This is a genomic window from Sphingobacterium arenae (genome assembly GCF_014692505.1).
Taxonomy (GTDB): domain Bacteria; phylum Bacteroidota; class Bacteroidia; order Sphingobacteriales; family Sphingobacteriaceae; genus Sphingobacterium; species Sphingobacterium arenae.
Genome location: NZ_JACNYK010000003.1, coordinates 346,029 through 403,699, shown reverse-complemented (window position 1 = coordinate 403,699; position 57,671 = coordinate 346,029). Strand labels below are relative to the sequence as shown.

Here is a 57,671-nt window from a genome sequence, read left to right as displayed (position 1 = left end):
CCACTTTAATTGACTTTGGGGTTAAAAGTGTTCAGCAAAAACTGAAATCAGACGCGCTCAAATATACGGGCTCGTATAAAGCATTTAATTCAGCAGAGAATTTTCGAATTACATCACAGGAAATCGCTTTGCCAGGACTTGAGCTCACAAGGGACATTGTATTAGGTACCCAATCGTTAGAAGAAAAACCCATCACAGCGGTTTCATTTAAACTAATCCCTATTCAATCTGCGGATCAAACGGCGTTCAGATATCGTCTTGATAGTACTTCCTTCAATTACAATTACTCCATTGCCAAATTAAAAGGAAATTCACGTTTTGTAGATCTCACAGTAGAGATTAAGGTCAAAAGCCTTTCTATTGCTTCAGGGGAATACAAACTAAATGATATCAGGACGGTATCTATGAATATTCCTATGGTGAGAGTTGGGAAGCCAACGGTAGCAAATAATATATATAGTGGATGGATTCCTATACTCCCTAAATCGGTGATTACCAAGACAGATACGACCGATGTAACAGATACCAAAATCACCACAAAGAGTGAAGGAACAAAACCTTCAATAACAACTACGGAAAAAGTGGTTACGAAAGATGTCGTAAAACAAAAGGTACAACCAATCAACATCAATACGGGCTTGTACGAAGTAGAGGTGGTGGTAACTGAGGTCAACCCTGCTAAAATAAAGGCTGAACAACGTGCTGCATTTGTAGAAGCAACTAGTGAATCAGGAACAGCTGTTCTTAAATCTATACTTGAGGTATTGACTAAAGAAAAGGAAACGGAGGGAGAAGAATAGAAATCAGAGTAATGTTTGAATCGCTGTATCAGCTAACGCAGCAAGTACGGAGGCACAAACGTCATCCATTTGTCAATATGTGTCCTATATACACCAATGAGATACAAAAGCTACAGCTTTTGTCGTTATATCTGTACTTCATAATTTAGGTTTATAATTGGTTAGTTAGTTAAAAATCCTGGAGTTCCCCGCTTCAGGATTTTTTTGTTTACCGATTTTTTTGCCGCATTTATCAAGAAATGTGGGAGTTCGTTGTCGAATATTGCGTGCCACGTAATAATAATTGCATATAAAAGCAAATATATATAAGTTTGTAAGGCAAGCAGATACATACTAAATGGTGGATTACAAGGTTTACGACGACCAGGACTTGGTGCAGTTTATGCGTAGTGGAGATGAGCGTGTCTTAGTGGAGATATACGACCGCTATTGGGAAAAAATGTTGGCTGTTGCGTTTAATCGATTAGGTAATCTAGAAGAAGCGGAGGAATGCGTTCAGGACGTATTATGCAAATTATGGAAGTTGCGCAATGATTTCTCCTTAGCCAAAGATGAACTTGCATACTATTTAGCTCGCGCAGTACGTAATCAATCATTTAATATTTTAGATCGCCGCTACCGCGAACGTCAAAAGGCAGAAGGTTATACTCCTATTGAAATGATAAACCTACACACGCCGGAACGCGAGCTGATTGTGCGTGAGTTAGCACAACAAATAGACAAGGCGATTCATTCTTTGCCTGCACAATGCAAATTGGTATTCACCTTAAGCCGACACGAGGGTCTTTCTACAAAGCAAATTGCCGAAAAACTTCAACTTTCTGAAAATACTGTTAAGTCTCATTTGAAAAAAGCGAATAAAGACATCCGTAATAACACGGAATTATTAACCACGATCATATTTATCCCTATTTTTTTTCAATAATCTATCCTTTAAAAACCAATTTTTTAAAAAAAATGTAGTTCCGACTCACCCGGATCACGTATTTTTCTGTCTATATAGATAAACAGGCAGAATAAAGATGATCCACGATCCTAAATATATTGAGCAATTAGTTTATAAGTTCAAAAACGGCAGCATTGACTCTTATGAGCTACAAGTTTTAATCGATTGGTATAATAGCCATGATGACACCTTGGTTACTATACCTTTATCTGATGATGAAAAAAGTCACCATCAGATAAAGACCCGGATGCTTGATGGCCTGCTTTCAAAAATTCAAGAAGATAAACCTACACCCTACCCTCGTTCTAATATTCGAAAGCTTTATTGGGCTGCTGCTGTGGCAATATTAATTATATTTATAGGCATTTGGACCAACCATGTTTATGTAAACAAAGGGGTAGAACCTGCTACATTGGTTCGTACGACAATTGAGCCGGGAGGCAACAAGGCTACACTTACCTTGACCGACGGCAGACAGATTAATCTTAGTACTTCACAGGATGGCATTATTGTCAACAACGGTATCACCTACGGCGATGGTACAACTTTGCAAGAAAACGGATTATTAGATGATGCCAACGACAAGGTCGCAAAGTTGGTATTACAGACTCCACGGGGTGGCACTTATCGGGTTACCTTGCCTGATGGCACCCTGGTGTGGTTAAATGCAGCTTCTAAGTTAACCTACCCTACCCATTTTACGAATGAACAACGTGTTGTCGAGCTAGAAGGCGAAGCCTACTTTGATGTGCAGTCGGCATATCGAAATGATGGATCAAAAAAACCTTTTAAGGTGATCAGCAGCCAGCAAGAGATTGACGTATTGGGTACACAATTCAATATCTCCGCCTACCCTGATCAAACGTCGAGCAAAACCACGCTCATCGAAGGTAAAATAGCGTTGACAGACCAACACAAGCAGATGTTATTGTCACCAGGCGATCAGGCTGTAACAACGCATCTAGGCACACGTGTTCAACAGGTTGATGCAGGTAATTACGTCGCCTGGCGCGACGGAAAGTTTAGCTTTGATGGTAAATCTTTTTCCGACGTAATGACTGAAATTGGGCATTGGTATGATCTGACCATTGTCTATGAAGGACAAGTGCCAGCCGTCGAGTTAGCAGGCGATGCCTTCCGTAACCAGAACATAAGTCTTGTGCTGCGCGTACTCGACGTCGCCGACATTAATTATAGCCTAGATCCTGTCCAGCGCAAACTTATCATTAAAGGAAAGAAAATATAACACTTAAAAATCTAAATGCCTATGAAATAATACGAATAATCAATCCGAACAGATTGTACGTAAAATCAAAAAAGAAGGAAAGGACGGCGATCCTTTCCTCTGCGATCTGATTTACGACAATTACCTAAACAAGCAATATAGCACCAACCAAAATCAACGGTAAAATTAATGAATATAAATTACTTAACACGAGTGATGAAGATCGCCATGTTCTTAACCATAGCTGGGCTGTTAACAGTAAGTGCGTCTAGCTATTCTCAGCAGATTACGCTAAAAGGAAAAAACATTCCCTTTGCACGTATTGTAGAGGCTATTCGGCAGCAAACAGGCTATACTGTATTTAGTTCTAAAAGTTTGTTGGAAGAAGCCAAACCCGTCACTGTTGATGTGCGGGGCATGCAATTAGTGGATTTTTTGGGGGAAATTACAGCCGATCAATCTATCGCTTATCAGCTGGAAGACAAAACCATTTCCTTTTCCCAGAAAGCGAAATCCAGGCCCGCCCCCCAGATCCCTAAAGCGAACGTTCAGCAGTTCTTTATTGTAGGAACTGTACAGCACTCGGAAACCAAAGCGTATCTGGAAGGTGTTACCGTACAGATCAAAGGGACTCAGCTGAGCAGCAGTACCGATAGCAAGGGACGCTTTAGACTCATCCTGCCAAACGGAACTGGGAAAACATATTTAGTTTTCACCTGCATTGGAATGAAAACCTTGGAAATGGAGTATAAAGGGCAAGAAAGCTTGTCCGCCCAATTGGAACCTGCTGCCAGTGCGATCAAAGATGTGGTGATTACAGGGATCTATGAACGTAAAAAAGAAAGTTTTACGGGGTCATCGACTACGTATACGGCAAAAGAGCTGCAGGTGGTAGGCAATCAAAATGTTCTTCAAAGTTTAAAAACATTAGACCCCTCCTTTGCTGTCATCGATAACAATCAATTTGGATCGGATCCCAACCGTATGGCCAACATCGAAATACGCGGCAAAAGCAGTGTTATTGGTTTAACCGACGAATTTAGCTCGGATCCAAATCAGCCGTTGTTTATTCTTGATGGTTTCGAGAGTACGTTACAGATCATCAGCGATCTGAGTATGGATCGCGTCGAAAGCATCACTTTATTAAAAGATGCTTCTGCTACGGCTATCTATGGTTCAAAGGCTGCAAACGGTGTGGTTGTTGTCGAGACGAAACGACCGGAACCTGGGCAACTACGCATCAATTACAACTTAAATGGCTCGGTCAATTTCGCAGATTTAACGGACTATAATTTAATGAATGCGGAAGAAAAGCTGCAATTCGAACTTTTATCGGGCTTCTACGGTTTGTTGAATGAAGACGGTAATCTCATAGTGGGTGCCAACTCCGCCAGTGAGGCGAATTATAATAACCGTTTAAAGGAAGTTCGTCGGGGTGTGAATACCTACTGGCCCAATGAGCCGTTGCGCACCACGCTGAACCAGCGACACACGCTGTTTGCTGAAGGAGGTGATGCCAATCTAAGATATAGCGCATCGATCAATCATGGTCTTAACAAAGGTGTGATGAAGGGGTCTGATCGACAAGCGACTAATGGTAATATACGCCTGCTCTATCGTAAAGGAAACATTTCTGTTAATAACTCGCTGAGCATAGATAATATACGCGCAAACCGCGAGAGCGTAAGTTTCGCTAGCTTCTCTCGAGCCAACCCCTATTATCGTAAATACGATGCAGATGGCCGTCCCAATATGCTTCTGGAAAGCTACATTTATAATAATGCTAATTTCCAACCGCAAACGGTCAATGTTTATAGTCCCTTGTATGATCAAGAAAATCTAAATATAGACCTAGAGGAAACACAGGGTTTTACCAATAACTTCGAAATAGAATGGCGGATAATGGAATCGTTACGAGCACGTGGTCGCTTCGGTATTCGTAGTATGAGTATCAATCGGGAGCAATTCCGCTCCCCTTTCAATACGGAATTTATAGAAATAGATGTTCTGGAGAGAGGACGCTATAATGAATCGAATGGAAAAAACGTGAATTATGATGGTGATTTCAGTTTGACCTACGGAAAGCTATTAGCAGATAAGCACATGGTAAATGCAGTTGCCGGTGCGCGGATGGAGCAAAATAAACGTCACCAAAGTTCCTTCGGTGCAGCGGGTTTTATCGATGATGAATTTTCTAATCCCAGTTTTGCATTAGGGTATTATATACAGCAGCAACCTCATTATGAGGAAGCGGTACGGAGAGGTGCAAGTTTTTTCCTGAATACAGGATACGCCTACGATCAGCGCTATTTGTTTGATGCGACCTTACGATCTGACGGATCATCTGTTTTTGGATCTGAAAGACAGTTTTCTACCATCTGGTCTACGGGAGTAGCTTGGAATGCACATAATGAACATTTCATCAAAGATGGTGCCTTGAGCTGGATTAACCAACTCCGTATTCGTGGATCGATTGGTAATCCGGGTAATCAAAATTTTGACAATTATATCTCGATGCGGCTCTACCGCTATAACAACGAGAATCGCAATCCTTTTGGTGCCAGCACGATAATTAGCAACATGGGAAATAGGAGTCTGCGATGGCAAACTACCTTAGATCGTAACGTCGGTCTTGATCTAACGGTATTGGATAACCGGTTAAGGATCAATGCGGATTACTTTGTTAAAAATACCGATCCGCTACTCGTTTTTGTATCCCTGCCATCGTCGACTGGAGTAAGTAAAGTGGCACAAAACATCGGCGAACAAGTAACACATGGTTTCACTTTAATAACGGATTATACGGTACTAAAACGAAGTCAACTAAATTGGCGGATTAATCTTAACCTACGTCAGCTAAAGGCTCAATACCGTAATATGGGGAATCAATTGGCTAACTTTAATGAAGCCAATAAGAGCCGAAATCTTGTCCGCTATTACGATGGCGGAAGCCCTTCGGATCTTTGGGCCGTCCGTTCGGCGGGTATAGACCCGGCTACAGGGAGAGAAATATTCCTGAATCGCAATAATGAACAGACCTTTGTACATAACTATCAGGATGAGGTCATCGTCGGAAACAGCGACCCAGATCTTGAAGGTGTAATCGGGACAAATTTTTTCTACAAAGGTTTTACAGCTTCTGCCTACTTAAGGTACCGTATCGGCGGGCAAGCTTTTATGCAAACGCTTTATGAGAAGGTGGAGAACATATCTCGGGCTAATGTAACCCTAAATCAAGATAAACGTGCGCTTTATGAACGCTGGCAGAAGCCGGGAGATGTAGCTCGTTTCAAAAGCATTGCTCTTACTGAGACGACACCGATGTCATCTCGTTTTGTGGAAGATAACAATCAACTCATTGGGGAATCATTTTCGTTGGGTTATGAAAATACCAATGCCGCTTGGTTACAATCTATACGTGCGTCGTCCGTGACGTTTAGGGCGTATATGAATGATATTTTCCATCTATCGACCATAAAGAATGAACGTGGTATTGATTACCCATTTGCGCGATCGGTAGCCTTTTCGGCAGCAGTTCGATTTTAATTGATAAGTATAATATGAAAACAATACACACAATATATATTTTCCTGGTATTAAGCTTGTTGACCCATTCGTGTAGTAAATGGATAGATGTAAAGCCTACCGATCGGCTGGATGAAGATCAACTGTTTATAAACCGGGAAGGCTACCTGAAAGCATTAAATGGCGTATATGTTGAAATGGCTCATACGGCACTTTACGGGCAGGCCATGACGACCGGAGCAATAGACGTACTTGGGCAGTATTATTTTATGAGTAGTTCTACGCATAACTATTACAGATATGCTACGTTCGCCTATACGGAAAGCGACGTAAAAACTACGTTTGATAAAGCCTGGCAAAAGGCTTATGAATTAATTGCTAACTGCAATGTTATTTTAGAGAAGTGCGGTAATGAGCCTAGTGATATCCTCCCTCAGCCGTATTACGGCATTATTAAGGGGGAGACTTTGGCCTTGCGCGCCATGCTGCATTTGGATATGTTGCGCTTGTTCGGACCGATCTATACGGACGAAAACAAGGCAACTTTGGCTATCCCTTACGTTAATAAAACCGGATACGATATAACGCCTTTACTTGGATCTGAAGAGATAATGACACATGTCGTGGCTGATCTTGAAGCTGCTATATTACTAATGGAAGATACCGATCCTATACGCACAGAAGGTGTCCGCAATGGGGCTAATCCTTCGGGTTCTAATGACCTCTATTATCGCCAATATCGTCTAAATTACTATGCCACCAAGGCGCTACTGGCACGCGCATACTTATGGCAAAACAATAAAGTAGATGCGCTGAGGCAAGCTGCAGAGGTACTGGATGAGGTATTTGCTGCCGACCAGACGGTTTTTCCTTTCGTTACATTCGCACAAGCGACCGATCCGACGACGCCAGATCGCGTGTTTAGTTCGGAGGTAATGTTTGCATTGTATGACATCAATCGGAAACTGATGTATGACAGGCTCTTCAGTGTAAACCTAACGCCGGCGAACAAGTTATCGTTTAGTGCTGGCGACGAGGACGAGCGGCGCGTCGACGACATGTACGATGATGGGAACGACTACCGCAAGCGAATTTGGCAAACGGCATCTAACGCGACGGAATCTGCTACAACCAATATGAAATATGCTGATATCGTGGACGGTCCGGGAAGGTATATGATTCCGCTGATCCGGGTTTCCGAATTACTACTGATTGCCGCAGAATGCCACCCCGACTTAACGATCGCAACGGAGTACCTTAACGTATTAAGAACTGCTCGAAATACAGTCGACCTCGTACCTGCGACGGAAGCAGCCCTAAAGTTAGAAATCGGTAAAGAATACCGAAGGGAAATGATCGGCGAAGGGCAACAGTTCTTTTTTTACAAACGAAATGCCTACCAGTCGATACCTAATCACGCGACAATAACGGGTGTCAAAACAATGGTTTTGAATAATTACACCGTTCCGCTACCCGATAGTGAAACCTCTCAACGAAACTAATCTCACGAAATATTGCGATATGAAAAAAATATTAATGTATATCCTACTTTTTCAAACGGCAGCATTCCTGAGTTGCGAAAAAGAATTAATGGATTATGAAGGACGTGAAGGCGTCTATTTTGCTGTGCAACATGGCGACAGCAATCGGTCTCCGGAATCTTGGCCTTATCAGCCTTACTCCAATGTAGATTTTGTAAGGATTGGACTCGATGAGGTTGAGATTCCAATAAAAATTGGTATTACAGGACCTGTAAAAGAATATGATCGCGTCTTTTATATAGATGTAAATCCTGATTCGACAACGGCTATCCTGAATCAGCATTATGAAGCAATTGCACGTGACTGGGTTATTCCTGCAGGGGCAATATCCACGACAGTTAAGGTGCACTTAAAGCGCACACCGGATCTGGAAGAAGAGCCGAAAACGTTGGGCCTTCGTTTAACTGGCAGTAATGACCTTGCATTGTCTTTCCCCGAATGGGACGCCATCCCCTCTCTTGACGGCGGTGCTACTGTTGAAGAGTTTGACGCCAGCTTACATACGTTGAGGATAAATGACATTATGGTCGAACCGGAGATCTGGCGAGGTTCGATACAAAGTGGAAACCGTGAAAGCGGACTATTTGGTGCCTTCACTCGGAAAAAAATGGAGTTTTTGATTGATAATCTGGGGTTAACCTACGAAGACTTTGCGAGCGAGGAAACCATGCCACTAGCACGCTCGCTGCTTATTGGAAGCGATGCTTCAAAGATCTTAATCGAACGCTACAATGCAGGCGATCCGATATTAGAAGATGATGGTCGGCTCATGTTTATTGGTAGTGTTCCTTGGACCTCTTATATCGGCGTTCCATGGGTTCCTGGCCCATAATCATAACGATAGGAGACGTACATATTTTAGCATTTTCATATTAACAATAATTGAAATTTAATGAAATTACTTTTTTACTTCATAGCAGTTTTGTCTTTCCTGACAATAGCGTCTTGTAGCAAAGATTTGGGGAATTACGAATATTCAGCTATTAATGAGTTGACAATCCTGGATGTGGAAAGCGAATACATACTGCGTACGGGTATAGACACATTACATATTCACCCCGATATCGAAGCAACTAAACATGACGAAGATACAGGAGACTACAGCTATTTGTGGATACTGAAAAGGGAAGGAAAAACAGTTCGTGATACGATCGGTCGCGGACGTGATCTCGATTATGCCGTACGACTGGAGCCGGGGGAATTCGATCTGTATTACAGGGCGTTTGATAAGAAGACAGGCGTCACTTGGATTGCGAATACACGTCTTATCGTTAGCACCGCTTATTCCAGAGGTTTACTCATTATCGGAGAAGACGAACAAGGTTTTGCCGAGGCAGAAATGCTCACCATGCTACCAGATACGGTTCATATCAGGCGAATTCTTTCTACAAGCGGGCTTCCTCCCCTAAAAGATCCGATCAGCCTAGTACACACGGGTGGGAGCGCAAATTATAGAAAGCTATGGGCTTTTACCAAATCCGGTTCCTACTATCTTGATCGCTCGACACTAACTGCTACGACGAGCAATAATTTCAGTCGGATGTTATATATATCAGAAAACATAGACCCGGAGACATTACATCCCGTCGTCGTAGCACCTCAAATACGGACAGCGGCCGGCGCTATTGGAAGTAGCTTGTATCGGGCAATGGTAACCTCAGGCGGTGATGTATTTGCTGGCGCACCAATTATATCTGGAGGAGATTTTTTCAACAATCCGATTAATCGATTGGCATCCGCACCCGAGGTACGAATTCCAGCCGCTCCCTATTTACTCTACCCTATTGGCAGCATGAGCTCGATAATGTGGTACGACACGCAAAACCAACGCTTTCTTAACTATACCGGTATAGCGGTAGCTACATCTTCAACGATTTTACCGGATGACGGTGGACCGTTCCCCTGGAACCAACCGGCAGGACGAACGTTAGTGTATGCCGAAAATACGCGAAATAACGACGGGTCATCTACCAATGGAAACTCGTTTGCGATTATGAAGGATGCAGATAATACACATCTTGTCTATAAGTTTTATGCGAACGGGACCAACCCTGGTAAGCGTGCTGCATATATGATAAAAGCGCTTGCTACAGATTTTGATAAGGCTGAATTTTATGCTTTTTCTTCCAACCGCAGTGTGATCTTCTACTCGGTAAAAAATAAGTTATATGCATATGACTATAATCCTGGTTTCGAAAAAATTTATACTTATCCTGACCTTAGTACAGATGAAATCACCATGTTGAAGTTCGACACACAGATTGACCATTTATCGAACAGCTTATATATCGCTACCTATAACAGCGAAACAAAAGGTACGTTACGTCGCTTCCTTGTGGGGACTAATCCGAATGTCGTGGAACTATTACCTCAAGAAAACAGCACTTGGACAGATATGATTAAGGTAAAAGACATCAATTGGCGAGCAGTAAATTAATTAAAAACATTATAAAAAAAATAAACATGAAACGAACACAAATTTGGGTATTTATCGCAATTTTATGCGGGCCGGTAGCGTCCTTTTCTCAAAGTGGCGATTTTACTATTAAAGGCAAAGCCAATCCAAGGCACAATGATAAGTTCATCAAGTTGTACTACGTTAACGATACGACCAAAATCACAGATAGCGTGATGGTAAAGAACGGTCGTTTCAAAATACAAGGGCACGTAATTTCGCCTACCGTTGGCAAGCTAGGTATTCAGGAGGGACAAACTGTCGATTTCATTGATCTGTTTCTGTCAAAAGGAACCATTCGTGTATCTGCAAAAGATTCTATTCGTTATGCTCAGGTTAGTGGCACAAAAATGGCAGAAGCACACGAGCGATTGGCGAAACAAATAAGGCCTTCAGAAACCAAGCTCTTCGATGGGTTGAACACGTTTAAAATGATGCCAGAGGGTGAAGAAAAGAAAGCATATTTAGCAAAATTGATACCGGAGATCAGTAAGCAACACAGCGCTAAGCAGAAAATAGTTCATGAATTTGTATCGGAAAACCCCACTTCTTACGTCGCTCTTTATTATCTCGATAAAACGGCACAGGGCAGATTGGCCAACTATGAGACCACCTATCCGTATTTTGAAAAATTGAGTACCGAATTGAAGGAGACTGTACTTGGGAAGCAATTAGAAGAACGATTACTTGCCGCCAAAGGTCAGTTGACAGGAACAATCTATAAAGACTTTTCTTCTACTACGCCACAGGGCAATGCCCTTAGTCTAAAGGAAATCGTTACTAAAAATAAATTTACGTTGGTCGATTTCTGGGCCAGCTGGTGCGGCCCGTGTCGCAAAGAAAATCCACATGTAGTGGAAGCATATAACGCGTTTAAAGACAAAGGATTTACGGTGCTCAGTGTTTCGCTAGACGATGACGAAAGTCGGTGGAAAGCTGCCATTGAGCAGGATGGGATGCCTTGGTATCATGTATCAAGCCTTAAAGGATGGAAGGAACCCGCGGCTGCACTATATGGTGTGCGGGCCATTCCACAAAACATATTGATTGATGGCAAGGGAAAGATTGTTGCATCTAATCTTCGTGGCGAAGCCTTGTTTAATAAGATTCAGGAACTGCTAAAATAAGTAAGATGCGTAGATTTAAAAACTTAAAATCACTATCTGTGCTGTGGTTCGGCTTATTCGTGCTAAATACGGGGATTGCACAGGAAACTTTCCAGCTTAAAGGAAATTTATCAAGTCCTGTGACGGAAGGTAGCGTAGTTTTGTTGGCGTACCATAACGGAAAATCGTTTAAAAATGATACGACACGTATCCGTCAAGGTCACTTCGAACTGAAAGGAACTGTCGGAAAACCTGTGAAGGCCCTTCTTTTCATCGGTTATTCTAAAGAAGAAGAAGCAAAAACAAAGAAAAGAGGTGAAACCATTCATCTTTATCTAGATTCAGGAATAACAACTATAAAAGGAGAACGTTTAGCAACTGCCACTATAACAGGAAGCGCTGCACAACGTGATTTCGCTATGCTTCAGCAGAGCCTTGAATCTATCGGTTGGACGGTTATGGGCAAAAAAGAAGATCTCATCCTCGCAAAAAGAGATAGTGTTCACCTAGCCTTCTTAAAGTCCTATCCTGCTTCTCAGGTTTCGTTCGACTTAATGAAAGAAATAGGCAGACCCAATCTCTTAGCGGAACGATACAATGAGATGTCTGAAATATACAACAATCTATCAGAGGAATGGCGCGATTCCCAAGATGGACAGCGGGTTGGCAGATTGTTACTTGGTGCTAAAAAATTAGGCATAGGAAAGGATGCTATTGATTTTACGATGAACGACGTGTCGGGCAATCCGATCAGCCTGTCTGATTTTCGTGGTCAATATGTACTTCTAGACTTCTGGGCTTCTTGGTGTATACCCTGTCGTGCCGAAAATCCACAACTTGTCAAAGCATATGAGAAATTTAAAGACAAAAACTTTACGATACTCGGCGTCTCCCTCGATAAAGAAAGTGGTAAACAAAAATGGCTTGACGCGATCGAAAAGGATGGTCTTCCCTGGATTCACGTATCTGATTTAAAAGGCTTTGATAATGCCGCTGCCAAAAGCTATGGCGTACAGTCCATTCCTATAAATTATCTTATCGATCCTGAGGGTAAGATTGTTGCAGTCGGTCTACGGGGGGAACAATTAATCCGCCACTTGGAAAAAACACTGTAAAAATCTGTCTTATTGCATACAAGAAGGTGTCCCAAAAGGTCACCTTCTTTTTTATGGTATTAATTTTTTGGTTTCGGTTCTTGACGTCTTTTTATGCTATCAGATTTTTCTGCTATCGATCACGTAAGATTCGATTTTAACGATCTTGTTATTTCTAAAATGATACACATCACAGAAATGTCCATTATATTCCGTTCCGTCTTTTAGCTTACCGGTGCTTTTGCCTTGCACAGACGCCGTTTCACCTTCGACTACAATAGTACCAAATTCGAATCCGGTATGTTCGGGCATACCGCTATCGTCCATGTCAAACACTTCCTTTTTACCATTCATTGTGGTATGTCCAGAAGAGGAGGTAAACATCTCCCAAACGACGTCGTCCGCTAAATAGTCCATGAAGCTTTCCATATTTCCCTCTTCAAAAAGCGTGTTGATTTTTTCGACCAATTTTCTTGTATTTTCCATAATCGATAAACAGCTTATTAAAATAATTGTTCTGATGGACTGTTCAAGTTACGTAGAGAATGGTATTGTAATGTTAATATTTGTTAAATTGATGTTATGAAAATAAAAACGGCACATGAATTGAAGGTTTTCTAGTAATTCATAATTTAGGTTAATAATTGGTTAGTTAGTAAAATCCTGAGGCGCCCGCTTCGGGATTTTTTTTACATTATTAGTGTCAAGACAATTGCAATATAAATGAACGTATATCGAAAAAAGTTATTAGATTAGTGTACATTTTACGACTAACCTGATCATTGTGAAACGATTACTTTTATTACTAACCGGCATCTTTGCGCTGAGTAATACAAAAGCGCAGCAATTCCTACCGTCAACGACATTGATGGGGCAGCCACATAATAACGTACTGTACGGAGAACGAGTCATCGCTGCAGACACAGCGGGCATATATCTTGACAAAAATGGAATCATTTATCCGAACGTAAGAATTCCGAACGATGAGCTGCGGGAAGCAAATAGTAGTTTACAGGAATGGTATAAAAAAAACGAAAAAGAGTTTGTGGAAATAGCTCGGGGCTACAACTGTGATTTCGCGAGCTATAGTGATATTAACGCAGCGGTCTTGAACGACTCGATTGTGGAAACATTGAGTAGGCGGCTAAATATGGCGCCGACCAATACGATGACATTTCTCATCCATGGATTTAGAAAGCCTTTTGCGCCACAAAATGGTGACTCCAGTTCGCCCGAAGATTTTGAAACGTTAGCGGCAACTTTCCAAAGATTTAATTCCACACAAACGAAAATAGTGTCTGTATATTGGGATGCGCTGTATGAATGTTGTTTTTCAGCGAGCAGCAAAAAGAACAGGCCTTTATTTGAACTTTTCGAACTGGCACAGACACATGCCGAGAAAGCGGGGAATACGCTTCGAAAAATAGCTAGCAAAATTTCGAAGGATACATTAGACGTTGTTTCACATAGCTTGGGCGCCAAAGTTGCATTGCACTCTCTTCTGGATATATCGCAAATTCCGAGTGATACGCCGACAAACACTCGAGTAAATATATGCCTTATCGCTCCAGCGGTTTCTGGTGATATGATCGTAGAGAATTATATGAAACGGAGACCAACCAATGATATTTCCTCCACAGATAATTATCATTTGTACATCGTGTATAATGAGGATGATTTTGTCCTGCGAAAGAAAGACAACAGAATTGGGATATTTGGTCCTGGTCCATACAAGTATGGCAACACTACATTGGGATGTAATTATAAAGGGGCGGCCTTAAAATTGCAATCGAAGTTTAATTCTTTGTTTAAGTTTTCTGAAATAAAACTTTATGATCTCTCGAGGGTGGGCAAATGTCATCTGGTAAGCTGTTACTGTTATGGAAATAATCTTGAAAGGGTGCTCGCCGATATGAAATGAAGTATAGCGTATATTCAGTATAATTTCCTGTCTTATGCGAAGTCGGTTAAAAATGAATACGTGTAAAATTGTATTATTAAATAAACGAGGTATGATAACAAGAGCAACTCAAATAACAATTTTGGTCAAGGACGTAGAAGAAGCGAAAAGATTTTATACGGAAAAGCTGGGGTTTACGGTATGTGTTGACCAAATGTTTTCTCCGGATTGGCGATACTTGGCAGTGGCTCCGCAAAGAGACAATGCTACGATTTTTGAACTTGTTAATGCTGAAACTCCCGAACAACACAAGCTAGTCGGTAATCAAGCTGGGGGACAGGTTTTTATCATGTTTCATTCTAGCGATATCGAGGGCGATTATATAGCGATGAAAGAGAAAGGTGTCATCTTTCATGGGGCTCCGGCGGCGGTGCCGGGAGGCAGGGGTGTTGGTTTTGAAGACTTATATGGAAATCAATTTGATTTATATCAGCCGGATTAGATGAATAGAGATTGCTCTGTGGGGAAGATTGGGCAAAAGAGGCGGTCTCTTTTTGGACTGCCCCCAGAAAGTGTTTAACTCTTTGGGGGCACCGCATTGAGACGGCCTCTTTTTATTTGTGTATTAATTACTCCCCTCCGCCTTGATAAATTCGAATTTCTCGATAATCATTTCCTGTTCCTCTCCATTGGAAGGAGCTTCTCCCCGAAATAGCCACAGGTTCATTCTCAATCGTTCAGTCCCTCGATGAGGCGGAACATGGTTACCTTGATAGGTCCATTCGCGGATAAGATTTTCATCATCGACGGTCAAGCCGTGCCCTTGTCTGCTGAAGAAATCAATCCTATCTGCACGCCAATCGAACGCATGCGTCGAGCGATCCGTTAGTAAATGGAGATCATATCGTACTTTATTTCCAGGCAGATGCGACGGTTGTACCGCAAATTGAGAATCCTCGCTGTTCGGATTGGACCATCTAGAAAACTCTATATCGATCTCTTCCTCGTCATTTAGATAGGTAAATAAGCCTCCGACGACATTTTCATCTAGTTTAGTTACGTCACTGCCGACATGAAAAATATATTTCCCGTACCCTAGGGATCGTCTCAGAATAACACCCGCGCAATACCATCCGTTACCTTTATGTACGATTTTTAAATGCATGTGTCCGTTATCGTCTACCCAAACATTGTCTTCCGAATCCGAGAACAAATTAGGTCCGGGTCCCAACCGGACATCGTTAGAGGTACGCACCAGCCAGTCATACCCCGAAAACTTTATGATTCTTTCCGTTTGCACAATCGGCAACTCGTCGAGGTCGCTGGAAGAAGAACAGGAAAGCAATAGCAGGGTAGCAATGAACAATATCTTGAAACTATTAAAAAGCAATTTCATAACAATTATTGAATATTTATCTTCACTTCTATATCTTCTAATACCGCACCTGTTCTATCCTTAGCAGATAAGACAATCGTGTCTTCTCCACTGCTTTTCCCATTATGGATATAGATCAAGCTAAGGGATTGGAGATCGGTCTGCAAAAATTCGTCATCTTGTACCATAACGTCGGCCCCTCTGATCAGCCAACCTTTCGCGGGTGCCGTATCGATGGTATAAATGATATCAGATGGTTCGGCACCGGAAATCTTTAAGATATCTTCATTTAAAACTTCAGAACCACCTTCTGAAACGATAACAGGCTCATTTATATCCAAGACTAAGTTATTTTGACCCGTGGCCAGTGTTGCGACCAACATCGGGCGTAACATAGGGTCTGGGGTCTCTCTTGTATAGTATTCATCGACTCCATTCGCCCAGGGTTGCGTATCCAACATAAAGGATATTCTTCCAGTTGGAGAGGCATTTCGGTAGTAATTTGTAATATCAAGAGACAAAGTTCCTGGTCTGTTATCTCCTCCCACGGCTGGCGAAAAAACGGAACTAATCATAGGCTGTGTGGGGGTGGGCGCATTACGCCCCGTGATGGTAGACTCTGTCCAGTTACTATTCGCGATTTCAAAAAGGTGTATATCGTAGCCGCCACGAGCAAAGTAGACCTTGAGGCTAAGACTCATATCTACTACTATTCCTGGCTTGTCGAAATCTTCCAGGTTAAACATGAGATAGCCTTTCCGATCATCGGCACTATTCCCATCCGTTGTTAACATTCTCTTTGGTCTGATATATTGATTTGAGTTATAATTCGTGTTTTCATTGGCTCCGCCTGCAACAAACGAATCGTGTATTGCATATATCGTATCTTTCTCCATTGTTGTTTCCGAGCTATTATCAACTGCTGGAGCTGAAAAATATACAATATCGTTCACCGCGTGCATGACGCCGTTTGTTGGCTCCAGATTGGAAGTACGGATTTCCCATTGCCGCGTGGTTCCCTGATTGATCTGCCCTATATAGTTGTTATTGCGAGAAAGAAACATGGTTTGTCCGTTTTCTGTCTCATAGGCTACTGGAAGATCACGATCCATGCTTGGATCCGTAAAAATAACATGGTCTTTGACGATATGATACCGCAACATATTCCGTAAGATAGGCTCAGGTATATCTTCTATGGAATTATAGGTACTGTTTTTAAGATAGGTGTTAAATGCGTTATTATTTGGGATGATAAAAGTCCTTTCTTCATCTTGATACAGGCTTTGAAGCCCTGTGCGGCTGATGGCTTCGCGCAACACCTCAAAGTCCGGGTTATTCTGAATAAACTCCCATGCGGTTACCCCCAATACACCATCGATATTAGCAGGCTCGTATTTGAAATCTTCCTGAATTTCACAACTGGTCGCTAAAAGCACCAAAGTAACGCAGCTCATCAAAAATCGGTTTAAAATTCTTTTCGTTTGCATAACTAATGATTTTTTGTCAATCTTTCGTTCTATAAAACTCGTTCTGGTCTAAATTGGGGTTGCGATTGAGCGCATCTTCATGGATCGGCCACACAATATTACCGGGCTCATCCAGCCCGTTTATGGGTTCCATTACCGCGATGGCTTTATCCGTCCGGACGAGGTCAAACCAACGATGTCCCTCGAAACAAAGTTCGATTGATCGTTCATGCATGATAGCCGAAACGACATCTCCGAATTTCTCCTCGGCAGTAGCTTCGGTAAGGGCATCCAGTCCTGCACGTTTGCGTATGGTGTTCAATAGGGGCAATGCCTCGCTATACTGACTCAAACGGGCATGTGCCTCTGCCTTTAACAACATCACGTCAGCGAGTCGAACTAAAATAATATTGTTTTGAGAGGGGTCTGGGCTTTCGTCGCTAAAGCCTTCCCCGAAAAATTTCCAGATCATTCGGGGTGTCGTCTGTGTGTTATTCCATATTTTGGGTTTACGTAAATCTCCTTCTTCGAACGATTCCCTGAATTTCTCGCTTGGAAAATATTGCGCATCATTACCTTGTGCAAAAAGGTTTCGCATACCATTGGTCTGGATTTCATTATACCCGACCTCAAACACGCTTTCATTGCTTAGCCCCGTGGAAAACATATTATTCCAATTGCCTATGGATACTAAGGTATATAACGGATTGTCTATCACCCGCTGTGCGGTGATAACGGCTTCCGCATATTGCTTACGCCACATATATACTTGCGTCAGGATGCCATCGGCACTTCCCTGCGTAACTAGCACGCGATCGCGCTCCCCGCCATAACTGGGTGCGCAAAACTCGGATGCATACAGCAGATCGTCCACAATTTGATCTAGAATGACGTCCTTGTCAGTTACCGAAAAAAACACGTCCTGTTCTGCGCTTTCAAAGGGTTCTAAGGTAAAAGGGACATCTCCCCAAACCCGCACCAGATAGAAATAGGCGATAGCGCGTAAGGCTCTTGATTGCCCAATTAATTGGTTTCTTAGTGCATTATTCTCATCTTCAAAAATCTCGGGAATATACTTGATCGCATAATTGGCCCGACTGATAATGGTATATAGACTTGTCCAATTCGCTGATGTAGCGGTATTGGATGTTGTAATCAAACTTGTCAACGTATTTCGACTAAGCGCAAAAGGATCTCCAGCATGATTGGTTCCAACATTATCCGCGCGGCCCTCGCCCCAATAGGCAAAGTTTAATCGAAATGCGGACTGCATGCCATTATATATTCCGTAAACGCCAGCTTGTGCGTCACTTACTGTTTTATAGAAACCTTGTGCTGAGAAACTACTAACGGGTTCTTTGTCCAAAAATGAACACGATCCCATGAGCAATACGGATAACAGAACTATCGATTGTATTGTAATTTTTTTCATTTCCTCTATCTTAAAGACCTATATTCAAACCAAAAATAAATGTACGGCTCTGTGGATAGGATCCTTCATCCACGCCTACTCGCAACCCGGAATAGGAATTAACATCTGGGTCAAATCCTGTATACTTTGTCCACGTGATCAAATTGGTTCCCGTTACAAACGCGTCTAAGCTCCTGATCCCGATCCGGCTCACCCAGGTGGATGGGAAACGGTAACGAAGATTAAGATTTTTCAACCGGATATAGGATCCGTCTTCTACCCAACGGCTTTGTACACGGCTTTCGCTCTGCATAGGGTCATCACGCACGGGTCGTGGATAATCGGTGAGGTCTCCTTGTTCGCGCCACCTTCTTAAGGCATCTGTCGACAAGTTGTTATACCGTACGATCGCATTACGTTGGTGGTTGATCTCGCTATAAATGTCATTACCATAGGAAAACTGAAATAATACATTCAATGAAAAATTCTTGTAAGTAAAATCATTAGAAATCCCTCCAAAAAATGTAGGTTCTGCGTTTCCGATAATCTGCCGATCGTCGTCATTGATCACGCCATCTCCATTGAGATCGTGCCAGATCGGATCTCCTCCCTGGAATGCGCGTCCTGAGGCGCTCCCCTGCGTCACTCCATTTACGTTGTCTTCATCACGTGCATAAACACCATCGAACCGCCATCCATAGAAAGTACCGATAGGCTGCCCCTCCCGCAGAATATGAAAAGTGCCATTCTGGATATAACCATTGGTCAGTAGACTCTCGGGTAGCGATATGATGTGATTTCTATTTGCACTAATGTTAAAATTAGTCGACCAACCGAAATTCCCTACAAGATTTTTAGTCGACAGTAAAAACTCTACTCCTTTATTCTGGATATCGCCTATATTTTGGGTGATTACCCCAAATCCTGTCGTGGTAGGGATAGGCACGGCGTACAAGAGATCATGTGTGTTTTTTACGTAATAATCTGCGTTTAGCGTGATTCTGTTCGCTAAGAACGACAGATCCAGACCGGCATTGTATTGTACAGTCGTTTCCCAAGTCAGGCCGGAATTGGGCATCACTGACGGTGCTGCGCCAGAAAAATCTAAGTAATTGAGTCCAACTAAAAATTCACCTTGGGAGGTATAGTTTCCAATAGCATGGTTCCCTGTACTTCCCATACTGAAGCGAACTTTACCGTCGTTCATCACGCTTCGGATACCTTCCATGAATGGCTCGTCAGTAAAACGCCAACCGGCCGATGCTGAGGGAAAGAAACCGAATCTCTTATCACGGCCGAATCTGGAAGAACCATCAACACGTAGGTTGACTTCTGCCAAATATTTTCCTTTATAATCGTACGAAGTTCTGCCAAAATACGAAAGCATGGCACTTTCGCCAACGGTATTGATATCTGCCCCGTCTGAATCTTTATTGGAAATAACGCTCGCCGCATTCAAAGTCCGAATGTCGTCACTCGGGAAAAACATACCGTTCAACCCGGTGCGCTCGAATCTCCAATCTTGCAAACTGAAACCAAGCAGGGCGCCAAAATTATGATCCTTAGCGAATACCTTGTTGTAACGTAAGATATTTTCGTTTGACCATGTGATGTTGTTTGTGCTCCGTACTGCCCCCGTATTATATCCTTCGCGATAATCTAATATAGAGGGCATAAATTCATCCTCCTTCATCGTGATCAGATCAAAATGGAGATTACTGCGAAAACTCAAGCCGTCCAAAATTTCATACTCTAGATATTCACTCCCAATAAGACGGTGGCTTTTATTATAATGTGTTGCATGCATCGCTATACCTACTGGATTGCGACGCCCAAGCTGGTACCCATTCAGCGATCCGTCTGGGAAGTACATGGACATTACAGGTGGTCGGACCAACAGTTCGCGAATCACGCTTAGGTTTCCTGTTCCTCCAGCATTGATCCGGTTGTTGGTGCCATTCGTATATGCGAGGCTTTGTCCAATCTTCAACCGGTCGGATATTTTAAAATCTACATTTAGACGGGAAGTAATCCGCTTATAATTGTTGTTGATGATAATACCGTCCTGATCTAGATATGAATTGCTCCAAGCATATTGTACCTTGTCGCTTCCACCACGGACTGCCAAATCTACTTTATATTGCCCTGCGCTACGCAATAACTCTCTCTGCCAGTCGATATCGCCATTATTGGAAGGGTTTAAAGAATCTAGAACCGTCCAAAAGGGCTCTTCTGGGTTATCCATATTGCGATAGGAGTCGATAACTGCTGAACGGTATTGGGCTGCATTCAAAACACTCAAATGACGGGTAATGCTACTCACACCGCTCATAAAATTGGCTGTTATCTGTGCTTTCCCTTCGGCGCCACGCTTGGTGGTAATCAAGACTACCCCATTTGCGGCCCGAGAGCCGTAAATTGCCGTAGAGGCTGCATCTTTTAGTATCTCTATGGAAGCAATGTCACTTGGATTAATGTCTGCCAATGGGTTTAATCCAAAGTTTTCTGTTCCATTTAGTGACGATAGTGAATTGGATTCGATAGGTACGCCATCCACAACAAATAAAGGGTTGTTACCAGAATTGAGAGAAGAATTTCCCCGAACTCTGATGGTCATTTCTCCGCCTGGAGCACCGGAATTAGAAGTGATCTGCACCCCGGGGGCACGCCCCTGCAAAATGGAAATCGGGTCTTGAAGGGTTGTTTTTTCGATTTCTTCGCTGCCAACGGAAGCAACAGATCCGGTTAGATTTCTTTTTTTCTGTTGGCCATATGCAACAACAACCATCTCATCCATCATCACCATTTGATCCTTCAAAACGATAGACAGCTCTCTTTCATTTCCTACTGTAATCGTTACCGGCTCTTTACCAACATAGGTGAATGTAAGCCTATCTTGGGATTGGGCTGAGATCGAAAACGTACCGTTTTGAGCGGTCTGCACGTCGTCGCCACCTCCATCATTCAGACTCACGGTAACACCTGAAATAGGCGACCCCGTGGCATCTCTTACTGTTCCTCGAATAGGGGTTTGCTGCTTATTAATATATACAGCCTTGGGGATAGGCTTGACTTCTTTATTTAAAACTATGTTTTTCCCCGTTTGCTTATATTTAATACCAAAGGGCACAAGTATCTCGTCGAGTACCTTATTCAGTTGTACGTTTTCGTAATTGACGTTAATCGTTGCTGACTCTGGAATAATCCTTTGATCAAAGAGGATATTATATCCACTTTGTTTCTGAAGTTCTCTCAGGACATAATCTAATTTGACACCCCGCTTTTTAAGTGTTACTTCTTGGGCAATAGCAGATGCGTTGACCTGCAATGTCGCCATCAATAGAAGGGGTATAGCTAGAGATAACTTCATGAATGCGGAATTTATCTTTATGTGGCATATTTCCCATAGTAATATGTCCAACCAGTTTTTTTCATACATTTGTATTCGGTTGATTTATAATTTAACACATTAGTTTTCAATCGTTAGTCTATCAGACTAAATCTTTAGGGGGTGCTGGTAACACCTCCTATTTTTTGATATTTGTCTTATTTCATTACAGTTATCCTCCTTCCATCAAGTTTTAGTTTCACCGAACCGGTCCATTCTATTGTTTGGAGTAAAGTTTCAATACTTTCGAATTTGGATACTTTACCTGAAAATCTTATATCATTTACGCCGGTCTTATATTCTATCTCGACATCGTACCATCTTGAGATATCTTCCATGACATTTTTTAGTGGCGCATTGTCAAAGGCAAAATCACCATTTTTCCATGCGGTGACATAATAGGGATCTATCTGTACGATGTTGGTTTGTTTTGATCGACTGTCGTAAATGGCCTGATCATTGGGCTTTAGAACGTAGGGCTGCTCCCTTTTCATGCCGTCAAACGACACTTGGACGCTACCTTCAACCAATGTAGTGGTTACTTTATCTCTGAATGTATTGATATTAAATTCGGTTCCCAGTACTTTCAATATCTGCCCTTGCGATTTGACGACAAACGGTATACGTTTGCCGTGAATTTCTAATTTTGCGACATCGAAGTATGCCTCTCCTTCCAATTCCACCTCTCTAATGTCAACGTCGCTAAAGGAAACTGGATATTTAAGAGAGGAGTTTGCATTCAGCCACACCTTGGTTCCGTCATTCAAACGAACAACATACTCTCCACCTACAGGCGTGATAAGCGTATGGATTGTAGCTTTCTCGTGAGCTCCAAATGATTCGACATAAGAGACGCCATCTTCTTTTCCTACACGAAACATATGGTTACTATTTGGCGCTGCCCCGTTTCCTAATTCTTGGTAGGTACCATCTTCAAAAACGATTCGTGCTTTTTTACTGCCGGGTGTTACTTCTGCGTGCAGTTCCGAGTCCTCCGCAATCACTTCGTCTTCTGAAATGGGGTGGAACGTCACCATGTAAGCGACAAAAAATATCGTCAATAAGGCGGCTACCGAGATGACTTTCTGAAAGAAAGGCGGTATACGCCGTTGCAATTTATCGTTCGATCTGAGAGGTCCATTTGCTTCTGTTTGTACACGTATCTTATCGTACAGTCTATTGCTGTCGTCTTCTGAAACATCAAGGGGCTTCTCGTCTTGTAATTGATCCCAAAGTGTCAACATTTCCTGCTCAACAGAGGGGTTTTGCATCAATTCATAAAGTTCGGCCTTTTCCGAAATGGAACATTTTCCTTGTCGACTTCTTTTTATAAGGTATATTAACCGTTGCCTATCCAATTTACTGTGCTTTTATACAACTATATCGCACCGTATTCCAAATAGTACTAGGTGGATAGAAAAAAAATCAAAATAAAATGATCATCAGCCTCTGTAACTTAATCCGAACAGTTTTGGTGGCTACGGCCAAATGGTTTTTTACGGTATGCTTGGAAACAGCCAACTGCTCTGCAATCTCCTGATAAGACAAATCATCCAGCTTACTTAATACAAACACTTTCTTTTGTTGTTGGGGCAACTCGTCTAAAATGTTGTCTAAACTGGTACGCAATTCATTGGCCAAAACAGTGGCCTGTGTATCAAACGAATTTCTATCCGAACGGCTTCTGATTTGTTCTAAAGCTTCTTCTCGGACTATTTTCTTACGAAAGTGGGAGATCGCGATCCTTTTAGAGACAGCATACAAAAACGGTAATATACTTTCTTCATACGGGATTCTGTCTTTATAAATAAAAAGTTGAGTGAAGGTATCCTGCGCAATTTCTTCCGCCTCTTCCCTATTGTGACAAAACCCATAAGCGTGCTGTAGAATAATTCGATGATACAGATCAAATATTATTCTAAATGCTTTTGAATATCCTGCTTTAAAATCAACAAATACTGCTTCAGACACCATTTTCGTTAAGTTTATATTTTACGGTCACTGGTCGCATTATCCCACCTTGCAATCGAATTAACAAGTCGCTATTTCAAAAATAGCAAATACTAGCTATCCTTACAATATATTAATTGCACACGAAGTAATTTTATTCCGAATACCGCTATTTTCTTTATTTCTATAGCACCGAAACTTTTCTTTATTAATCTAATTGATAATTTCTAATCCACTCGATTTCTAGATAAGCGTTGGTGTAAAAGCCGTATTTTGCTGTTTCGGTATTCGTTCTCTTGTTTTAGCTCTCCTTCGTAAAAAGCGCCATGATTCAATTTCATAAAACGTTTATCCAATCCAGAGGTGTCCAAAGCTTCCAACGCAGCTAGTACCTCCGGTATATCTTCTTCTCGGAATTCTGCGGAATTGACCCTTTTCTCGATCTCCATATACTTCAGATATTGGAGGCGGATATCCGACATCAGACGATAATGTTCAAACGCCCGTAGGTTGCGAACGGGTTGCAAACGATGCATAGTAGATGCCACCATTTCTGCGCTATCTAAAAAGGTGGACATAGGAAGGTCCGCTTTACTGATTCGACCCTGGACTATTTCATAGGGAATAGCTTTTAAGGCCGACCAAAATTGATCTGCTTGAACTCGGTCAAAGCCGTATTGCTCTTGCGCATATTGTAACACAAACGCCTCGACCTCCAAAGGCTTTTCATTGTTCACTCCTTCAAAAAAGGCATCGATCAATATATTAAAGCCTGTAATTGGATACACACGCCGAATAGCATACAGATCGGTTATATCTCTGGTAGACTCCCACAGCGCGGAGTATAATCCCGAAGTGGACCAAGATGTCATAACCAGACCGTTGTAACCGAATTCCCGCGCCAATGGTATAAAATCCCGAATATTATGGAAATGTTCTTCCCATTGGGTTAGGAAGTAATTGTCAGGATGGCTCCTCAGAGCCGGTGCTCCCCATATTTCAAAACCGCTGTTCAATAAGTTATTGTGGTCGCCAAACATATTTATATCCCAACCGTAATTCCAATCGACAAAAACGGTCTCTTTCGGTAACCCTTCCAATGCATCGGGATATTTCAGCGCAATGTCGGCCCAAAGCACCGGGCGTTTGCCCAGGCTTACCACAATGTCGCAGAGTAATTTGATAAAGTCACCGTACAATCTTCCTTTGCCCAGCTCGGCGACCTTTTTCTTTGACGCTGGGGAATGCCCCAATAAGTATGTCTCGTCTCCGCCGATATGAATGTATTCGGACGTGTGGGTAGAAATTAGATCCTGATAAAGTTCCGTAAACAGTTCTCGATTCAACTCTTCCTTAAGTGGATTCACTTGCGAATAGTCTTTTGAGTCTTCGCGTAATTCCTTATAACGTGGGTGCCGCAGGATATATTCTACGTGCCCGAAACTTTGTTGCAGCGGGATCACGTCAATTTTCAATTGATTGCAATATGATATAAAATCAATCACTTCTTCTCGGGAGTAAACGAATCTATTGGCGATCAGTGGGTGCTTCTCAAAAGGATATGTACCCTCCCACTCCATAATCAAGGTGTTAATCCCATTTTCACTTAGTTTTTTGGCAAATGACTTTAACGCCGGCATGGTCATCACCTGTATTCTCAGGTCTAGATGAAATCCCTTAACTTGAAAATCAGAAAAATTGTTTCTCGAGGGCTGTGCGTAAAGAGATAAGCACGTGAGCGTGCTGAGAAACACAATGAAAACAAAAGAATATTTCAAATTCATATTTTAAAAGAAATGTAAATCGCTATGCTTAGATCGCACCGCGTTCAAAATAGTACTAGTGATGTGAAGAAAAAGATTAGTTACAATATAATGGTAATGGACTGAACTGTTTGGAATTATTGACCGAAGTCTTTAATTTAAAGAATTAATCGAGGAAGAGTATGAAAGCAATCGTGATTGGTGGCACAGGAGCCACGGGAAAGGAGTTGGTCGCACAACTTTTGGAAGACAGTCGATTCGTTGCGGTGACCGTATTGGTTCGTCGGCCGTTTTTCGGTCAGCAAGCTAAACTGACCGAAATCGTTGTTGATTTTGAAAGACTAAATGAATATAAAGTGCACATTCAGGGCGATGTCGCCTTTTCGTGCCTCGGTACTACCCTGAAGGATGCCGGGGGTAAAGATGCGCAGTGGCGTGTGGATCATGATTACCAATTAGAATTTGCGGCTATTGCCAGAGCGAGTGGAGTGGAAAGTTTTGTGCTGCTTTCGGCCTTCGGAGCCAATGCTAATTCTTATTTTTTTTATAATAAAATGAAAGGCAAGTTAGAGGATAATATTAAAAAATTGAATTTCAAACAATTGGTTATTCTTCATCCTGGTGGTATTGAAAGACCCGGTTCCAACCGAAAAGGAGAGAGAGTTATGATGAAACTCTTAAACGCATGCAATGCCATCGGTTTGTTCAAGGGCTATGAACCTATATCAACAAACCGACTGGCAAAAGCCATGATCGCTTCCTATTTTAAATTTAAGGAAACGCTTAAAGTCGTTATTCTAAAGGAAATAAAAGAGATTTCAGCATACCAACACTAAAATAAATAGCTAATCTCAGCGATTCGACAGCGCCAATAGCGCGAATGAACCCAACCAATGACTTCCCATATAGTCGTCATCGGAAATATTCTTCAGCGAGAAATCGATATGCGCATTGGCCAGTGGCACCAAGGTATGCTCTAACTCTGGCAATAAATAGGCGATGCCATACAGACAATTCGCCCGGCTGAAATTCAAACCGTCTAGGTGAACCAGTTTGCCGTCCGTGCGATCGCTTACCAGAGCCGGTTGCAGGCTTTCTATTTTCTCCTCAAACAAGATGGGTAAAAAATTCAGCAACCATTTTTTATATTCTTCTTTCTGCATGATCTTGCTCATGAGGTATGCTTCCTCTAGGCAAGGCGAAAGGAAATCGTAGCCGCTAGGTTCATAAGCCAGATTACAGTTTTGATCCGCTTCGAAGAAGCGTATACTGTTTGTCTTTATGGCATGAAGCAATGCCGTATCCCCAGCCGCTTCGGCATATTCGTACATTAGTGTAAGGCTAAAGGCGGTATTGTCGTGTTGCCCAGTGCGGATAGGGTAAACGAGTTTAGATAAATATTGCTGCGTGCGTTCGGATAGCAGATCGACCAACGGTTGCAGTATCTTCGCCCACTCTTGCGCATCGGTATTTCGCCAAGATATTAATTCCTCCTGTAACTTGAACAGCCAAGCCCAGCCGTATGTACGCTCAAAGCTTAAGTTGTTTTTATCTGCGAAAAATGCTAATTCAACGGCAAGGTTTTCCTTCGTGATATGATCTTTTAAAAGTTGTCGTACATTCCCGTCTGCATCTAGTTCTGGATATTGTTTCAACAACCGTACAATAGTCCAATAGCCGTGTACAGAAGAATGCCAGTCAAAACAGCCGAAGAAAATGGGGCGTAGTGCTTTAGGAGATTTTAGGTCGGCTTCGCTCCCCAGAACTTGTCCGAGCTTATTGGGGTACTCGATTGTTAAACAGTGTGTAGGCAGCTTAAAAATACGTTTCGCTACTGCTTCATCCAAAGACCTTTGCGTTACTTTGACAACATCCGGCTGACTTTCTTCTTCCTGTTGCTTTCCCGATGGTTCACAGGAAATAAATAACAGGACAAGACATAGGAAAAATGGTATGGCGAACGGTCTGTTTTGCATAAGATCTCCTTTCTAATGATTATTTTTATGAGCAGCTATCGGTAAATTTAGGAATATAAACGTTTTAAAAAAACGGAACTTATTAAGTAATTTGCCAAAAATTGATTCTTGACATTAAATGAACCTGCTTATTGAACAATTGCAAAGATATGGCCGGCTTAGTATGGAAGCTCAGCGTGATATCGCATCCTGTACAAAACAGATCGTTAAAAAGAAACATGATTATTTTCTGAAGGCAGGACAGAAGGTATCTAGCTACTTTGTGATCAAAAAGGGATTGATACGTGCCTTTTTCTACCGAAATGGCAAGGAAGTGAATACGTGGTTTGGTGAGGAAAACCAGATATTCTGCTCCATACTACAGGTTTACACGGACAGACCTGCGCTTGAATATATCCAGTTTTTAGAAGATTCAGAGATCTATGCCATATCTGCGAGTGATTTGAATGCGTTGTACTTACAATATCCCGAGTTAAATCTTATAGGCAGAAAGATAGCTGAAGAAGTGTGTGTGATATTGGAAGAACGAACGATATCACTGCATACGCAGAGTGCTTTTGAACGTTACGATTTACTGATAAAACTGCAACCTAACGTATTGAAAAGGGTCAACCTCGGACATATTGCCTCTTATTTAGGGATCACGCAGGAAACATTGAGTAGAATAAGAAGATTTTGATGTAGATCAAAAAATTGGAATAGATGATGGATTACCTTTGCAAGGGTAATTTAAATCGTTATATATGAACTGGGTAGCACTTATTGTAGCTGGAGTTTTCGAAATTGGCTGGCCGCTAGGATTAAAAATGGCACAGCAACCGCAGGGTAGTAAAGTTGGATGGATCGTAGTCGCGCTGATGTCTATGGCCATCAGTGGGAGCCTCTTGTTTTACGCACAAAAGACAATCCCGATGGGAACGGCGTATGCAGTATGGACGGGGCTGGGTGCAGTAGGCACACTGTTGGTAGGGATACTTTTCTTTGGTGATTCGGCCACGATCATGCGTTTATTGTCGGCATGTCTTATTGTAGCGGGCATCATAGGTCTGAAGATATTTTGATGTTTCGCAACGATGCTGAAAATTTACTACATTGCCATTCATCGTTATGTATAGCGATAAAAATGGAAATGGATAAATTAACGGTATTCCGTTGTTAGGAATTATTAAACACCATGAGCGAAACCTTTAAAGCATTAAGTCGGATAAAAATTTATTTTGTTTATCTGTCCTGTGTATTATATCTATCTGCCTGTTCGACGACCAGACATTTAACACATGCAGACCTAACAGGCAGTAAAACTTCAGCGATAAGTATCCTGGATAAGCAGGTCGATGAGTTTAACAGTTATATTGACCGACCTGCTTCTGATGGACATATCGACAAGCGAAATAACAAGGCGTTTCTTCGTGATAACATCCCGCTGTTTTTATGCTCGGACAGCAACATCACAAAAGTCTACAATTACCGTTGGTGGATGATCTCCAAACATCTCAAGGCATATGTTGATCCTTATGATGAACAGACGTATGGGTATTTACGGAGTTCTTCGGCGACAAACCTTGGGCCACGCTTAGTGGTGCTATACCTTGCCCGGCGGGGCATCAGTTTTACGACGTACGTTGGCTTCGGAACCCGGAATTCTTACGATCTTACGCTGATTACTATATGCGTGGGTCGGCCTCCCGTCTTAATCAGCGGGAAAATGCGAACTTCTTGACCTATACGTCCCGTCCGGAAAGTCATCATTTCTCTAGTTGGATGATCGATGGTATTGAGGCTTTCCTTAAAGTGCACCCCGACAGGGAGTGGCTACAGAGCATCCTCCCCCACTTGGCTGCTCACCAACAGGTTTGGGATACCCTGTTTACCGTAACGGACTTGCAGGCAAAAACAGCACGTATGTATAAATTTCTGGATCTCTACGATGGAATGGAATTCAGTCTATCTACGGTACTTGGACTTATAGAAAGTGACGACGCTTATGGCCTTTATACAGTTGACAATTGGCGTAACTATTATTTAGGTTGGGAAACGACCGACAATGCCGCTCAGTCTCCACATGCCAAACGGTATCCTAAGGCTTATCGGAACGGATATCCCGATTTCTACATAGTGAGACCTACCTTAAACGCTTATGCCTATGCCAACCTACGTTCGCTATCTAACCTATACAACTTAATGCATAGTAATTTTGCTGATCTAGAAGCTAAAACACAGGCGACGAAATATAAAATAAAAGCAGAGGAAATTCAAAGAAAGATACTCGACGTGCTGTGGAATGAAGAAGATCAGTTTTTCTATAGTTACACCGCTGGCGATAATAAATTTGGTGCCCGCGATTTTGAATCACGCGTTCGCGAATCCGTGGGTTATACGCCTTGGTATTTCAATATGATCCCCTTTTCGGATAATGAGAAATACGAAAAAGCTTGGGAGATGTTTGCATCCGAAAAAGGCTTTTTCAATACTGGAGGTATGACGACCGCCGAACAGCAACACCCTTATTATAACGAACAGGCTTATGCCTGGAATGGACGTGGTTGGCCGTTTCAGAATTCGGTCGTGTATAAAGCGTATGCCAACTATTTGAGAAATTATAAAACGCCGGTTACGGAGCATGACAGACAATTACTTTACAACTATGTACGGAAATTAGTCGCTACACATGGCGAAAAACCGAATATAGGGGAATGGTATATTCCGAGTGAACGGGGAACTTTCGGTGGTGAGAAAGACTACTTCCACTCGACATTTCCGGATATTATTATCGAAGATCTATTAGGGTTTAAAGCCTTACACCAAGACCTGTTTATTCTGCAGCCACTATTGCCTGAAAATACTTGGTCGCATTTTTATCTGGGAAATATTGCCTACCACGGAAGGACAATCGACATCATCTGGAAAAAAGATTGGGATCTGCAAAAAGAGGGAAATCAAAGTGAATTGCGCATATGGGTAGATGGTCGCTTAGCTAAAACTAGTGATCGCCTGACCGATGAAATTGTTGTAGAAATGCCTCCGGACAAAGGTTTGCCGACTCGAAATTCTTCAGTGCGAAAGTGAGTATTATACGTTATATTTCGATAACGTAAGAAGTCATGGCTTTTATACTTGTACTCGTCGTATTTTTAAATTCATAAAAATCTGAAAAGGCGTACTGTTTACCATCTTTCATTCTCATGATACCGTTTACGGCACCTTCCTTACCGTGTGTTACCACTTTCTCTATGCTTATTTCGGCAACCTCTTTCTTCTTCATTTCGTTGATTGCTTTGGAGAAGCTGTCTTTTCCTTCAATTGTTTGTTCGCCAATCATCTCCCAAACAATCTCATCCGTCACTTGGGCAATAATAAATTTAGCATCGCCCTTTCCAAAAGCTATATTAAAATCTTTTAGAAATTCACGTTTGGGTGAGTTGCCACAATCTGCTTTTACTTTTATTTTAAGCATCGTCGTATAGTATAAAATATGTTAAGATTGACTGCAAATTAACAAATTATACGGCTTCATAACTTTTCTTAGGTCAAGAAATAAATATATAGACATATACGGTGTTTCCTCTCTGGCACAGGTAACGGGCTGATCACTTATGAGTGTGATATCTTTCTGCATTACAATGACCTGACGCGTTCCTACTCAAAAGGCTTCCAAAAATTCTTTGTAAAGTGGCACACTCTTGTCAATTCGTTCAGCCGTTGCTCTGTATTCCATACCGTAATAGACAAAAAAAGGTCTGTAGTCTGCACGAACGTATTCCCAGGTCAGTTCAAATGGACGAGTCAGCTCCTTGAGGGTGTATTTGTATTTTTCGTCTGACGAATATTCGTATTCCTCGAGACCAGCCGACATGGCCAAGGCTATCTTTTTTCTCGAAACTTGATAACCGCTTTTGCTACCATATGCCCATCCATAAATCAGGACCTCATCAATCCATTTCTTCAAAAGCGGCGGACAACTATGCCAATAGACTGGAAACTGGAAAATGATTTCCTCATATTGTTGTAGTAGCTTTTGCTCGGCTAATACATCAATCTTCTCATCTGGATATCGTTTGTAAAGTTGGTGTACGGTATATTTTTCTGGTGTTTTTTCCAGCTCCTCAACCCATCTTTTATTAATTTTAGAATTTTCTATTTCGGGGTGTGTAACAACGATCAATTTCTTCATTTCGCTAAAATTTTGGATCTAACAAAACAAAATTAGGGTTAATACATTTACTTTTGTATTGTAGCAACGAATTGTATGGTACTATAAAAAATGTAAGTAATGTCTGGAATCAAAGAAACATCTACCAATTATGCAAATAAACAAGCTTTGGCAGACGAGTGTGCGGAGGCATATGCTGCAAACATAATCGGTGGCCAATGGGCTTTGGTTATCTGTTCTTGGTTATTGCATGGCAAACTTCGCTTCGGCGAACTGAAGAAGTTATTACCTAATATAACAGAACGTATGCTTACGTTGCAGTTACGCAAACTCGAAGCTAGCCATATCGTGAAAAGAACGGTTTACGCAGAGGTTCCTCCGCGAGTTGAATACGAGCTAACAGCCATCGGCTATGAGCTCAAACCAATCATTAAGGGCCTCGAAGAGTGGGGTGAAAAACATAAATTGATAGCTTTCTAATTGGAATCAAATAGGCAGTCTGTCGGATCCTAACCCCGTAAACACAAACATGGGTTAGAAGCCACTTGCAAGCTTTCTTTGTTAACGGGCGCGACCAATTTCTATCAGGATACTACAGGATGGATCTCCATTAAGGATAATATAACTTAGCTCGCTATTTAGGCACTCTTCTATTATGAAAATCAAACATTACAGTATCTTCAAGGCAAAGGTTGATTTAGACAAACCAATAGCCGACGCTACGCATAAATTGACAGAAATTTCTTTCATCGTGTTGCGCATAGAGACTGTTTCAGCAATCATTGGAGAATCTTATCTTCTAAGTTTCCAATATAGTCCAGGGGCTATTGTTGGGGCTTTAAAAGATGTTGGTGAAATGCTGATCGGAGAAGATGTATCCGATACAGTGGGTTCTTTTGAGAGAGTAAACGCACAAAATGAATATTTTGGGGTAGAGGGTGTTAATAGATGGGCACAAGCTGCCTTTAACATCGCTATGTGGGATGCGTGGAGCAAAACCTTGCAACAGCCGATTTGGAAAGTTTTGGGCGGATCGGCCCTTCGTATCCCCATATATGGGAGCGGAGGATGGAGTTCTTACACAAAGGACGAACTTATTGCCGAGGTCAGCGATTACAAAAAACGAGGTTTTAAAGCCGTAAAGATTAAAGTGGGAAAACCAGACTGGAGGGAAGATCTAGAGCGGTTGAGATATGTTCGGGAAGCGGTAGGAAATGATATAGCAATTATGATGGATGCAAACCAAGGTATGAACGTACCTGAGGCGCTATCCTTAGCAAGGGCCGCACGACAATTAGACATTAACTGGTTCGAAGAACCAATTGATCACCACGATTTCCAGGGATATCAATTGCTCCGTAATCAAGCTGGGATATCAATCGCAATGGGCGAGCGCGAATACAATACGTTGTCTCTTCGGGAACTTATAAGACTCCATGCTATAGATATATGGCAGCCCGATATCCTGCGTCTAGGTGGTGTAGATGCCTGGCGTGATAGTGCAGCACTTGCGAAATGTAACCATATTCCGGTACTACCACATTATTATAAGGACTACGATGTTCCGTTATTGTGCACCATCAGTAACGGAAAGGGTGCGGAATCATTTGACTGGATAGATCCGCTAATCGACCATCCGCTGAAAATCGAAAACGGAATGGCACTTCCCCATAACCGACCAGGTTGGGGCTTCTCTTTTAAAGACAGCTTTTTAAACGAATTGTAGCAATTGAAAACACATGAGTTATCTTGAAAAATTTTACTCTTTAAAAGGACTTCGAGTAGTAATCACAGGTGCTTCCAGTGGTCTGGGTCTACATCAGGCAATCGCATTGGCTCATTGTGGTGCGACTGTCTTTGCATTAAGCAGGACGGGAATGCCAAAAATAGAAGTAGATACACAAATACCTGAAAACATCTTTTTTGATAGTCTTGACGTTTCTTCTTTATCGGAAATACGGCGCAAGTTTGGCGATATTGGAGCTTCTGGTGGAATAGACGTGCTGGTAAATAATGCAGGTATAACGCAACGCGTAAGAGCAGAGGTTCTTAGCGAAGAACAATGGCAATCTATACACGATGTAAATGTGGATGGTGTTTTTTGGTGTTCGCAGGCGGCCTACCCTTTTTTAAAAAAATCTGACCATGTAGGAAGGATTATAAATATTGCTTCCATGGCTTCATATCTTGGATTTTCCGAGGTGGTTCCATATTCATCTTCGAAATCCGCGGTGCTTGGAATCACAAGGGGTTTAGCGGTAGAATGGAGTAACGATAATATTCTCGTAAATTCCATATCTCCGGGTTGGTTTCCGTCTCTTATGAATCAACAGGTAATGGACGCAGACCGAAAAGCAAAAATATTAAACAGAATGCCGTTACGTCGTTTCGGTCGTCCGGAAGAATTGTCGGCAATGACATGCTTCTTGGCTTCGCCGGCTGCAACTTATATTACGGGGCAAGATTTTAGTGTGGACGGCGGTGCACTTGCCTTCGGATTCTAAAGTCTATGTTTCTAAAAACGGAATTTGCCATCTTCATAGATGGAAAATTCTGCCATAGCTTCAAAAGAGATGGGGAATGTCACTAAGTTACCTAGATGTTACTATTCCCTTTTGCAGCTTATCTACAATAAATAATGATCTTCGTAGAGATTAAAAATTTACGACTATGTCATTATTAGAAAATCTAGAATGGCGATATGCCGCCAAAGCGTACGATTCTACAAAAAAAGTCAGCCGCGAAAATATTTTTAAAATAATTGAGGCTGCTCGAATGGCTCCTACATCATCCGGGCTTCAGCCATTTCGTATCATATTAGTGGAGGATCAATCGTTAAAAGAGCAAATGGTTAAGGGTGCGTTAAATCCTGAGGTCATGCGAGATTGTTCTCATGTTTTAGTTTTTGCTGCATGGGACCGTTATACGACGGCGCGAATTGATACGGTGTATAATCGCATTACGGACGACCGAGAACTTCCGCGAGGTCGTTTTAGCAGTTATACTAATCAACTTAAGGATATATACATCAATCAGGAAGCAGAAGAAAATTTTGCGCATACAGCGCGACAAAGCTATATAGGCTTAGGCCTTGCACTAGCACAGGCTGCGGAGCTACGTATAGACAGCACCCCTGCAGAAGGCTTTGATAATACTGTCGTGGATGAAGTATTAGGTTTGAGCGAACACGGACTTCGGAGTGTAACATTACTATATATTGGATACGCCGATAAGGGGCGAGATTGGCTTGCACCGATGAAAAAAGTGCGTGTTCCCTTAGATGAATTCGTTATCGAACACAAGTAATTCCACTCTCTATATGTACCTTATAGCTAAAACTCAATAACGCAGAGTGGGCATTGCAGTTTTTTATATTTAGGAGAATTCTAATTGCTATGCCCACTCCTATATTTCCAGCTTATTTTGGCAGAGTTTCCATAAAATTTAAAATGTCTTCTCCGATTTCGTTCACGTGGGTTTCCAAGGCAAAATGACCGGTGTCATAAAATTTAACAATTGCTCCTGGAATATCTTTACGGTAGGCTTCAGCGCCTGCCGGGAGAAAATACGGATCTCTATTGCCCCATACGATCAGCGCTTGGGGTTGCTGTGATCTAAAGTATTCCTGAAATTGGGGATACATGGATACGTTATTTTTATAATCTTTTAATAAATCGAGCTGCTTCTCGTCGGCTTCTGGACGATCAAGAAAAAACTGGTCTAGCGTATATGTTTCGGGTGCAATGCGTTCAGAATCAGAAACACCTGTAAAATATTGAAACCTTAACTCCTCTTCCTTAACAAATCCTCTTAACGCGTTTCTATCCTCGATAGCGTTACTATCCCAATACTTTTTAACTTCTTTCCATGCTGGCCCCAAACCCTCGACGTAAGCATTACCGTTTTGTGAGATAAAACCGGTTACTTTTTCGGGGTTATTCAGCATCAAACGGTAACCGGTAGGAGCGCCGTAATCGAATACATATACAGCAAATCTTTTGAGGTTAAGCTCATCGATAAATGCTTGTAGTACTGCGGTTAGATTTTCAAAGGTATATTCAAATTCATCTCTTGCAGGTGAAGCTGAATAACCAAAACCTAGAAGATCAGGTGCAATCACATGATACTCTTTATTTAAAATTGGTATAAGGTTTCGGAACATGTGCGATGAGGTTGGATAGCCGTGTAACAACAAAATAACTGGAGCATTCTGAGATCCTGATTCGCGATAGAAAATGTTATGTCCGTTAGCCTTTACTGTACGGTAGTAGATGGTTTCTGATGAACGTAGTGTACGTGGTATTGTGTGTTTTTGCGATTGCGCCATAATAGGGAAGTTTAATAATACGATCCCTACAAAAGTTATAAGGACAGTATATGATTTATAATTTATCTGTTTCATAATACAAATTTAAAGCATATATTTGATCATTATAAATAATATAAAATTATTTAAACTATCATAAATTATGATTAATGAACACGAATGATTTAAAATTATTTGAGGCAGTAGCCCTCCACGGCAACTTTACGAAAGCAGCAGAAGCTATGTATACCGTCCAGTCAAATGTAACTGCGAGAATAAAAAATTTAGAAGAGGAGTTTGGCGCTACACTTTTTCTTCGTACATCTCGAAAAGTTGAACTTACTTCAGCCGGGAAAAAAGTTTTGCTTTGTTGCAAGCAAATTAATAATCTCATTGAAAACACGAAATTCGCTGTAGGAAAAGACGACAAAATTAAAGGTCAGCTTAAAGTAGGTTTTTTAGAAACAACAATGGCACTTAAGGGTCCTGATCTAATAAATGAACTCGCAGAAAAATTTCCATTGATTGATATTGATTTTACCTCCGCTATGCGCGATAAGCTAATAGAAGATGTTCTAAATTTCAAACTCGACGCAGCGTTTATCCCAATGCCCATTTTTGCCGAAGAATTGGAAAAGGTTGTGATCAACGAAGAACGTATTGTGATTGTAGCGCCTGAACGGTTCAACAATGTCGACGAGCTGTTAAAGCAGCCGCGACCACGAGCAATCGTTTTTGATCAGGGATGTTTTTTCCGTACGCGCTTGGAAGCGTGGCTCGTCAATAAGAACATTACTAATTATAATAAAACCGTGATGAATTCTATGGAGGGAGTTATCAATTTCATTGAATCTGGTATAGGTTTTAGCTTATTGCCGTCAGAAATCATTTCCGCCTTTTATAAAGACAGAAAAATTAAAACATTTCCTCTCCCCGCCGAAATTGGAAAGATCAAAAACGTTTTGGTTTATCGTAAGGATAATTTATCCTCTCCAGTTCTGAATGCATTTATAGGCTTATTTTAGTGACGCTTTTCATCACGCGGTCAATGATATTATTAAATGATATATATTGGTACACATACATGCGTTAGCAATATAACACTCTTATCACACAGCTCGTATTTAAGGGAGCGTGCTTTTATTGTCTTCACCCCACGTCGACATTAAATTTAATATCGTTTCCAATGATTTTCCTTTTTTTGAAAGTTTGTATTCCACTCTCGGTGGAATCTCGGGGTATGCTTTCCGCTCAATCAGTCCATCAGCCTCCAAGTCTTTTAGCTGGGCAATTAGCATTCGTTCGGATATTCCAGCTGCTTTTCTTTTCAGTTCGTTGTATCTTAACGTTCCTCCATCTAATAAAAAACCAAGAATACTTAATTTCCATCGACCGCTTAATACGGATACGGTATAAGCCATTCCGCATGTAGATTCAATCTTCTCTTTATTGAATGTATTTGTTGAAGTTTCCTTTCTCATTTCTCACATTTCTGTTAGTACCATACAATTTTGTATGTACTTGCATCATGCTAATATAGCAGTTAGTTTTGTTGAAAAATAATTGATATGAAAATAAAACTGACAACAATCATCCATTGGATAACGTATACTTATTTTGTCTATTTATTTGGCTATGCTAGTCTGTTTAAAGTTTTTCAAAAGAAAGCGATGATGGAAGGAATGATGGCTTTTGGTTTTAATAAAACTTGGACTCTATTTATCGGTTACGGTGAATTAATTGGACTATCAGCGCTAATTGCGGGCCTTTGGTTTCGTCCTATCAAAAATATCGCTATTATCTATTTATTGTTTTTCGCAGTGGGGGCTTTAATGGTTCATTTTGCACATAAAGAATATCATGAATTTTATAGCGCACTATTTGGTTGTATGGCGGCGATCGTACTTTTAGCAACCGACAAACATTTCAAACTTATTTTATAACTGGACAGACGATCCTAGCCGGTGATCTTTTCGGCAGTCCAAAATCGACAATCCGTTCTGCGATTTTTTAACGCAAATAGATAATATTCAGATACAAAATCTCCGTTATCAAAGCCGGCAAATGCAGGCTTTGACTTTTTATTTGAGGTGCTATAAACAACACAGGTATAAAATCGGTAATTTCGAACAATTTAGCGAAACTGGTCGAGAATGAACCGGAATGGTTAAGACACTACGAAGGGGAAGAAAAAGGATACGATCCTGAGCGCTAGAACTTCCAGATTTTCTAATATGTACTATAGAATTAAGACCAAATGAAAGTAACGATAAGACAAGAAAAATATTATCCAAAATTTGGTTACAAACAAGCTGACTTTTTTGGAATTGAATTGTCTTTTGACGTACCAAAAGAGAATTGTATGGCCATCGAACTAACCGAAAATGGGCTTGCTGGAGTTGGTGGAATAGTTGAATATCCAAAGGAGTTTAATGAATAGAAAGCTAAAATTCGTATTATTCTTGTCATACGCCGAAGAAATTTATGTATAGCGGTGTACTCTTTTCACTTCGTTCGACCGTTATAGAAGAAAGAACTTCTACATGTCTGCGGCTTTACAATCATTAAACGATTCAATTTGCAAATTCAATTTTTAAATGGTAAGTTCTCAACTTATGATTTAATGGAAAGAAAGGAGGTATATTAATAATATGATCATAATTAATGTTAAAGAAGGAGAACCATTAGACCGAGCTCTTAGACGATTTAAAAGAAAATTTGAAAGAACCGGAGTGTTAAAAGAATTGCGTTCGCGTCAGGCTTATGAAAAGAAATCTGTAACCAAGAGAATGCAACGAAAAAAAGCTATTTATAAACAAGCTCTTAACCAGGAGAAGTTATAAAGATATAAAGCGCGAGAGAGTCTGATTATAGACTCTCTTTTTTATTTATCTTCTCCTGCTCCCGTCAGATCCGTTCTTTTATGATTCTAAGGATTCCCTAAATTAAATATCGGGATAGATGTTTCGAGCACAACAGGCAATCGGCTTACGACTATATATGGAGGTAGAAGTATCCTGCCAAAAAATATCATCCTCTGCTATTTTGTCGTGATGAAAAGTAATATTGACAGCCCATAACGATGTATAGGAAATAATATGTCAAAGGAATGTCGATATCGGAAGATACGACCGTACAAATGCGGTAAGTCTGTTAAAATATTGTTAAAACAAAGCTGCCACAGATACCTCAGGCATGGAGATTGACTATGTAATAATACTTTTCATAATTTAGGTTTATAATTGGTTAGTTAGTTAAAATCCCGAAGCTCCCCGCTTCGGGATTTTTTGACTTTGTTACTTTCTCCGAAGATCTTATTAGTGATAGCAATTATCTATTTTTATAAAATAAAACATGCTACTATGACTGAAATTAATTTGCAAAAACTAAAGCACGAGCAAGTATGATATTAGAGATAATCCTGCTATTACTATATATTGAAGAAGAGCAACAAAAATAGATAATGAAGCGAAAGTTTCTTCTGTTCCAGTATCCTCCGTAATGTGGCAACGGCTTTGGATCGTGCAAAATAGACATTATTGGCTGTGGTTCCCAATTCGTCACAGATCTCCTGGACATTTTTACCCTCCATTACAGATAATTGCAACACTTGAGCCTGTTGTCGAGGAAGTTTTTTGATTTCCTCGACAATTAATTCGACAAGTTCGGTGTAGATGATCTTTCGTAGGATATCCTGATCTGTCGCCTCCAACTCGATAAGGGCGACTTCTTCATACCTACATTTATTTCGGCTGTGCTTGAGATGGTCTAGACACGCATTCTTAACGACCAGATAAAGAAAGGATTTAATCGGCTCGATGGCTTCAAAATGTTTTCTTCTTTCCCAAAGCTTTATAAAGGCATCGGACACAATTTCTGAAGATGTCTGACTGTCCTTGATCAACTTATAGGCGAAAAAATGCAGTGCGCGCGCATACTGATCCATCATAAAGCTCAGGGCTGTTTCTTTTCCCATGCGTAAATCAGAAATCTGCTTGTTGCGTTCGTCCATGACTGACAGGCTTATACTATGTGGTTACCTACAAATTTAATGTAATTTATGTGAAATTAAAAGTGTACCAGAACAAAAAGGGACATCCCCGCCGATGGACGGAGGATGCACCTTGCTGTCCCAAATGGTTATTTATTCTGACCGGAACACCCAAAACCAAGCTGCTCCTTCTTCACTTGGATCAGGAAAAGCGAGTACCATCTCCTTTCCGTCTAGCAAGAGGATGTCATACTCATACACGGCTGCATTTCCTTCATTTGGTGAAATTCCACACAAAACCGTCACATTGGTAGTGGTTAGCTTGCCCTTGGCCCAAACGGTGCCGTCTTCCATCGTGACTTTTTTTGTCATATCAAAAGAAAAACTCCCGGTTATGTTTTCGCCATTGGATTTTATTTTTGTCAGCTTAGCACCCCGTAAGGAAAAGACCATCTTGGCTCCCGTGCCTTCTCCTGGCGCCTGCCCATCGATAGCAGATTCCTGTAATTTCCACCACGCGGGGGCAAAATTCGCCAGATACCCGCCATTCCCCCAAACGTCGGGCTTGCTGGTATCCCATACCCAGTCTTTTTCGCTCCCACCGGTCAGAAATCCCCATTCGGGTGGTACTGGAAAGGATAACTCATCTACAGAAACCTGCAGTGTCTTACTGATTTTGCTTCCGTCAGGATTTAGTCCAGTAAAAATAACCTCGTTCTCACCGGTAGTAACTAGCAGGACAGTATCGGTTTTCCGTTGTGTTACGCCAACGCCATAGTCCCATGATGAAAGCACCGGACTTTTATTTTCCAAAATTACTTTATTGCTTTTTTTGCCGTCTACTATAACGGGAGTTGCTGTGACAGCTAATTGATCGGCCCTAATGGCGGATCCTAAATTCATTCGGTCTTCAAGGGGGTCACATCCTATCAATAGGAAACTGAGGATGGAGCAGAAGATATAAAGTATATTTTTCATTGTATATCAATTTAAAAATTACCAACCCGGAAATTCATGGGTAGACTCACCCCATCCTTTGTTTTGTGTTAATACTCCGTCGGAAAGTGCAATCTGTGATAATGGAATGGGCCAAAATCCACCGGTAGCTTCGAATCGACTGCGGTACCCGCCACCAAATGCGCGCATTTGTGTATCAACGGCTTTGTTTTTTATAGCGACACCTTCTTGCTGAGCTAGCGCTTCTGCCGCATCATGCCAACGCATCAAGTCAAAATAACGTAACCCTTCAAAGGCTAATTCCCATCGCCGTTCACGCTTCAGGGCGGCCAAAGAATAGGAAATCGTAGGCAAATTAACTCGGGCTCGAACACGGTTAAGATTGGTGTTCGTTTCTGTTAACTCGGCATGCATCAGCAATACATCCGCAAAACGGATAAGGACCAGATCCTGCGTATGCGCCAACTGATAATCTGCTTGAGCTGCGTCGGCCAAAATAGCATAGGACGGAATAAACGTACCTTCGTCGTAAGCTGTAACAGCAATATATTTTTTCTGCCAAAAACCCGTTTCTTCCATCTGATTGTCTGCGCCGTAGATGTAACTGTCTAGGTCGGCCTCGACATTAATGATGGATCCCGTTCTACGGATATCAGTTGGTTCTGCTTGGCGCCATGCATTCCACAAGTTGCTATTTACGGGGCCTGCCCCCCAGCCTTGTCCAAATGGAAATGTCCCTTCCTGCCCATTATTTGATCGTAAGCCGGAGTGGAGGTTCATTTGGTTGGTATAACCAAGTTTATACGTGTCCCCCCAGTCCGCTAGAGTGCCAAATTTAACCGCAAATATGGTTTCTTTATTCCCGTCGCCTGCATATTTCAGATTATTTTCTTGTGCGTAGGGATAGTCTGCTTTGGTAAACTCGTTGGAATAAGGCCAAAGGTTTCTAAAATCTTCTACCAAGCTGTGTCCGCTATCGTCAATGCAATCTTCTAGCCATTGTATAACTTGCTCTTTGGTTACTGTGCCGCCGGATACCAATGGGAGATCTGTTTTTTGATAGTAGCCCGTGTAGAAAAGGAATACTCGGGCCATCAACGCTTGTGCCGACCACTTCGTGGCATGGCCGGAGGCCACACTAGTATAAGGACTGGAAGGCATTATTTCAATGGCCGTTTTTAAGTCTTCGGCAATAACGGCATAAGTCTCTTCGGCTGGCGTCTTGGGTATATTCGTGACAAGCGTTGACGTAAGCAATGGAACCTCCCCAAATAGCTGGGACAGTTCAAAGTAATAAAGTGCCCGTAGAAAGTATACCTCCCCCATGAGTTGTTGCTTTTGCGCTTCGTTGGTCCAACCAGTGACATTGTCGATCGTTTCGATAGCCATATTGGCTCTAAAAATCCCTTGATACCTAGCACTCCAAAATGACAGGAAGCGATCGGGCTGGGTATTCATCAAATGATCCAGGCCCTGCATATCGCGATCATTTTCGCCACCACCTCCAAAACGATCGTCGGAGGCGAGCTCGGCCATATAAAAATGAGAATGCTGGGGATCGGACATCGCCGTATTGAGGCTAGTATATATCCCGGTCAACATTGTATTGGCGTCAGCCACCGTAACCGGAAAGTTTCCGGTATTTTTTTTATCGAAGCTCTCGGTATCCAGAAATTTTTCGCAGGAACTTAGGCTTCCTATGACGAGTATAAACAAAATTATCTTTTTCATGTCTTTACTTTAAAATTTGAGATTTAAACCAAACATCACCGTCCGTGGTTGCGGATAGAAGCCCAAGTCGATTCCCGAAACCCAGGGCGCATCATAACCGTATCCAATCTCAGGATCCATTCCACTATATTTCGTAAAGGTGAACGGATTTTGGACAGTGGCATAGAACCGGGTCTGACTAAAAGGTGATGTCTTCCATATCTGCTGCAAATCGTAACCCAAAGTGATATTTTGTATTTTGACAAAGTCGCCGTTCTCGATGTATATATCGGATATGTACTGGTTATTGGTATGGCTGCCACTGGTGAGCCGAGGTAATTTATTCGAGGTTCCTTCGCCATGCCACCGCTCGAAAATATCCGTCGTATAATTCTGCAAAGGGCTATCCGCAAAGGAACGATAGGATTTTGCAATTTGATGTCCAAAAGAACCGATAGCGGTAACAGCAAGGTCGATGCCTTTATATCCCAAATTGATATTTAAACCACCACTGAAGTCGGGGTGTGGATTACCGATTATCGTTTTGTCTTCGTCGGTTATAGAGCCGTCCCGGTTGTTGTCCACGAAGATAACATCGCCGGGTTGGGCATTTGGCAAAATGCCGTGACCAGTTGCCCGGAGTGCTTCAATCTGTTCCTGGGTCTGAAAGATACCGTCGGTTCGAAAACCATAGAAATAACCAATAGGATAATTCACTTGAGCACGGTACATCGGCTGCGTAGATTGACTCAGCACATCACTCTCGCCGTGAATAATTCCTTCTTCGTTAGCGATACGCACCACTTTATTTTTGTTGTAGGCGCCATTAATACCGATGCTGTAGCGAAAATCGCCTTTGGTGTCGTTCCAGTTCAATCCAATTTCAATCCCTGTATTATTGACATCTCCCCCGTTGATAAAACGCCCCGATGTACCGTATGTAGCCAAAACCGGTACGAAAACAAGCCAGTCTTTGGTAGATTTTTTATACCAATCGAAAACAAAAGCAAGTCTGTTATTGAGGAACCGGGAGTCAAAACCTATATTGAGTTGCTCTGAAGTCTCCCAAGAGATGTCAGGACTAGGCGAGACGTCTGGATATGCTCCTCGGATAAGTGTGTTCTTATTATTTCCGAAATAATATCCATTTCTAACGTCTATCGCGATGGTCGGTAGATATTGGAAAGGAGGAATGTCTGCATTTCCATTTTGCCCCCAACTGGCACGAAGTTTCATAAAATCCATAAACCCATTGTCTTCCAAGAACTCTTCATTAGTCATGATCCAACCGGCCGAGGCCGAAGGAAAGTATCCCCATCGGTGGCCTCTTGCAAAATTGGATGAAGCATCTGACCGTAGAATCAAGGATGCCATATACGTTTCGTTGATATTGTAGTTGACCCGTCCGAAATAAGAAGAAATCCTAAATTCGGGTAGATGCATTCCTCCCACCGTTGGAATAAAACCGTCATAGCCTTGCCCATTGCCTACCCAAGCTTTGTCCCATTGCCCTGGAAAAGAGGAATTGGCAGTGACAACACTCAGGGTCTCACCGATACCGTTTTTTTCTATCGATTGGCCGACAACCATATCCATTTGATGTCCGTCGAGTGGTTGGAGTTTGTAACTTAATGTATTTTCCAACAAAATCTTATAGCCCAGTTCCTGGTTTTGATTAATGTCATCAATTGGATTGGTCAAGGTGGTGGAAAGTGCATACGCAGGTGTGTACTGTCGATAGGAAGAGGCGTTTAAGCGGTATCCAAAGTTGGATCTGAAAACTAAATCTTTTATTGGCTGGATTTCTAGATAAGCATTTGCTGAAAGACTATGGCTCTTGCTTAAATTCTGTCCGCGACGGTAGTCCATCTCAGCTACTGGATTTGCTGTAGCACCATCCAAGTTCCACTGGTCGGCGACTTTACTAGCATGATCATAATAACCACCGCTTGCGTTGCGAGCAGGTAACAGGGGATTGCCAACTAACATGTTGTGTATATCATTCCAGTAAATATTTCCAATCCCGATTCCAGAACGGTTGTTGAATCCGTAATTCACATTTTCTCCAAATTTAAGGATCGTAAATTCGTCGTTCTTGAGCAAGATATGTTCGGAGTTGATACGTGCGGTATGTCGTTGGAAATTGGGTTCTACCGGAACGCCCATTATACCCGTTCGGTCAGTTATGGAATATCCGATCGAAAAACGTGATTGTTCGTTCCCTCCTATCATATTGATGGATGTATTGTGCAGGAGGGCATTGTCATTATGTATTTCTTTAAACCAGTTGGTGCCGTTCCAGGTGCCGTTCATAATCTGCTCATATTGCTTAGGAATGAGTGTCGCCCAATCGTAGGGACTCCCCCCCTCGTTGAACCGTCGTTCATCTTGTATAGCCATATATTCTTTGGCGTTTAAAAGCGGGGGAAGTTTATAGGCATTTTGGAAGCCGACATAGCTATCTAAATGTATAGCCGTGCGTCCTTCCCTGCCCTGCTTGGTCGTGATCAGCACGACACCGTTTGCTGCACGGGAACCATAAATGGCGGCGGAAGCAGCGTCTTTTAACACGTCGATCGTTTCAATATCGGATGGATTGAGCATATTGATATCGCCACCGGGTACACCGTCAATGACGTACAGTGGGGCAGAATTGCCTGTAGTCCCTATTCCCCGTATATTAACTTTAAAACTCTCGCCGGGCATACCTGAACTTTGTGTAATCTGAACGCCGGGGGATTGACTCTGTAATGCTTCCAATATGCTCGGTGTACTCAGTTTCTGAAGGTCGTCACCTTTCACATGGACACTCGCACCGGTCGTCAATTTTTTCTTTTGCGTGCCGTAGCCGACGACAACCACTTCATCTAAATCGCCGAAGCTGGCTTTCAGGGTTATGCGGATTGCTTCCTGATTGTCGATGGTCACTTCTGTCGGGAGGAAACCAACGGAAGATACGCGAAGAATGCTGTTCGTAGTCACCATAACAGAAAAATTCCCCTGCTCATCGGTGATCGTACCCTCGGAGGTATCTTTGACCTGCACAGAAGCCCCTTGGATCGGCATACCCTGCTCGTCGGTAATACGCCCCGTTACGACCTGCTCTTGCTGTGCAATTATGGAAGATGAAGGATTGTTCTTTGTTTTGGAATTTCGAAGAATTATAGTACCATCAGATATTTCCCACGTAATGGGTCGTTCTCTGAATATCGTTATCAGTCCTTTTTCTAGGGGGACATTCTTAAGATCGACAGTAACTTTGGTACGTGCAAGATCCTTACCGTTTAGTAAAAATGGTATGCCACTTTGTTTTTGTATTGACTGCATGATCTCGATCAACGGGACATCTATCGCTTTTAAGGAAATATGCTGTGCGAATCCGCTTGCCGTGAGTTTAAAAACACTCAATACTGTAAGGAAAATAGTTAGTTTCATAAGGATTATCCAGTATCTGATTTTAGAAAAGGCAGGCCTCCTGCCATAATCATTATGTTGTAAAAAAATCATATTTTTGTACAATTAGGATTTGGTAATGAATAAGAGTTTATAATCTGTATTGACGCTTTTCAGCAAATCGTAATGGCCGAACTCGGGTGTGCGATACCCGATTCGGCTTTTATTTATCGAGGATATTTGATATCTGTTCTTTCCATTGTTTGTTCGTGTTTATTGTTCCATAATTATTAATTTTGACGTACCGTCTCTTTTTTGGAGCTTAAATTTCACTCCACTTTTTTCGATGATCCGCATGACCTCGGCGAGGTTTTTATCCCTGTCTATTTCTCCATAGAAATAGGTGGGTGAAACCTGATCTTGGTAGCTGACTTCAATGGCATACCAACGGCTGATTGATCTCATTAAATCACGCAATTCTGTTTCGTAAAACAGAAATTTATTATCCTTCCAAGCAACAAAAGGTTGTACATCTACTTCTTTTGTTATCATATTTCCAATGCTACTTATCGCTTGTTGATTAGGCGTCAAATGAACCTTTTGTTGTGCGGACTCTATACTGACTGCCCCTTCAACGAGCGTCGTTACGGTTTGAGTTTCATCCGCATAAGCAGATACGTTAAACGCGGTTCCGGTGACGAGAATTTTCTGATCTCGACAAACGACTTCAAAAGGTATGCGCTGATTCTCTTCAACAACTGTTGCGACTTCGAAATAGGCTTCACCTTCCAAGGTCACTGTGCGATGGCTCTCATTGAATACAAGTGGATAGATTAATTTTGACTGGGCATTCAGCCATACTTTACTTCCATCTGATAAAGTGACTTTATATTTGCCCCCTTTAGGAACATGGATGGTGGCTTCAATACTGGAAACTTTATGGTTATCGACAGCTAATAGCGGGGTGCCGTCAGCGTATGTTAACTGATCGTCGAGGATAATACCGTCTTTATCACTTCTCAAGTCTATCTCCTTACCATCGGACAGGACGAGCTTTGCTTTATTAGTTCCGGCCAGTATACTAGACAGACTTATTTCTTTTTCTTCGATTAGGGGGGACTTAAGTTGAAAATAGCCGAAGAGACTTGCGATCAACAGCACAGCGGCAGCGGCAAAATAAAAAAGGTAAGTCTTTGCGGACCGACCTGTCACGCCTTTACTGGTCCTTTTCAGCGTTCGTTCCTTTAGTTCCCGAAGCCAATCCTCACCCTGCTCTTGCTCTATTTGTATCCACGATAACCCGTCTTCAAAGATTGCATCACCTTCGGTGAGCATTTTAAAAAACGCATCATTTTCTGGTGTTTCACCACGCCATTGTTCAAGTGCTTCGCGTTCGTCCGCAGTGATTTCACCGTCCATGTGTCGTTTAATAAGCTGGGCTATTTTTGATGTCGCTTTCATGTTTATGGTGGTTATACATTTCTAATAACGACATATGTGCTTAGATCTTAGTAAAAATTTAACTTTTTTTGTTAAAGGGGTCTAAGCCTGAGATTGTTGCTTTGCAAGGGATAATCGGGAGGTGTTTTGTAGTAAGGGGATTCGATCTGCTATGTGCGATCGTACCTTTTGTTAATATGTGTTAAAAACACACTAAGCATATCGGAATATGGTCAATATACACTATATTTGTAGTTCATAATTAGGTTTATAATTGGTTAGTTAGTTAAAATCCTGAAGCTCCCCGCTTCAGGATTTTTATTTTTCACGACAGGTAACTAGCTTAACGGCTTATTGGTGCTGATAGCAACTCTGTTCCAAGCATTTATCGTAACGACGGCCATGATTATCTGAGCGACATAATTCTCATCAAAAAGCTCTAGAGCTCTTCTGTAGGTTGCGTCCGTTAACCCTCTTTGGCTGATTAACGTCACTTCTTCGGTTATAGCCAAAATGCTCCTCTCTTCTTCAGAAAACAAATCTGTTTCTCTCCAAGCATTAAGCAAGAAAATTCGTTGCGAACTTTCTCCTCGTTTCATCGCATCCGAGGTATGCATATTGATACAAAATGCACAACCGTTAATTTGTGAAGCGCGAATTTTGATCAATTCTAAATGAATTTTTACGAGTTTCGTGTTTGCTAAATAATTTTCTAGTGCTAACATTCCTTTGTAAGCATTTGGCTCTACCTTCTGTATATCTATACGATTTTCCATTGATTTTGTTTTTTAACAAAAATACGGCATATAGTTAAGTAAAATCTTAAACTGGTTTAAGACCTGGATTTCTTTTTTATTTCACTTAAATACTCGGGCGTCATATTCAAATAAGATGCTAATAAATGCTGTGGTATCCTGTGTGTAAATTCTGGAAAACTGTCGTTAAAATGATGATAGAGCTGTTCTCTTGAAAAGTCGTATATATATTTTGTTCGGAGTTGTAGAGCTGAATATGCCCGTTGGTATATCAATCTATAGTAGCGCTCTAGTTGGGGAAATTGGTGTAGTAACTTTTCCTGATTTTCGTAATCTATCTGAATAACATCGCTGGGCTCAACTGCTTGTATTATAAAGTTCGTATTCGTCTGGCGGTCAAATGCCATATAGTCGGTTATCCACCAATCCTTTATAGCAAATTGTATAGTTTGCTCTACTCCTTTCTCATTGAGAAAAAACATCCTTAAGCATCCTTTAATTACAAAAAAATGGAATCTACATCTTGTATTCTGTTCGACTAGGATATCTTTTTTGTCATAAGCTTTTTCTTGAAAAAAATGGGAAATATCGGACTCATCCTTTGTATCAATCTTTACGTATTTTCTAAGGTGTTGGAGTAATTCAGATGCCATGTTTTTGATAGTTTATATTTTTTGTTAATCGCAAACGATGTAGATGTATGTTGAATAAAAATCTATAGCAAACAGGTGCAAAGTTTTTTGGCGCGCTGTCTAGCGGAACTTGAAAAAAAGTTGCATAAGGTTTGTCTTTTAAAAATACCAATATAGCATTTGAGTTTAATATGTTGAAATCTTATTTAATTCCGAATTCGGCTTTTATTGGAAAAAAAGTAAATTTACATGATACACTATATAGGAACTATGATAGATCATAAACTGGCTGTTTTAATTGATGCAGACAACGTGCCTTATGCCAATGTAAAGGAAATGCTCGAAGAGATTTCTAAAAGTGGTACTCCCACGGTAAAACGCATATACGGAGACTGGACAAAGGCGCATCTCTCCGGATGGAAAAATGTATTGTTGGAAAATGCTATCACGCCTGTTCAGCAATATAGTTATACGACCGGTAAAAATTCATCCGACAGCGCATTGATTATTGATGCGATGGATATTTTATATTCAGAAAAAGTCACGGGATTTTGTATCGTATCCAGTGACAGTGATTTTACCAGGTTAGCCACCAGGCTACGGGAAGCAGGCATGATGGTAATTGGTATAGGTGAAAAGAAAACTCCTCACCCATTTATCGCCGCCTGTAATAAGTTTATTTATATTGAGATTCTGAAATCAGTTGAAAAAGAAGCGGAGACTAAAGTTGCCCTTAAATCTATAACTAAAGTAAAGCCGAAACCTGCCGAAGAAGCTCTTGACAAGGTGGATAAACGAACAATTAATATGATTATAAATAGTGTGGATGATTTAGCCGACGAGACAGGATGGACCTTTCTTGGGTCTTTGGGAAACTTCATTTCGAAGAAGAAACCAGACTTTGACCCTCGTAATTACGGATTTAATAAATTGTATGATTTGGTCAAATACATCAATAAGTTTGAAATTGACGAGAGAGATGCAGGTGGTCATAAACACGTAAAACATATCTACCTACGGCTAAAATAAGGTATAGGAAACAAAAGAAAACATATTGGTTAAGTTTGGGGAGGAGCCTCCAAGATGGAGGGCGCAAATAGACTTTTTTTCATGGCAAAGAATATTCGTTATAAAACAAAAATAGCAGTGATTGGTGCGGGTCAGGCGGGTCTTTCAACTGCTTACCATTTAAAAAAGCTGGGACTAGAAATCGGGCGAGATTTCATCATTATAGATGAAGCTCCACGCTCAGGCGGTGCTTGGCAATTTCGCTGGCCTTCTCTCACATTAAGCACCGTCAACAAAATACATGATTTGCCGGGAATGCCTTTTGACGAAACAATAGATCATAAGGCAACAGAAGTACAGGCCAATAGAGCAGTTCCGCGTTATTTTGATCTCTTTGAAAAAAAATTTGGACTTCAGGTGCATCGCCCTTTAAAGGTGAAAAAGGTCGTTTTGAATCAAGGACGTTTTTTTATAGATACCTCCAACGTATTATTCTCTTCCTTAGGTATCATCAATGCAACAGGTACTTGGGGGAATCCTTATATTCCCGAATATCCAGGATCAAATCTATTTCAGGGAAAACAACTACATACCAAAGATTTTAAACATGCGGATGACTTTCGGAATAAACATGTAATCATTGTGGGTGGCGGCATTTCGGCAATTCAGTTATTGGATCAGATATCAAAAATAACGAGTACAACTTGGGTTACACGACACCCTCCGTTATTTAGAGAAGGACCGTTCGACGATGTAGCTGGAACGGAAGCTGTTGCCATGGTAGAAAACCGCGTAAGGCAAGGTCTCCCCCCGTTATCGGTCGTGTCCGTAACTGGCTTACCTGTATCCCCGGAGGTAATAGATATGGAAAAGCGCGGCGCGTTGAAACGCTTGCCGATGTTTAGTGAGATTACCCAACAAGGTGTGAGATGGGAAGACGGGACGGAAGAGAAAGCAGACGTTATTCTTTGGAATACAGGCTTCAGAGGCGACTTAGAACATCTGAACGGAGTACTCCCTAGAGAGGAGGGCGGCGGGATCCTGATGACAGGAAGGCTCGCTACCATGGTAAGTAAAGAACCTAGGATTCACTTGGTGGGATACGGTCCGTCGGCATCCACCATTGGAGCAAACCGTGCTGGACGTTCGGCGGCTAGAGAATTGATCGAAACCATTGGTATTGAAATAAAAATATAAAATCATGAAAAAAATAGGTTTTTTGTCCTTTGGTCACTGGGACGACCACCCGACATATGCTACTCGTACGGCGAGCGACACGTTACTTCAATCTATTGATTTAGCGGTAGCAGCAGAGGAAATAGGCCTGGATGGGGCGTATTTCCGTGTACATCATTTTGCAAAGCAGCTAGCCTCCCCTTTTCCTTTATTAGCAGCCATAGGTGCCAGAACACATAAAATCGAAATCGGCACCGGCGTAATTGATATGCGCTACGAAAACCCTTTATACATGATTGAAGATGCTGGAGCTGCGGATTTAATTTCCGGAGGACGATTACAATTGGGAATCAGTCGAGGCTCACCAGAACAGGTAATTGACGGGTGGCGGCATTTCGGATATAAACCTGCCGAGGGGGAAACAGATGCAGAGATGGGACGGCAGAAGGGGTTAGCTTTCTTGGAAAAATTGGACGGGGTAGGGTTTGCACAGCCTAATCCAAATCCCATGTTTCCAAACCCTCCTGGCCTTTTACGGTTAGAACCCCATTCAGTGGGTTTACGCGACCGTATTTGGTGGGGAGCGGCATCGAATGCTACGGCTATTTGGGCCGCACAAAAGGGTATGAATCTTCAAAGTTCTACACTGAAAGACGACGAAAGTGGAAAACCCTTTCATATACAACAGGCGGAACAAATCAGGCTGTTTAAAAGTGCATGGAAAAAAGCCGGACATAAACGGGAACCCCGCATCTCGGTAAGTCGTTCAATCTTTGCTTTGATGAATGATCAAGATCGATATTACTTTGGACATGAAGCAAACAGAGAAGACAAGATAGGGATGATTGAGCCTGATAAACGTGCTATCTTCGGGCGGAGTTATGCTGCAGAACCGGATCAATTGATTAAAGATTTGGCTGGTGACGAAGCTATTCAGGAGGCGGACACCTTGCTCTTGACCATTCCCAATACACTCGGTACGGATTACAACGTACATGTGCTTTCGTCTATTTTGGAACATGTGGCCCCGGGACTGGGATGGAGGTGATGCCAAAACGGGGCAATGCCTTGTCATCCGCATCTGTTTTTGAGTAAAAGTTGTAGAAACGGTCCAATTGTAATTTTTGTTTGTATAAGTGTTAGAATATATTTTCTTTCTACAAAATTTTTATACCTTTGCGAATCTTGGTTAAGTATTATTAAGCTAAATCGCAAGTAAGATTATATAAACTACAAACAAATACACGAAGACAGACAATGCAGAGTAAAGGGCTGATTAAATTTTTGGTAGTAGTGGTGTCAATAGCATGCCTCTATTCCCTATCATTCACATTTGTTACACGAAAAGTAGAACGAGACGCTGCGGAATATGCCAAAGGCGACATGACCAAAGAAAAGGCGTATTTGGATTCCGTAGCTGGTGAAGAGGTTTACAATTTAGGAATAGCGAAATTCACCTATAGGGAGGCGAAAGCGCATGAATTGGCATTAGGACTAGACCTTAAAGGGGGAATGAACGTTACCATGGAAATATCCTTGGACGAACTCATTAGAAACTTGGCAAATAGTCCCGACGATGAAAACTTTAACAAAGCGCTCGAATCCGCTCTTCAAAAGAGTAAGTCCGTAAATAGAGGTGTCGTCGAAATTTTCGTCGATGAATATAAATCTTTAGGAGCAGGAACGCCTTTAGCTACTTTCTTTGCAACAACAGATAATGCTGCATTTATAAAGGGGACTAGTTCCGATAACGAGGTGCGTAGCTTCTTAAATAAGGAAGCCGATAATGCCATCGAAAATTCGTTCAAAGTATTACGTACGCGTATTGATAAATTTGGTGTAGCTTCACCGAACATTCAGATTCAACAAGGAACAAACCGTATTTTAATAGAGCTTCCGGGTGTCAATGATGAACAGCGTGTTCGTAATCTTCTGCAGGGTTCAGCGAAATTAGAGTTCTACGAAACACATGATAATTATCAGGTCTATCCGTTATTGGAAAACCTTAACAATATTTTAGCTAGCTCATTGAAATCGACATCCCCCTCGACTTCTACTCCGGTTTTGGCTGGGGCAGATTCAACGGTGAAGGACAGCGTTTCTGATGATGACAATCTATTAGCTAATCTAGGAGCGGCTCCCAAGGATAGTACAGACACGGCAGGAATCTCTGCGGAACTAGCGGCAAGTAATCCTTTGTTCGCCGTTTTGAATCCGGCTACTTACATGGAGCAAAATGGTCAACCAAACCTAACTCCGGGCGCGATGGTCGGTATTGCTAATCTGAAAGATACTGCTCGTGTTAATGAATACTTAAATCGTCCGGAAGTAAAATCCAACATCCCTGGGAATTTAAAATTCTTATGGGCAGTAAAACCAGAACAAAGAACGCCTAATTTCCTCTCCTTATACGCCATTAAAACCTCAGGACCTGAAAATGGCGCTGTATTAACGGGTGATGTCGTTACCGACGCACGCGATGATTTCGATCAAAACAATCGTCCTGTTGTATCGATGAGCATGAACACCGAGGGTGCTCGGCAGTGGCGTAAGATTACAGCACAAGCGGCACAGAACAATAATGCTGCCATCGCCATTGTATTAGACGGTGTTGTATACTCTGCTCCTGGTGTAAACGAGGAAATCCCGAACGGAAATTCTTCCATATCTGGTAATTTCACTATTGAAGACACAAAAGACTTAGCTAACGTGTTAAAAGCAGGTCGTCTTCCAACGACGGCAAAAATTGTAGAAGAAGCAATTGTAGGCCCATCATTAGGACAGGCAGCTATTGATGCTGGTGTCAACTCTTCTGTTATCGCCCTTATCGTAGTGATGATATTTATGGTTGCTTACTACAACCGCGCGGGTATAGCGGCTAACATTGCGGTATTATTTAACGTGTTTTTCCTGATGGGAATTTTGGCTTCCTTAAATGCCGTACTCACCTTACCGGGTATTGCGGGTATCGTATTGACGATGGGAACCGCAGTAGACGCCAACGTACTGATATACGAACGTATCCGAGAAGAATTAGGATTAGGAAAATCTATCCGACAAGCTATTGCCGATGGTTATAAGAATGCCATGCCCTCTATCTTGGACTCGCAGATAACTACATTTTTAGTAGGTCTTGTCTTATTTTTCTTCGGGAGTGGTCCTATCTTAGGATTTGCTACTACGTTGATGATTGGTATCGTTACGTCGTTATTCACGTCTATTTTTATTTCACGTTTGATTTTCGAATACATGCTCTCGAAAGATTGGAAAGTCTCTGTATCGTTTCCTTGGTCTGCAAATACCTTGAAAAATGCAAATTTCCAATTTATCAAAAAACGGAAAATATTTTACGGTATTTCTATCGTTGCTTCTATCTTAGCACTGATCGCAATATTCACGAAAGGCTTCACATTAGGAGTTGATTTTAGCGGAGGACGTACCTATACAGTGGCTTATGACGCGGCTGTCAATTTGGAAGAAGTACGCGAAAACCTAGACCAAACTTTTGGTTTGACAACCGAAGTAAAAACATTCGGCAGTGAAAACCAAGTACGTGTTACAACTACGTATCATGTATCAGAGACAAGTGATGAGGCTGACGCGGAGGTATTAGCTAAATTGAACGAGGGACTTTCAAAAATAGAGGGGAATAGTTATGAAATTCTTTCTTCGCAAAAAGTTGGTCCTAGTATCGCTACGGATATAAAAGACAGGGCTATATGGTCAGGTATATTTTCGGTATTGATTATTGCTGGTTATATTTTGGTACGTTTTCACAAATGGCAATATTCTATTGGTGCAGCTATATCGACTATCCACGATGCGATTATTCTATTGGGTCTATTCTCGATTTTGGATGGTATTGTTCCTTTTTCTTTAGATATCGATCAACATTTTGTAGCAGCAATTTTGACCGTTGTTGCTTATTCCGTAAATGATACGGTAGTTGTATTTGACCGACTAAGAGAGTATTTAAACAAACCAAATGCACACAAAGAATACTTTGGGCAGACGGTTAACAGTGCCATTAACTCGACTTTGAGTCGTACAATTATTACCTCGTTAACGATTATTTTCGTGTTGGCGGTGTTGTTCTTTTTCGGCGGAGAGGTCATTAGAGGATTTTCTTTCGCGATATTGATCGGTATTATTGTAGGTACTTATTCTTCGATTTTCCTTGCCGCACCGTCGGTTTACGATCTTAGAAAAGGTAAAAGTATTACCGAAGAAAAACCGGAAAAAGTAAAAGTTGTTACACCATAACATACTCTAACTAGTTAACGCATAATCGAAAGGTCTCTGAGCAATTAGAGACCTTTTCTTTTCATCATCATTTTTTTATCATTTAATTGATAGGACTAGCTGATTGTTATTATTTTTCCTAGTTTTGAGGTTCTAAAAGGTATATTTCATGAAATACATATCCATAAGTCTTGTTATCGGCTCACTGGCTTTGATTAGTGCTTGTCAACAAAACAACAACACGACAAATGCACAACATTCACCAAAGCAACAAACAAGTCAACAACAAGTTGCTACGACTCCCCAACCGGCCGTACCAATGGCTAAAGAGGCTGCCCCCCAATTGCCAGACTTTAAATTTTATAGGGTTAAATCAGGCATCGGTTTCACAAATGCAGATATACCCGCCAACCGAAACACTGTATTTATCCTTTTTGATCCTAGCTGTGGTCATTGTCAGCAAGAAACGGAGCTTTTAGCGAAAAATTATGAAAAACTGAAAAATGTCAACCTGTATTTTATATCGATGAATGACCCGGCGTTGATGGCTTCTTTTTTAGAAACGTTTGGTAAAGAGCTCGTTGACAAACCAAACGTAGAGGTACTTTACGACCGAAATCAAGAATTTATCCAAAAAATCCACGTACCCGCACAATTTCCAGCAAATTATGTATATGGATCCAACGGTGTATTGAAAAATAATTGGGACGGAGAAAAAGATATTAATTTTGTCATTGCTGAGTTTACAAAATAATGAATGTCGCAATCAATGGTTTTGGAAGAATTGGGCGCAATACTTTACGTAATATTTATCAGCGAGGTCTCCAAAATGAAATCAAGGTTGTTGCTATCAACGACTTAACGGATCCGACAACCTTAGCGCATTTGCTGAAATACGACTCTGTCCACGGACCATTTCCATTTGCGGTATCTCATGATGCAGCGCATCTTTTTATCGAGGGACAATCTATTCGGATATTAAAAGAAAAAGAGCCTTTAAAACTTCCTTGGGATCGGCTGAATATAGATGTAGTTATCGAATCAACGGGTGTATTCACGACGAAAGAAAAAGCTTCTTTCCATCTTGAAGCTGGAGCAAAACAGACCATCATCTCCGCACCATCATCTGACAGAGAAGTTCCAACAGTCGTTTTAGGTGTAAACGACACAACATTCAATTGGCATACTCCGCTATTTTCGAATGCTTCTTGTACGACGAACAATGTTGCCCCTCTGGTTAAGATCTTAGACGAAAATTGGGGGATTGAGGATGGTTATATCACGACGGTACATTCTATGACGGGGGACCAGAACCTGCATGACGCACCTCATCGGGATTTGCGCAGAGCGCGGGCAGCATCTTCTTCCATTATACCGACGACAACAGGCGCTGCAAAGGCGGTTACCAATGTGTTCCCACATCTCGATGGTAAGCTCGGAGGAGCAGGTATACGTGTCCCTGTACTTAATGGCTCCTTAACTGATTTTACCTGTACGCTAAAGAACCAGACAACGGTAAAAGAAATCAATGCTAAATTTAGGGATGCAGCCCGGTGTGCTCTAAAGGACATTCTTTATTACACAGAAGATCCGATCGTCTCTGTCGACATTATCAACAACCCCTTTTCTTGCATTTTTGATGCGCAGCTGACCTCCATTGTTGGTGGTTTGGTAAAAGTGGTAGGATGGTACGACAACGAATTTGGTTACTCGAACAGATTGGTCGATATACTGGTTAAAGTTCGCCTATCACACCAAGACCAAACAGTGCAAAATCATACTTAACAGGGTCATGGGGATCAAAGCGTTTTAAATTTTCCGTCAGTTCCACTGCGGTTTTCCAATTAACTTTATCCGAAGTGATCAATCCAAATTTACGGGCTACGCGTTCGACATGCACATCACACGGACAGATAAGGTCCCGCGGCTTTATTCGGTGCCATATACCAAAGTCCACTCCCTTATCGTCTTTACGAACCATCCAACGCAG

The 57,671-nt window shown here is 41.6% G+C and carries 50 protein-coding genes (2 of these 50 cut by a window edge); 29 read left to right on the top strand and 21 right to left on the bottom strand.

Annotated elements, in window-relative coordinates; genetic code table 11:
• The 9 genes from H8B17_RS14000 to H8B17_RS13960 all read left to right on the top strand — a co-directional run.
• Positions 1-800: the 3' portion of a hypothetical protein gene (locus H8B17_RS14000; RefSeq protein WP_190309836.1), read on the top strand. Its footprint begins 190 nt before the window's first position; only the last 800 of its 990 coding nucleotides appear in the window; its start codon lies beyond the left edge, outside the window; the stop codon is at positions 798-800.
• Positions 801-1,137: 337 nt separating this feature from the next.
• On the top strand, positions 1,138-1,725 hold the full coding sequence (locus tag H8B17_RS13995) for an RNA polymerase sigma factor (RefSeq protein WP_190309835.1): 588 nt from the start codon (positions 1,138-1,140) through the stop codon (positions 1,723-1,725).
• A gap of 97 nt (positions 1,726-1,822) precedes the next feature.
• The gene (locus H8B17_RS13990; protein WP_190309834.1) at positions 1,823-2,992 is read left to right on the top strand and encodes a FecR family protein; all 1,170 of its coding nucleotides are present in this window, start codon (positions 1,823-1,825) and stop codon (positions 2,990-2,992) included.
• A 168-nt stretch (positions 2,993-3,160) separates the two neighbouring features.
• Positions 3,161-6,517 (top strand): SusC/RagA family TonB-linked outer membrane protein, encoded by a 3,357-nt coding sequence (locus tag H8B17_RS13985; protein ID WP_223816569.1) that lies wholly within the window; start codon positions 3,161-3,163, stop codon positions 6,515-6,517.
• 14 nt (positions 6,518-6,531) lie between these two features.
• Positions 6,532-7,998 (top strand): RagB/SusD family nutrient uptake outer membrane protein, encoded by a 1,467-nt coding sequence (locus H8B17_RS13980; RefSeq protein WP_190309833.1) that lies wholly within the window; start codon positions 6,532-6,534, stop codon positions 7,996-7,998.
• 19 nt (positions 7,999-8,017) lie between these two features.
• Entirely contained in the window at positions 8,018-8,869 is an 852-nt protein-coding gene (locus H8B17_RS13975; RefSeq protein WP_190309832.1) for a DUF4843 domain-containing protein, read from the top strand.
• A 60-nt stretch (positions 8,870-8,929) separates the two neighbouring features.
• Positions 8,930-10,474, top strand: coding sequence for a PKD-like family lipoprotein (locus tag H8B17_RS13970; RefSeq protein ID WP_190309831.1), 1,545 nt, complete (start codon positions 8,930-8,932; stop codon positions 10,472-10,474).
• 26 nt (positions 10,475-10,500) lie between these two features.
• Positions 10,501-11,619, top strand: coding sequence for a TlpA disulfide reductase family protein (locus H8B17_RS13965; protein WP_190309830.1), 1,119 nt, complete (start codon positions 10,501-10,503; stop codon positions 11,617-11,619).
• Between the two features lie 5 nt (positions 11,620-11,624).
• On the top strand, positions 11,625-12,713 hold the full coding sequence (locus H8B17_RS13960; protein ID WP_190309829.1) for a TlpA disulfide reductase family protein: 1,089 nt from the start codon (positions 11,625-11,627) through the stop codon (positions 12,711-12,713).
• Between the two features lie 99 nt (positions 12,714-12,812).
• Here the strand turns inward: H8B17_RS13960 and H8B17_RS13955 are convergent, their stop codons facing one another.
• Positions 12,813-13,178: a nuclear transport factor 2 family protein gene (locus H8B17_RS13955; protein ID WP_190309828.1), complete on the bottom strand. Its 366-nt coding sequence runs from the start codon at positions 13,176-13,178 to the stop codon at positions 12,813-12,815.
• A 298-nt stretch (positions 13,179-13,476) separates the two neighbouring features.
• Between H8B17_RS13955 and H8B17_RS13950 the strand changes: the two genes are divergently transcribed.
• Positions 13,477-14,613, top strand: a complete 1,137-nt coding sequence (locus H8B17_RS13950; protein ID WP_190309827.1) for an alpha/beta hydrolase — start codon at positions 13,477-13,479, stop codon at positions 14,611-14,613.
• Positions 14,614-14,704: 91 nt separating this feature from the next.
• The gene (locus H8B17_RS13945; protein WP_190309826.1) at positions 14,705-15,094 is read left to right on the top strand and encodes a VOC family protein; all 390 of its coding nucleotides are present in this window, start codon (positions 14,705-14,707) and stop codon (positions 15,092-15,094) included.
• Positions 15,095-15,217: 123 nt separating this feature from the next.
• On the opposite strand, the gene H8B17_RS13940 is transcribed toward H8B17_RS13945, so the two are convergent.
• The 7 genes from H8B17_RS13940 to H8B17_RS13910 all read right to left on the bottom strand — a co-directional run bounded on the left by H8B17_RS13940 (position 15,218) and on the right by H8B17_RS13910 (position 25,966).
• The gene (locus tag H8B17_RS13940) at positions 15,218-15,988 is read right to left on the bottom strand and encodes a glycoside hydrolase family 16 protein (RefSeq protein WP_190309825.1); all 771 of its coding nucleotides are present in this window, start codon (positions 15,986-15,988) and stop codon (positions 15,218-15,220) included.
• Between the two features lie 5 nt (positions 15,989-15,993).
• Positions 15,994-17,454 (bottom strand): DNRLRE domain-containing protein, encoded by a 1,461-nt coding sequence (locus H8B17_RS13935; protein WP_190309824.1) that lies wholly within the window; start codon positions 17,452-17,454, stop codon positions 15,994-15,996.
• 16 nt (positions 17,455-17,470) lie between these two features.
• Positions 17,471-18,865 carry a RagB/SusD family nutrient uptake outer membrane protein gene (locus tag H8B17_RS13930; protein ID WP_190309823.1) on the bottom strand — a complete coding sequence of 465 codons (1,395 nt, stop codon included), beginning with the start codon at positions 18,863-18,865 and terminating at the stop codon, positions 17,471-17,473.
• 10 nt (positions 18,866-18,875) lie between these two features.
• Positions 18,876-22,214: a TonB-dependent receptor gene (locus tag H8B17_RS13925; RefSeq protein WP_223816568.1), complete on the bottom strand. Its 3,339-nt coding sequence runs from the start codon at positions 22,212-22,214 to the stop codon at positions 18,876-18,878.
• Positions 22,215-22,390: 176 nt separating this feature from the next.
• Complete coding sequence (locus H8B17_RS13920) at positions 22,391-23,590, bottom strand: FecR family protein (protein WP_190309822.1); 1,200 nt, start codon at positions 23,588-23,590, stop codon at positions 22,391-22,393.
• Positions 23,591-23,657: 67 nt separating this feature from the next.
• Positions 23,658-24,206, bottom strand: coding sequence for an RNA polymerase sigma factor (locus H8B17_RS13915; RefSeq protein ID WP_190309821.1), 549 nt, complete (start codon positions 24,204-24,206; stop codon positions 23,658-23,660).
• Positions 24,207-24,409: 203 nt separating this feature from the next.
• Positions 24,410-25,966, bottom strand: coding sequence for a beta-N-acetylhexosaminidase (locus H8B17_RS13910; RefSeq protein WP_190309820.1), 1,557 nt, complete (start codon positions 25,964-25,966; stop codon positions 24,410-24,412).
• 161 nt (positions 25,967-26,127) lie between these two features.
• Here H8B17_RS13910 and H8B17_RS13905 point away from each other — a divergent pair, with 161 nt between their 5' ends.
• Positions 26,128-26,781, top strand: a complete 654-nt coding sequence (locus tag H8B17_RS13905; RefSeq protein WP_190309819.1) for an NAD(P)H-binding protein — start codon at positions 26,128-26,130, stop codon at positions 26,779-26,781.
• A gap of 15 nt (positions 26,782-26,796) precedes the next feature.
• Here H8B17_RS13905 and H8B17_RS13900 read toward each other — a convergent pair whose 3' ends face one another.
• Positions 26,797-27,921 (bottom strand): DUF2891 domain-containing protein, encoded by a 1,125-nt coding sequence (locus H8B17_RS13900; RefSeq protein WP_190309818.1) that lies wholly within the window; start codon positions 27,919-27,921, stop codon positions 26,797-26,799.
• 118 nt (positions 27,922-28,039) lie between these two features.
• Here H8B17_RS13900 and H8B17_RS13895 point away from each other — a divergent pair, with 118 nt between their 5' ends.
• The 3 genes from H8B17_RS13895 (at position 28,040) to H8B17_RS13880 (ending at position 30,987) form a co-directional block, all read left to right on the top strand.
• Positions 28,040-28,600 carry a Crp/Fnr family transcriptional regulator gene (locus H8B17_RS13895; RefSeq protein ID WP_190309817.1) on the top strand — a complete coding sequence of 187 codons (561 nt, stop codon included), beginning with the start codon at positions 28,040-28,042 and terminating at the stop codon, positions 28,598-28,600.
• A gap of 64 nt (positions 28,601-28,664) precedes the next feature.
• Positions 28,665-28,982 (top strand): DMT family transporter, encoded by a 318-nt coding sequence (locus H8B17_RS13890; RefSeq protein ID WP_190309816.1) that lies wholly within the window; start codon positions 28,665-28,667, stop codon positions 28,980-28,982.
• Positions 28,983-29,505: 523 nt separating this feature from the next.
• Positions 29,506-30,987, top strand: a complete 1,482-nt coding sequence (locus H8B17_RS13880) for an MGH1-like glycoside hydrolase domain-containing protein (protein WP_380934775.1) — start codon at positions 29,506-29,508, stop codon at positions 30,985-30,987.
• A gap of 10 nt (positions 30,988-30,997) precedes the next feature.
• Here the strand turns inward: H8B17_RS13880 and H8B17_RS13875 are convergent, their stop codons facing one another.
• Positions 30,998-31,375, bottom strand: a complete 378-nt coding sequence (locus H8B17_RS13875; protein ID WP_190309813.1) for a nuclear transport factor 2 family protein — start codon at positions 31,373-31,375, stop codon at positions 30,998-31,000.
• A gap of 186 nt (positions 31,376-31,561) precedes the next feature.
• Positions 31,562-32,092 carry an NAD(P)H-dependent oxidoreductase gene (locus tag H8B17_RS13870; RefSeq protein ID WP_190309812.1) on the bottom strand — a complete coding sequence of 177 codons (531 nt, stop codon included), beginning with the start codon at positions 32,090-32,092 and terminating at the stop codon, positions 31,562-31,564.
• Between the two features lie 99 nt (positions 32,093-32,191).
• On the opposite strand from H8B17_RS13870, the gene H8B17_RS13865 reads away from it, so the two are divergent.
• The 4 genes from H8B17_RS13865 to H8B17_RS13850 all read left to right on the top strand — a co-directional run bounded on the left by H8B17_RS13865 (position 32,192) and on the right by H8B17_RS13850 (position 35,377).
• A complete protein-coding gene (locus H8B17_RS13865) occupies positions 32,192-32,551 on the top strand; it encodes a winged helix-turn-helix transcriptional regulator (RefSeq protein ID WP_190309811.1) in 360 nt (119 codons plus the stop codon).
• Positions 32,552-32,726: 175 nt separating this feature from the next.
• Positions 32,727-33,797, top strand: a complete 1,071-nt coding sequence (locus H8B17_RS13860) for a mandelate racemase/muconate lactonizing enzyme family protein (RefSeq protein ID WP_190309810.1) — start codon at positions 32,727-32,729, stop codon at positions 33,795-33,797.
• A 13-nt stretch (positions 33,798-33,810) separates the two neighbouring features.
• The gene (locus tag H8B17_RS13855; RefSeq protein WP_190309809.1) at positions 33,811-34,575 is read left to right on the top strand and encodes an SDR family NAD(P)-dependent oxidoreductase; all 765 of its coding nucleotides are present in this window, start codon (positions 33,811-33,813) and stop codon (positions 34,573-34,575) included.
• A gap of 166 nt (positions 34,576-34,741) precedes the next feature.
• Positions 34,742-35,377, top strand: coding sequence for a nitroreductase family protein (locus H8B17_RS13850; protein ID WP_190309808.1), 636 nt, complete (start codon positions 34,742-34,744; stop codon positions 35,375-35,377).
• Between the two features lie 112 nt (positions 35,378-35,489).
• On the opposite strand, the gene H8B17_RS13845 is transcribed toward H8B17_RS13850, so the two are convergent.
• Complete coding sequence (locus H8B17_RS13845) at positions 35,490-36,473, bottom strand: alpha/beta fold hydrolase (protein WP_190309807.1); 984 nt, start codon at positions 36,471-36,473, stop codon at positions 35,490-35,492.
• A 74-nt stretch (positions 36,474-36,547) separates the two neighbouring features.
• Between H8B17_RS13845 and H8B17_RS13840 the strand changes: the two genes are divergently transcribed.
• A complete protein-coding gene (locus tag H8B17_RS13840; protein WP_190309806.1) occupies positions 36,548-37,402 on the top strand; it encodes a LysR family transcriptional regulator in 855 nt (284 codons plus the stop codon).
• 99 nt (positions 37,403-37,501) lie between these two features.
• Here the strand turns inward: H8B17_RS13840 and H8B17_RS13835 are convergent, their stop codons facing one another.
• A complete protein-coding gene (locus tag H8B17_RS13835) occupies positions 37,502-37,858 on the bottom strand; it encodes a winged helix-turn-helix transcriptional regulator (RefSeq protein WP_190309805.1) in 357 nt (118 codons plus the stop codon).
• 87 nt (positions 37,859-37,945) lie between these two features.
• Between H8B17_RS13835 and H8B17_RS13830 the strand changes: the two genes are divergently transcribed.
• From H8B17_RS13830 to rpsU, 3 genes are all read left to right on the top strand, one after another.
• The gene (locus tag H8B17_RS13830; protein ID WP_190309804.1) at positions 37,946-38,320 is read left to right on the top strand and encodes a DoxX family protein; all 375 of its coding nucleotides are present in this window, start codon (positions 37,946-37,948) and stop codon (positions 38,318-38,320) included.
• A gap of 314 nt (positions 38,321-38,634) precedes the next feature.
• Positions 38,635-38,817 carry a hypothetical protein gene (locus H8B17_RS13825; RefSeq protein ID WP_223816567.1) on the top strand — a complete coding sequence of 61 codons (183 nt, stop codon included), beginning with the start codon at positions 38,635-38,637 and terminating at the stop codon, positions 38,815-38,817.
• Between the two features lie 211 nt (positions 38,818-39,028).
• Positions 39,029-39,220, top strand: a complete 192-nt coding sequence (gene rpsU, locus H8B17_RS13820; protein WP_190309803.1) for a 30S ribosomal protein S21 — start codon at positions 39,029-39,031, stop codon at positions 39,218-39,220.
• 587 nt (positions 39,221-39,807) lie between these two features.
• Here rpsU and H8B17_RS13815 read toward each other — a convergent pair.
• From H8B17_RS13815 to H8B17_RS13785, 7 genes are all read right to left on the bottom strand, one after another.
• Positions 39,808-40,389 (bottom strand): RNA polymerase sigma factor, encoded by a 582-nt coding sequence (locus tag H8B17_RS13815; protein ID WP_190309802.1) that lies wholly within the window; start codon positions 40,387-40,389, stop codon positions 39,808-39,810.
• Positions 40,390-40,521: 132 nt separating this feature from the next.
• Entirely contained in the window at positions 40,522-41,346 is an 825-nt protein-coding gene (locus H8B17_RS13810; protein ID WP_190309801.1) for a hypothetical protein, read from the bottom strand.
• Positions 41,347-41,364: 18 nt separating this feature from the next.
• A complete protein-coding gene (locus tag H8B17_RS13805; protein WP_190309800.1) occupies positions 41,365-43,056 on the bottom strand; it encodes a RagB/SusD family nutrient uptake outer membrane protein in 1,692 nt (563 codons plus the stop codon).
• Positions 43,057-43,065: 9 nt separating this feature from the next.
• On the bottom strand, positions 43,066-46,470 hold the full coding sequence (locus tag H8B17_RS13800; RefSeq protein WP_223816566.1) for a TonB-dependent receptor: 3,405 nt from the start codon (positions 46,468-46,470) through the stop codon (positions 43,066-43,068).
• A gap of 231 nt (positions 46,471-46,701) precedes the next feature.
• Positions 46,702-47,889 carry a FecR family protein gene (locus H8B17_RS13795; RefSeq protein WP_190309799.1) on the bottom strand — a complete coding sequence of 396 codons (1,188 nt, stop codon included), beginning with the start codon at positions 47,887-47,889 and terminating at the stop codon, positions 46,702-46,704.
• 317 nt (positions 47,890-48,206) lie between these two features.
• A complete protein-coding gene (locus tag H8B17_RS13790) occupies positions 48,207-48,644 on the bottom strand; it encodes a carboxymuconolactone decarboxylase family protein (protein ID WP_190309798.1) in 438 nt (145 codons plus the stop codon).
• Positions 48,645-48,700: 56 nt separating this feature from the next.
• Complete coding sequence (locus tag H8B17_RS13785; protein ID WP_190309797.1) at positions 48,701-49,276, bottom strand: Crp/Fnr family transcriptional regulator; 576 nt, start codon at positions 49,274-49,276, stop codon at positions 48,701-48,703.
• 228 nt (positions 49,277-49,504) lie between these two features.
• Between H8B17_RS13785 and H8B17_RS13780 the strand changes: the two genes are divergently transcribed.
• The 6 genes from H8B17_RS13780 (at position 49,505) to gap (ending at position 57,466) form a co-directional block, all read left to right on the top strand.
• Positions 49,505-50,284 (top strand): NYN domain-containing protein, encoded by a 780-nt coding sequence (locus tag H8B17_RS13780; RefSeq protein ID WP_223816565.1) that lies wholly within the window; start codon positions 49,505-49,507, stop codon positions 50,282-50,284.
• Between the two features lie 81 nt (positions 50,285-50,365).
• Positions 50,366-51,460 carry an NAD(P)-binding domain-containing protein gene (locus H8B17_RS13775; RefSeq protein WP_190309796.1) on the top strand — a complete coding sequence of 365 codons (1,095 nt, stop codon included), beginning with the start codon at positions 50,366-50,368 and terminating at the stop codon, positions 51,458-51,460.
• Positions 51,461-51,464: 4 nt separating this feature from the next.
• Positions 51,465-52,487: an LLM class flavin-dependent oxidoreductase gene (locus tag H8B17_RS13770; protein ID WP_190309795.1), complete on the top strand. Its 1,023-nt coding sequence runs from the start codon at positions 51,465-51,467 to the stop codon at positions 52,485-52,487.
• 209 nt (positions 52,488-52,696) lie between these two features.
• Positions 52,697-55,702, top strand: a complete 3,006-nt coding sequence (gene secDF, locus H8B17_RS13765) for a protein translocase subunit SecDF (protein WP_190309794.1) — start codon at positions 52,697-52,699, stop codon at positions 55,700-55,702.
• A 148-nt stretch (positions 55,703-55,850) separates the two neighbouring features.
• Positions 55,851-56,435, top strand: coding sequence for a peroxiredoxin family protein (locus tag H8B17_RS13760; RefSeq protein ID WP_190309793.1), 585 nt, complete (start codon positions 55,851-55,853; stop codon positions 56,433-56,435).
• Complete coding sequence (gene gap / locus H8B17_RS13755) at positions 56,435-57,466, top strand: type I glyceraldehyde-3-phosphate dehydrogenase (RefSeq protein WP_190309792.1); 1,032 nt, start codon at positions 56,435-56,437, stop codon at positions 57,464-57,466. Before H8B17_RS13760 ends, gap begins: the two co-directional genes overlap by 1 nt.
• Here gap and H8B17_RS13750 read toward each other — a convergent pair.
• On the bottom strand, positions 57,417-57,671 hold the 3' end of the coding sequence (locus tag H8B17_RS13750) for a TIGR02757 family protein (RefSeq protein ID WP_190309791.1). The gene runs 522 nt beyond the window's last position; only the last 255 of its 777 coding nucleotides appear in the window; its start codon lies off the right edge, out of view — the gene reads right to left on this strand; the stop codon is at positions 57,417-57,419. The two genes, gap and H8B17_RS13750, sit on opposite strands and share 50 nt — an antisense overlap.

Excerpts from the sequence above, each read along its gene's own strand:
- H8B17_RS13995 (WP_190309835.1), top strand. The coding sequence starts at position 1,138 with ATGGTGGATTACAAGGTTTACGACGACCAGGACTTGGTGCAGTTTATG.
- H8B17_RS13990 (WP_190309834.1), top strand. The coding sequence starts at position 1,823 with ATGATCCACGATCCTAAATATATTGAGCAATTAGTTTATAAGTTCAAA.
- H8B17_RS13985 (WP_223816569.1), top strand. The coding sequence starts at position 3,161 with ATGAATATAAATTACTTAACACGAGTGATGAAGATCGCCATGTTCTTA.
- H8B17_RS13980 (WP_190309833.1), top strand. The coding sequence starts at position 6,532 with ATGAAAACAATACACACAATATATATTTTCCTGGTATTAAGCTTGTTG.
- H8B17_RS13975 (WP_190309832.1), top strand. The coding sequence starts at position 8,018 with ATGAAAAAAATATTAATGTATATCCTACTTTTTCAAACGGCAGCATTC.
- H8B17_RS13970 (WP_190309831.1), top strand. The coding sequence starts at position 8,930 with ATGAAATTACTTTTTTACTTCATAGCAGTTTTGTCTTTCCTGACAATA.
- H8B17_RS13965 (WP_190309830.1), top strand. The coding sequence starts at position 10,501 with ATGAAACGAACACAAATTTGGGTATTTATCGCAATTTTATGCGGGCCG.
- H8B17_RS13960 (WP_190309829.1), top strand. The coding sequence starts at position 11,625 with ATGCGTAGATTTAAAAACTTAAAATCACTATCTGTGCTGTGGTTCGGC.
- H8B17_RS13955 (WP_190309828.1), bottom strand. The coding sequence starts at position 13,178 with ATGGAAAATACAAGAAAATTGGTCGAAAAAATCAACACGCTTTTTGAA.
- H8B17_RS13945 (WP_190309826.1), top strand. The coding sequence starts at position 14,705 with ATGATAACAAGAGCAACTCAAATAACAATTTTGGTCAAGGACGTAGAA.
- H8B17_RS13940 (WP_190309825.1), bottom strand. The coding sequence starts at position 15,988 with ATGAAATTGCTTTTTAATAGTTTCAAGATATTGTTCATTGCTACCCTG.
- H8B17_RS13935 (WP_190309824.1), bottom strand. The coding sequence starts at position 17,454 with ATGCAAACGAAAAGAATTTTAAACCGATTTTTGATGAGCTGCGTTACT.
- H8B17_RS13930 (WP_190309823.1), bottom strand. The coding sequence starts at position 18,865 with ATGAAAAAAATTACAATACAATCGATAGTTCTGTTATCCGTATTGCTC.
- H8B17_RS13925 (WP_223816568.1), bottom strand. The coding sequence starts at position 22,214 with ATGAAGTTATCTCTAGCTATACCCCTTCTATTGATGGCGACATTGCAG.
- H8B17_RS13915 (WP_190309821.1), bottom strand. The coding sequence starts at position 24,206 with ATGGTGTCTGAAGCAGTATTTGTTGATTTTAAAGCAGGATATTCAAAA.
- H8B17_RS13910 (WP_190309820.1), bottom strand. The coding sequence starts at position 25,966 with ATGAATTTGAAATATTCTTTTGTTTTCATTGTGTTTCTCAGCACGCTC.
- H8B17_RS13905 (WP_190309819.1), top strand. The coding sequence starts at position 26,128 with ATGAAAGCAATCGTGATTGGTGGCACAGGAGCCACGGGAAAGGAGTTG.
- H8B17_RS13900 (WP_190309818.1), bottom strand. The coding sequence starts at position 27,921 with ATGCAAAACAGACCGTTCGCCATACCATTTTTCCTATGTCTTGTCCTG.
- H8B17_RS13895 (WP_190309817.1), top strand. The coding sequence starts at position 28,040 with ATGAACCTGCTTATTGAACAATTGCAAAGATATGGCCGGCTTAGTATG.
- H8B17_RS13890 (WP_190309816.1), top strand. The coding sequence starts at position 28,665 with ATGAACTGGGTAGCACTTATTGTAGCTGGAGTTTTCGAAATTGGCTGG.
- H8B17_RS13875 (WP_190309813.1), bottom strand. The coding sequence starts at position 31,375 with ATGCTTAAAATAAAAGTAAAAGCAGATTGTGGCAACTCACCCAAACGT.
- H8B17_RS13870 (WP_190309812.1), bottom strand. The coding sequence starts at position 32,092 with ATGAAGAAATTGATCGTTGTTACACACCCCGAAATAGAAAATTCTAAA.
- H8B17_RS13865 (WP_190309811.1), top strand. The coding sequence starts at position 32,192 with ATGTCTGGAATCAAAGAAACATCTACCAATTATGCAAATAAACAAGCT.
- H8B17_RS13860 (WP_190309810.1), top strand. The coding sequence starts at position 32,727 with ATGAAAATCAAACATTACAGTATCTTCAAGGCAAAGGTTGATTTAGAC.
- H8B17_RS13855 (WP_190309809.1), top strand. The coding sequence starts at position 33,811 with ATGAGTTATCTTGAAAAATTTTACTCTTTAAAAGGACTTCGAGTAGTA.
- H8B17_RS13850 (WP_190309808.1), top strand. The coding sequence starts at position 34,742 with ATGTCATTATTAGAAAATCTAGAATGGCGATATGCCGCCAAAGCGTAC.
- H8B17_RS13845 (WP_190309807.1), bottom strand. The coding sequence starts at position 36,473 with ATGAAACAGATAAATTATAAATCATATACTGTCCTTATAACTTTTGTA.
- H8B17_RS13840 (WP_190309806.1), top strand. The coding sequence starts at position 36,548 with ATGAACACGAATGATTTAAAATTATTTGAGGCAGTAGCCCTCCACGGC.
- H8B17_RS13835 (WP_190309805.1), bottom strand. The coding sequence starts at position 37,858 with ATGAGAAAGGAAACTTCAACAAATACATTCAATAAAGAGAAGATTGAA.
- H8B17_RS13830 (WP_190309804.1), top strand. The coding sequence starts at position 37,946 with ATGAAAATAAAACTGACAACAATCATCCATTGGATAACGTATACTTAT.
- H8B17_RS13825 (WP_223816567.1), top strand. The coding sequence starts at position 38,635 with ATGAAAGTAACGATAAGACAAGAAAAATATTATCCAAAATTTGGTTAC.
- rpsU (WP_190309803.1), top strand. The coding sequence starts at position 39,029 with ATGATCATAATTAATGTTAAAGAAGGAGAACCATTAGACCGAGCTCTT.
- H8B17_RS13815 (WP_190309802.1), bottom strand. The coding sequence starts at position 40,389 with ATGGACGAACGCAACAAGCAGATTTCTGATTTACGCATGGGAAAAGAA.
- H8B17_RS13810 (WP_190309801.1), bottom strand. The coding sequence starts at position 41,346 with ATGAAAAATATACTTTATATCTTCTGCTCCATCCTCAGTTTCCTATTG.
- H8B17_RS13805 (WP_190309800.1), bottom strand. The coding sequence starts at position 43,056 with ATGAAAAAGATAATTTTGTTTATACTCGTCATAGGAAGCCTAAGTTCC.
- H8B17_RS13800 (WP_223816566.1), bottom strand. The coding sequence starts at position 46,470 with ATGAAACTAACTATTTTCCTTACAGTATTGAGTGTTTTTAAACTCACG.
- H8B17_RS13795 (WP_190309799.1), bottom strand. The coding sequence starts at position 47,889 with ATGAAAGCGACATCAAAAATAGCCCAGCTTATTAAACGACACATGGAC.
- H8B17_RS13790 (WP_190309798.1), bottom strand. The coding sequence starts at position 48,644 with ATGGAAAATCGTATAGATATACAGAAGGTAGAGCCAAATGCTTACAAA.
- H8B17_RS13785 (WP_190309797.1), bottom strand. The coding sequence starts at position 49,276 with ATGGCATCTGAATTACTCCAACACCTTAGAAAATACGTAAAGATTGAT.
- H8B17_RS13780 (WP_223816565.1), top strand. The coding sequence starts at position 49,505 with ATGATACACTATATAGGAACTATGATAGATCATAAACTGGCTGTTTTA.
- H8B17_RS13775 (WP_190309796.1), top strand. The coding sequence starts at position 50,366 with ATGGCAAAGAATATTCGTTATAAAACAAAAATAGCAGTGATTGGTGCG.
- H8B17_RS13770 (WP_190309795.1), top strand. The coding sequence starts at position 51,465 with ATGAAAAAAATAGGTTTTTTGTCCTTTGGTCACTGGGACGACCACCCG.
- secDF (WP_190309794.1), top strand. The coding sequence starts at position 52,697 with ATGCAGAGTAAAGGGCTGATTAAATTTTTGGTAGTAGTGGTGTCAATA.
- H8B17_RS13760 (WP_190309793.1), top strand. The coding sequence starts at position 55,851 with ATGAAATACATATCCATAAGTCTTGTTATCGGCTCACTGGCTTTGATT.
- gap (WP_190309792.1), top strand. The coding sequence starts at position 56,435 with ATGAATGTCGCAATCAATGGTTTTGGAAGAATTGGGCGCAATACTTTA.